Genomic DNA, 55141 nt, shown 5'->3' with positions numbered 1-55141 from the left:
CAACCTCGCGACCCTCATACGCTGCGCCTCCGTAACGCCCGCCGAGGGCGGCGCGCTGGCTGCCCTGGAAGGCATGCTGAAGCCGCTCGGCTTTTCCGTCGAACGCCCTGTGTTTTCCGAACACGGCACCCCCGACATCGAGAACCTCTACGCGCGTCGCTCCGGCAACGGGCCGCATCTGATGTTTGCCGGCCATACCGACGTGGTGCCGGCGGGCGACGAGGCGTCGTGGACGCATCCGCCCTTCGCCGCCGAGATCGCCAGGGGCGAGATGTATGGCCGCGGCGCCGTCGACATGAAGGGCGGCATCGCCTGTTTCATCGCCGCCGTGGCGCGCCATGTCGAGAAAAAGGGTGGTCCGAAAGGCTCGGTCTCGCTGCTGATTACCGGCGACGAGGAGGGGCCGGCGATCAACGGGACGACAAAACTGCTCGACTGGGCGGCGGCCAAGGGCGAGAGATGGGACGCCGCGATCGTTGGCGAGCCGACCAATCCGGACACGCTCGGCGACATGATCAAGATCGGCCGGCGTGGCTCGATGTCGGGCAGTGTCACGGTCAACGGCCGCCAGGGCCATGTCGCCTATCCATTGCTCGCCGACAATCCGGTGCGCGGCCTGATCAGCCTGGTCGACGCCTTGCTGTCGCCCGTCTTCGACAAGGGCACGAAGGATTTTCAGCCGACCAATCTGGAAGTGACCTCGATCGATGTCGGCAACCCGGCGACCAATGTTATTCCGGCCAAGGCGACAGCCACCTTCAACATCCGCTTCAACGACACATGGACTGCCGAGACGGTGCAGGCCGAGATCCATAACCGCCTCGACCAGGCGGCGAAGCGCAAGAAATACCGGACCGGCAAGACGCCGGTCGACTACGAGCTGATCTGGCGCGACCGGCCGAGCCATGTCTTCCTGACGCGCGACGACAAGCTGATCGAGACGCTGCGCGGCTCGATCAAGGCGACGGTCGGCAAGGAGCCGGCGCTGTCCACCTCGGGCGGAACCTCGGATGCGCGTTTCATCAAGGACTATTGCCCGGTGGTCGAGTTCGGCCTGGTCGGCAAGACCATGCACATGGTCGACGAGCGCGTCGCACTGGCCGACCTCGAGACGCTGACCCAAATCTACCAGCGCTTCATCGATGACTGGTTCGAGCAGGGCTGATCATGCTTTCGGTTGACGAGACCTCTTCATCGCTTAACGGCGCCTGGCGGCTGATGCTCGGAAAGGCCGACGGCTTGCGGCTGCTCGACCTTTCGGCGGACGGCTTCTGGAATTCCTTCTTCGCCATCGTCGTCGCCGCGCCGGCGATGATCGTCGGCTGGGTCGGCACGGCCAACGAGATCGGCGATCCCAATGCGTTCGCCGGTCGGCTGGGCATGTTGGTTCGCCTGGCGACCGTCGACCTCGGCTCGTGGCTGCTGCCCCTGGTTGTGCTTGCCCTGGTCGCATCGCGCGCCGGCATCGGCGACCGCTTCGTCCACTATGTCGTCGCCAGCAACTGGGCGTCGGCGATCACCGCCTGGATGCTGCTGCCTTCAGCGTTGATCAGGCTTTTCCTGCCGTCCGGCAACCCGGTTGCCGAATTGGTGTGGCTGGTTCTGGTGGTGCTGTCGCTGGTACTCACCTGGCGGATGACCAACGCCGCGATCGGCAAGGGCGCGGCTGTCGGCAGCGCCGTGTTCGCAGGCATGTTGGTGGTGTCTCTGGCCGTCTTGTTCGGCCTGGTGGCGCTGCTCGGCATCACGGTGCCGACCGCCGCTCCGGCCTAGAACTTTTCCGGATAGTCTACACCGACGAGAAAAAGCCCGTCGGGCGGCGCCACCTGGCCGCAGGCGGCGCGGTCTTGCGCCGCGAGCGCTGCCTTGAGGTCGGCGGCGGTCCAGCCGCCGTCGCCGACGCGTTTCAGCGAACCGACCATGGAGCGCACCTGGTTGTGCAGGAAAGAGCGCGCCGAGGCCCTGACTTCGATCAGGTCGCCCTGGCGGCTTACATCGAGCCGCTCCAGCGTCCGCACCGGACTGTTGGCCTGGCATTGCGTCGAGCGGAAGGTGGTAAAGTCATGTCGGCCGAGCAGGACTTTCGCCGCTTCGTGCATGGCGTCCGCATCGAGCCGCTTCGGCACCCACCAGACCTTGCCCTTTTCCATCGCTGCAGGCGCGCGCCGGTTGAGGATGCGGTAGAGATAGTGCCGTCCGGTGGCCGAGAAACGGGCGTCGAACTCATTGGGGACAACCGTCGCCTGCAGGATGGCGATGCGCGCGCCTGCCGCCTGCAGGTGCGCGTTGACGGCGTCGCGCACCTTGTCGTTTGGCCATGCCTTGGCGAGGTCGACATGCGCCACCTGGGCGGTCGCATGCACCCCGGCGTCGGTGCGGCCGGCGGCGCGTATCCGCACCGCCTCACCGCAGAATTTCTCGATCGCCTGCTCTATCGCCTGCTGCACCGAAGGCTGATCCGCCTGGTGTTGCCAGCCGGCGAAGAGGCTGCCGTCATATTCGATATCGAGACGAAAACGCGGCATACACCCTTCGTTCAGGCGGCGAGTGCGGTAAAGGCCTGGGCGTAGACCAGTTTGCCTTTTTCGGGTGCGTCACCCCAGGCCAGCGCCTGCAGCGCTTCGCCCTGATATTCGCTCTCGAACTTTTCGGCGCGCGCATGATTGTAGCCGAAGCGGCCGTAATAGGCCGGATCGCCCAACACAACGGCGAGCGTCTCGCCGCCATCCCTGAGGCGGACATGCGCCTCGCGGATCAGCGCACCGCCAATGCCCGAGCCGTGGAACGAAGGTTCCACCGCCAACGGCGCCAGCGCCACGGCTGCGAACTGCTTGCCGCCGTTCCTAACGAACAGCCTGGAAAACAGGATGTGGCCGACCACCTGGCCGTCTTCTTCCGCCACCAGTTCGACAACGGCGTCGCCGCCGGTGACCAGAGCGTCGACCAGCCCGGCCTCCGCCTGCTGGCCGAATGCGTGTTCCTCGACCAGGCGTATGGCCTCGCGGTCCCGCGGCGTCGCGCCGCGTATCGACATCATGCTCATGAGAACTTCATTCCTTTTTCGATCTTGGCCCCGCGCAGAAACTCCTTCGCGGCAGCAGGCTTTCCGCCCGCCCGTTGAACTTCGACCAGCCTGACCGCGCCCGACCCGCAGGCGACCGTCAGCCGGTCATCGAGAATTCCTCCCGACTCGCCCATGCTTTCAGAAAGCGTGCCTTCCAAAAGCGTCGAGCGAAGCAGTTTCAGCCGTTCCGTGCGGCCGCCGATGTCGGCCTCGCACCAGGCGCCGGGGAATGGCGACAGCCCGCGAATGTGATTGTGGACCTCCGCAGCCGGGCGCGTCCAGTCCACACGTGTCTCCGACTTATCGATTTTCCTGGCGTAGGTCACCCCGTCAGCCGCCTGCAAAGTCGATGCCAGGGTATTTGTCTCCAATCGGGACAGCGCTTCCACCATCAGCGTGGCAGCAATATTCATCAAGCGGTCGTGCAGATCGCCGGCCGTCATGTCGGGCTCTATGGCGCATTTTTCAACCAGTGCCACCGGACCGGTGTCCAGGCCCTCTTCCATGCGCATCACCATCATGCCGGTCTCGACGTCGCCGGCCATAATGGCGCGCTGGATGGGAGCTGCACCACGCCAACGCGGCAAAAGCGAGGCGTGGCCGTTGAGGCAGCCGAGGCGCGGAGCCTCCAGAATAGCCTTCGGCAACAGCAAACCATACGCGACGACGACCGCGACATCGGCACGCAACGCCTGGAAAGCAGCTTGCTCGGCCTCGCCCTTCAGCGACAGCGGCGTGCGCACTTCGATGCCCAGCCGCTCAGCCTCGCGCTGCACCGGCGACGGTGTGAGCTCCAGCCCGCGGCGGCCGGCGGCGCGCGGCGGCTGGGTGTAGACGGCTGCTATCTCGTGCCCGGCCTCGGCAATCGCGCGCAGCACCGGCACCGAAAACTCCGGCGTGCCCATGAAGATGACGCGAAGCGGCATCTTCCCTATCCCACCAGCTTGCCCGGCGCCTTGTCCTTGGCGAGCTTCTTGAACTTCTTGACCACCATGTCGCGCTTCAGCTTCGAGATGTGGTCGATGAACAGCACACCGTTGAGATGGTCGATCTCGTGCTGCAGGCAGGTCGCCATCAGGCCTTCGGCCTCGATCTCCTGCAGCTTGCCGTCGCGGTCGAGATATTTCACGCGCACCGAGGCGGGACGCTCGACCTCGGCGTAATAGTCCGGGATCGACAGGCAGCCTTCCTCGTAGACGGAGCGAGCGTCGGCGCTTTCGAGGATTTCGGGATTGATGAAGACATGCGGCGCCGGCGGCTCGTCTTCCTTGGCGAGGTCGATGACCAGCATGCGCAGCGGCTCGCCAATCTGGATTGCGGCCAAGCCGATGCCCGGCGCATCATACATCGTCGCCAGCATGTCGTCGGTCAGTTTGCGCAAAGGCGCGTCGACGCGTTCGACCGGTTTGGAAACTTGGCGCAGGATAGGATCGGGAAGGATGATGAGCGGCTTGATCGACATGGCGCCTCACCTAAAACGTCGCAGGAGAAGCGTCAACCGGTGCGAATCGGTCTCGTTCACGTTTTGATCTGTGCCAGGTCTGCGAATCGGCTATGCTGGCGGGATGAACGACCTGAGCACCATCCTTTCCGAACCCGTTGCCCGGCTTGGCGCGACGACGATCACGCTCGGCCATGCACTGGCCATCGGCGCGCTGGTGTTTCTCGGCCTGTTCCTGGCGCTTGTCGTGGCGCTGTGGCGATCGGCCAAGGCGCGCACCATCGCCGCGGCGGAAGCCGCCGACCACGCCCGCGACGCCGAGGCGCGGATGGCCGGCATTTTGCAAAGCCAGGCCGAGATGCAGGGCCGCATGGGCGCCATCGCCGACGTGTTCGGCGCAAGGCAGGCCGAACTCAACCAGTCGATCGGCCAGCGCCTCGACGCCATGACCGGCCGACTCGGCCAAACCATGACCGAACAGACCAAATCGACGCATGAGAGCCTCGCCAAACTGCAGGAACGGCTGGCGGTCATCGACACCGCGCAAGGCAACATTCAGTCGCTGGCCGGCCAGGTCGTGCAATTGCAGGCGATCCTGTCCAACAAGCAGACGCGCGGCGCCTTCGGCCAGTCGCGCATGGAGGCGATCGTCGCCGACGGCCTTCCGATGGGCGCCTACGAGTTCCAGGCAACGCTGTCAAACGGCAGCCGTCCCGACTGCCTGGTCAGGATGCCGAACGGTGCGCCGCAGCTTGCCATCGACGCCAAGTTTCCGCTGGAAGCCTGGAACGCCATCCGCGCCGCCGATGGCGCCGAACAACAGAAGATCGCGGCCCAGGCTTTCCGCCGCGACATCGAAATTCACGTCCGCGATATCTCGGAAAAATACCTGATCCAGGGCGAGACGCAGGACACCGCCTTCATGTTCGTGCCGTCGGAATCGGTGTTCGCCGAAATCCACGAGAATTTCGACGCCGTGGTCCAGAAGGCGCACCGGGCGCGTGTCATCATCGTCTCACCGTCGCTTTTGATGCTGTCGATCCAGGTCATCCAGGCCATCCTCAAGGACGCCCGCATGCGCGAACAGGCGCATCTGATCCAGGGCGAGGTGATCCGGCTGATGGAGGACGTCGCGCGCGTCGACGAACGCGTGCGCCGGCTGCAGACGCATTTTGGCCAGTCGGCCAAGGATATCGACGAGATACTGGTGTCGACGTCGAAGGTGACCAAGCGCGGCCAAAAGATCGAAGCGCTGGAGTTTGGCGAAAACGAAGCCGAAGTGCGCGGTGGCGGACCCGCCAAGGCCGAAGCCGGGGTGCGGGTGGCGGATTCCAAGACGGGGCAGCTCAGGCTACGTGTCGTCGAAGGCGACGATTAAAGCGCGTCGCGCTGAAACGGATTCATACGACGCGCCTTAAGTCTTTGTTTTGATGCATGTCGTTGCCCCAGAACCGCGGCACACTTCTGGCGCCATGCATTAGACCGTAGCCACGATCACGTGTGCCTGGATCTTGGCCGCAACCTCGCCGCTGCCGTGTCTGGCTGCAATCACGGACGCGGCGTGATCGGTTGCGGCTTCCAATTTTCCTCGGGCCTCGATTTCATTGCGAAGCGGAGTTCCCTGGCAATAGGCAACCGCCGGAAGGCGCGGCGAGGAGGCACGGCTTTGTTCGGCCCTCGTGTCGATCACCACACGGGAGAAACCTGCGGCTTCCAACTCGCCGCGGATCAATGCAGTGTCATTGTAGCCGTGCGGCGTGCGGGCGAGAAAGCGGGGCGGATCGTTCGGAAAAATCTCCGCAAGAGCATTCGTCACATCATTGGCGAATACATTCTCTTCAATGCGATCCCACACGTTGAACAGGAAATGGCCGCCGGTCTTCAGGACCCGCTTTGCTTCGCGATAGCCGGCGGCTCGGTCGGGAAAGAACATCGCGCCGAACTGACAGCAAACGAGATCGAAAGCCGCATCTTCGAACGGCAGCGCCAGAGCATCCGCCTGACGCCATTGTATGCGACTGTCGGGAGCTTGTCGCGAGGCCGCGTAGTCGAGCATAGGCTGGTTGAGGTCGGTCACGACATAGCTTGCGCCAGGGGACAGTTTTGGCGCCAATGCGCGGGTAACAACGCCGGTGCCGGCGGCGACTTCCAGGACGGCGCCGGGCGACAAGGACGCTGCCCGTCGTGCCAAATCCGCGGCGAACGGCTCGAAGATCAGCGGCACCATGTAGCGGTCGTAGTTTTCCGGAATCGAGCCGGCAAACACTTTGTCCGTTTCCGACATTGCTATCCCCCGCCATCCGTTTGATGGCTAGCCTAGCACATTATTGGCTGGTTTGGGCCGCGTTTAACCGGGAGGCAGGTGCTACTGCGCCTCTACGATGCTTACGCCCTCGAATTCCGGAAGCCAGTGCAGGGCCGATCGGTGCCATTTCTGTTGGGTCGGAACGAGATCCTCGCGTTGCCGCGCGGTCCCCGCCCTGATCCCATAGACCTTCGGCCCGTCGCCAACCGACGTTGCGTAAAGATGCGAACCGCAGTCGCCGCAGAACGCCTGGGCACGCTTGGCGCCGCTCGATCCCGTCTTGATATAGACCTTCGGTGTGCCCTTGGTGATCCTGTAATGATCCTCAGGCGCGGGAACAGTGACACGAAAGGCGGTGCCGGTCAGTTGCTGGCAGTCGGTGCAATGACAGATAGAGGTCTTTTCCGGGTCGACGTCTGCTTCATAAGTTATGGCGCCGCAATGGCACCCACCATCGATTTTCATGGTTGATTCTCCGAAATCCGTCGGGTGATCTTAGCGGGACCAGGCGATGGGGCCAACGGTGCACTGCTGGTCCAGAACTAGTCCGACGCCGCCTCGACCTGCTTGCGCCGGTGCTCCCACGTTCCGGTCGTCTGCGGCTTGACGAACAGTCTGGTGATCTCCGGCATTTCTTTTTTCAAGAGCGCCTCGATGCGCTCGACACAGGCTTCGATCTCAGGCGCCGTCAGATGGTCCTCGAATTCGATGCTCAGCCCAGCGACGATCTGTTGCGGGCCGAGATGGACGGTGAGAACGCCGTTGGCCCGCTGCACCGCCGGATCCTGCTGGGCGATGGCCAGCACCTTGGCCTGCACTTCCGCCGAGGCCGGCTCACCGATGAGCAATCCCTTGCTTTCGCGCGCCAGAAAGATGGCGGTGGCGCCGAGGATCATCGCGATGCCGATCGAGGCGACGCCGTCGAGTTCGGGCATGTCGAGGAGTTCGGCCGCCAATATGCCGGCGAAGGCGACGAAGAGACCGAGCAGGGCGGCGCTGTCCTCGAACAGGATCGTGTAGACGCTCGGATCCTTGCTCGATTGCACGGCCTGCAGCCAGCCTTGCTTGCCCTTCTGCTGGCGGAACTCCTTCAGCGCCACGTACCAGGAGCTGCCCTCGAACAGCATCGAGAGGCCAAGCACGATGTAGTTGATTTTGGGATTGGCGACCGGCTCAGGCGCCATGATGTGGACGACGCCTTCATAGAAGGACACGCCGGCGCCGAGCGCAAAGACGAGCAGGGCGACAATGAAGCTCCAGAAATACAGCTCGCGGCCATGGCCGAGCGGATGCGTGCGGTCCGGCGGACGGGCGGCGCGGTGCATGCCGTAGAGCAGCAGCCCGCCATTGCCGGTATCCACCAGCGAGTGCACGCCTTCCGACAGCATCGCCGAGCTGCCGGTGAAGAAGGCGGCGACGAATTTGGTCACAGCAATAGCTAAATTACCGGCGAGCGCCGCGTAGATGACCGTCTTCGACCCGCCATGCGCTGCCATGCTGTCCCTCCAAGGCGCCCAATGTAACGGCCTGCCGCCGAGCTCCACAGGCATCACAACGCACGAATCGCCTGGTCGTTCAGGTTGAAGGCCAGCTTGCGGAAAGACGCCCCTATTCGATGATCTCGTCCGTCCACACCTTGAAACCAGCCAGCGTGCCCGGTCCGAAGATGTGGGTCAGCGGCACGTCGGCGGCGTCGCGACCCGACGCGATCAGGATGCGGCCGATGCGTGGCGAATTGTTGCGCGGGTCAAAGACATGCCAGCGGCCACCGAGATAGACCTCCATCCAGGCTGCGAAATCCATGCTCGCCCACGGTTTGGGCAGGCCGATGTCGCTGATGTAGCCGGTGCAGTAGCGGGTCGGGATGTTTAGCGCACGGCAAAAGGTGACGGCGAGGTGGGCAAAGTCACGGCAGACGCCGCTTTGCTCGCGATAGGCTTCCGCCGCGGTGCGGGTCGGCCGCGCATTGCCGTAGCTGAAGACGATGTGGTTGTGGACGAAGTCGCAGACCGCCTGGACGCGCGCAATGCCAAGCGGCGTATGCCCGAACAGCCGCCAGGCTTCGCTGGCCAGCAGATCGCTCTCGCAAAAGCGGCTGGGCAACAGGAACAGCAATGTGTCCGACGGCAGGTCGCGAACCTCGTGCTGCCAGGCCATCAGGTCGCCCATCTCGAAGGTACCGGGGTCGCGGATTACCGAATCGGTGCCGAAGGTGAAGCGCCCGGGCGGGGCGACGAAACGGTTGCACCAATTGCCGAAACTGTCGCGGTAGCTCTGGATCGGCACCGGCGGGCTGGAGGTCAGGAAATCCGGGCGCTCGAGATCGGAGGCCCTGGAGTAGTGGACGTTGAGCATCGCGATGAGCGGCGTTTCCTGCGGAAAATCGAAACTCATCTCGCTGCCGATGCGGATTCGCATTGTCGTCCTGACCGCACTGCCTGATCATCGCCGGGCGAAGGCATGGCCGATGCTGCAGTGCGAAGGCAACCATGGCACGGACCGGAATGGTTTACGAGCAAATTAGAAACCGGTTGAAAGCGGCCCGACGGCGCCGGCGACAGACGCCCGCCCCCTTGCAGTCCGGCGTTTCTCTTGTTTCACTTGGCCTCCCAGCAACTGGAGGAGCGAATCATGGCTAAAGGTGCGATGAAGGCGGGCAAGGAAGCTCGGAAGCCGAAAAAAGACGCCAAGAAGCCCGCAGCGGCTCCGGCACTCAAGGCGCCGCCCGTCAAGGCGATGAGGCTCAAGGAAAAGTAAGCCCGCCTCGGAAGATCTTGGACGGTTGAAATCCGGACAACCGTTTCGGCGCAGATTTTGACACCGGCGGCATGAACGATGCGGCCGGTGTTTTTGTTGATCGCACCGGCGCAGCCGCTTATACCGAAGCGGCGAGGACGACCTCGCGCCTTTCTCAAAAGTCCGGCCGGGACGCCCCGCCATCCTCATGGAAGGAGTGCATCCCGATGTCGTGGATTTTTCTGTTCTTCGCTGGTCTGTTCGAAATCGGCTGGGCGATCGGCCTCAAATACACTGACGGCTTCTCGAAGCCGCTGCCGACGGTGCTCACTGTCGCCTCGATGATCATCAGCCTCGGGTTGCTCGGCCTGGCGCTCAAGACGCTGCCTGTCGGGACGGCCTATGCGGTGTGGACCGGCATCGGCACGGTCGGCACGGCGCTGCTTGGCATCTGGCTGCTGGGCGAGCCTGCGACGGCCATCCGGCTCGCCTGCATTGCGCTCATCGTCTGCGGCATTATGGGGCTGAAGCTCGCCGCCTGAGCTCCGAGGCATCAAACCCTTAAATTAGGCAAACGCCTTCAGGGCCGCTGGAAGGCGACCCTGATGTCCGATCGTTTCGATCGAAGCGTTAGCGGGCGGAGAAGCCCGGAGGCGTCCTGCCGGTACGCTGCTTGCGCGCCGCATAGCGTGCGTCGCGCTTGGCCTTGCGTTCGGCTTCGTCGGCCAGCAAACGGGCGATGCGCTCGTTTTCTTCGGCTTCCTTGATCTTCGCTTCAGCCTGCGCTGCCTCTTCGGCCGCAATACGCGCCGCTTCGGCTGCTGCCTCGCGCTCGGCCTTCTCGACCGCCTCGCGTGCCAGCTTTTCCTGCTTCAGCCTGGCCTTTTCGGCCTCGCGTATCTCGCGAGCCTCAAGAATCGCCTTGCGTTCGGCCTGTTTGGCCAGAACCGCAGGATCATCAGCCGCCGGCTTTGACTTGAAGCGCTCCAGAAGCGCCTTCTTTGCCTCGTTCGCGGCATTGCGCCGCTCGAAAATGTCTTTTTCCCTGTAGATAGCCAAGTCCACTTCCCTGAAGTCAATTCGCGACGCTTACATACGCGCGAAAACCGAGAGTTCAAGCGCCAAAACGGTATGCCAGCCATGAAAGTTTATGCTGTTGCAGCCGGGAGACGCGTTTCCCCTGAAACAAAGCCGGCCGAAACCGACATGCACTGTTCACCATCCGCCCCTCTGGCGGCCGGGGCGGCTCGCCGCTACCTCTAGCGGCAAATCAGAACATTTGGATGACATGCCATGGAACTCGGTCTCTACACTTTCGCCGACGTCAGCCCGGAGCCCGGCCCCGGCGCGATCGGCCCGCATCAGCGACTACGCAATCTGATCGAGGAGGTCGAGCTGGCCGACCAGGTCGGCCTCGACGTCTTTGGTCTGGGCGAACATCACCGCCCCGACTATGCCGCGTCCGCGCCGGTGGTGGCGCTGGCCGCTGCCGCCGAACGCACCAAGCGCATCAAGCTGACCAGCGCGGTCACCGTGCTGTCCTCCGATGATCCGGTGCGTGTCTTCCAGCAGTTCGCAACGCTCGACCTTTTGTCGGGCGGCCGGGCCGAGATCATGGCCGGGCGCGGCTCGTTCATCGAATCCTTCCCGCTGTTCGGCTACAATCTCGAGGACTATGACGAGCTGTTCGCCGAAAAGCTCGACCTGCTGCTGGCCATACGCGACAGCGTCAAGGTCACCTGGTCCGGCAATCTGCGCGCGCCCATCAACGACCGCGGCGTCTATCCGCGGCCGCTGCAGGACAAATTGCCGATCTGGATCGCAATAGGTGGAACGCCGCAGTCTGCGGCGCGCGCGGGGGTGCTCGGCCTGCCGCTGGCGCTGGCCGTCATCGGCGGCGAGCCGGCGCGGTTTGCACCGCTGTTCGACATTTATCGCGATGCCGCCAGGCGGGCCGGTACCGACCCCTCGGGCCTTGCCACCAGCATCAATGTGCACGGCTTCATCGCCGGGACCACTGAACAGGCGGCCGACGATTTCTACGGCCCGCAGGCCGAAGTGATGAACCGCATCGGCCGCGAGCGCGGCTGGGGCCCGACCTCGCGGGCGCATTTCGATCAGTCGCGTGGTCCGAACGGCGCGCTGTTTGTCGGTAATCCGGAGCAGGTGGCGGAAAAGATCGTCGCCCAGCACAAGATCTTCAACAATGACCGCTTCCTGCTGCAGATGGCGATCGGCGCCATGCCGCACGCCAAGATCATGAAGGCGATCGAACTGTACGGCACCAAGGTGGCGCCGATCGTGCGCAAGGAGACCGCCAAGCCCGGCGTCGCCGTCGCAGCGCCAGCCGCCTGAGCGACGGGCGGCCCGGATTGAGGGCCTTGCCGGCTAACGGAACCTTGGGCTTGCAGAGGCGTTTCCGTCAGGGGAATGCACCAATTGCGGTGCGCCGCTGAGGGAAAATCATGAAAGCCGAACCCGCCGCTTTGGGTGCTGGCCTTGCCGAGACCGAAGAGGCGAGAGTTGTGGCGCGTGCCGACACGCATCTGATGCGTTCGCTGCTCATCGGGATCTTCCTGTTCATGGCCATCTACGCGCTGTATTTCGCGCGTGCTTTCTTCATGCCGGTCATCCTCGCCTTCCTGCTGACGCTGACGCTGACACCAATCGTGCGCTTCCTGCGCAAGCGCGGCATTCCGGAAGTGGTTTCGGCGACAATGTTGGTCGTGCTGTCGATCTGCGTCTTCGGCGTTGCCGGCTATCTGCTCAGCGGCCCGGTCATCGACCTTCTCAACAACACCTCGTCGATCGGCCAACAACTTACCGAACGGCTGGCGCAGTTACGGCGTCCGCTCGAGAGGATCATGCAGATCTCGCATCAGATCGAACAGATGACGGAGACCTCGCAGGAGCCGGGCATCCAGAAGGTGGCGATGGCGCAGTCCGGCGTCCTGTCGGCCGCCGCCAGCAACGTCCTGTCGGCGGGGACAAGCCTGACCATCATCTTCGTGCTGTCGCTGTTCCTGCTGGCGTCAGGCACGATGTTCTATGAGAAGATCATCCAGTCCTTCGCCAGCCTCAGTGAGAAGAAGCGGGCCTTGCGCGTCGTCTATGACGTCGAGCGCGAAATCTCGCATTATCTGCTCACCGTCACCGTCATCAATGCCGGTCTCGGCGCGGTTATCGGCCTTGGCCTGTGGGCGCTCGGCATGCCCAACCCGCTCGTCTGGGGAACGATGGCGGCGCTGCTCAACTTCCTGCCCTATGTCGGCGCGCTGATCACCATCGTGCTGGTCAGCGTCATTGCGATGATCAGCTTCGACTCGATCACCTACGCGCTTTTGGCGCCGGGCTTCGTGCTTTTGTGCGACATCGTCGAAGGCCAGTTCGTTACGCCGATGGTTGTCGGCCGACGCCTCGAGATCAACGCCGTGGCGATCTTCATCGCCATCGCCTTCTGGTCTTGGCTTTGGGGCTTTGTCGGCGCGCTGATGGCGGTGCCGCTGCTGGTCGTCGTCAAAGTGTTCTGCGATCATTTCGATGGCCTCAGCCATGTCGGCAATTTTCTCGCCGCACAGCAGACGGCCGTGGTGGAGGAGGAAGCGGCCGAAGAGAACGGAAAGGCCGCGCCATAAGCTTGCCGCGCCTGTCCGTCATCCCGCATTTGTTGTCTTCAGGCGGAGTGCCTATATCGAGCCGGTCAAGCCGGACCCTGCGATGAACGATGCCTCCTTCGACCTCGATTCCTATTTCGACCGCATCGGCTATCGCGGTCCGATCGATGCGTCGCTCGACACGCTGAGCGCGCTGCATCGCCAGCATCCGCAGGCGATCCCGTTCGAGAATCTGGACCCGTTGCTTGGTGCCAGCTCGACATCGTCATTCCCGACCGCGCCTTCGAAACCAGGGTCAGGCAGTTGAACATCGTAAAGGCTTGAGGCCCATGACCGCACTTTCCGTTCTCGACCTGTCGCCGATCGTCGAAGGCAGCGACGCCTCGCAATCGCTGGCAAATTCGCTCGACCTGGCCCGCCATGCCGAGCGGCTCGGCTACAGGCGCTACTGGCTGGCCGAGCACCACAACATGCCGGGCATCGCCAGCGCGGCGACCGCCGTGGTCATCGCCCATGTCGCCGGCGGCACCAAGACCATCCGCGTTGGCGCCGGTGGCATCATGCTGCCCAACCATGCGCCGCTGGTGATTGCCGAGCAGTTCGGCACGCTGGCGGCACTGCACCCCGGCCGCATCGACCTCGGCCTCGGCCGCGCGCCCGGCACCGATATGGGAACAGCGCGCGCGCTGCGCCGCAATCTCGAGGCGTCAGACAATTTCCCCCAGGATGTCGTCGAGCTGATGGGCTATTTCCAGCCGGCCGCGGAAGGCCAGCGTATCCACGCCGTGCCCGGCGAAGGCCAGAAGGTGCCGGTCTGGATCCTCGGTTCCAGCCTCTATGGCGCGCAGCTCGCCGCCATGCTCGGCCTGCCCTATGCGTTTGCCTCGCATTTCGCGCCGGCCGAACTCGACCATGCGCTGGAGATCTACCGTTCGCGCTTCCAGCCTTCGGAACAGCTGGACAAGCCCTATGTCATGCTCGGCCTCAACGTTTTCGCCGCACCGACCGATGGAGAGGCCAAACTGCTGTTCACCTCGTTGCAGCAGGCCTTCGTCAATCTGCGCACGGGGCGGGCCGGCCGCCTGCCGCCGCCGGTCGAGGGCTATGACCAGACGCTCGAGCCGATGGCAAAAACCATGATTTCGCAGGCGCTGTCCTGCGCCGTCGTCGGCTCCCCCGAAACCGTCCGGCAAGGCATAGACGCGTTCGTGCGCCGCACCGGCGCAGACGAGCTGATGGTGACCGCGCAGATCTTCGACCATGCGGCACGCGTGCGCTCGTTCGAAATCCTGGCCGAGGCGCATAAATCGCTGTCGCAGGCCGCGTGACGCTTTTGCCTGTGTCTGCTGTGGGCAGGCGCCTTCCTCAGCCAGGAGCCGCCTCTCTCACGCATAGGTGACGTTTTCTTGTGGTTTCGAAGCCCTGACTGGGCGCTTCGCCGGGGGATCGCGCAGATCCTGGGGTTTTGAGCGCGGTTTGAGCACATCCGGGCCGCCGGGCGGCTGTTCAAAGGCGCCAAGCGCGGCGCGGTGGATGCCATGCGCAGAATGCTTGCGCCCGATGCCGCCTGTTCTTATATACGCGCCAAGCCGCCCAGTGCCGGAATGCCGGTTGCCGGAGCGGAATTTCTTGTGAACAGGGGCTTTCGTCGGAACGCCTTACGGGTCCTGAGAGCCTGCTTAGCGGAGAGACTAGAAAAATGGCAAAAGTAATCGGTATCGATCTCGGCACCACCAACTCCTGCATCGCCATCATGGATGGCAAGGAGCCCAAGGTCATTGAAAATGCGGAAGGCGCGCGCACGACGCCTTCCATCGTCGCCATCTCGGGCGACGGCGAACGTCTCGTCGGCCAGCCGGCCAAGCGCCAGGCGGTCACCAATCCTGAAAACACCATCTTCGCGGTCAAGCGCCTGATCGGCCGCCGCTATGACGACCCGGTGACGGAGAAGGACAAGAAGCTTGTCCCCTACAAGATCGTCAAGGGCGACAATGGCGATGCCTGGGTCGAGGCCGGCGGCAAGAAGCAGTCGCCCAGCCAGATCTCGGCCATGATCCTGCAGAAGATGAAGGAAACGGCGGAGGCCTATCTCGGCGAGAAGGTCGAGAAGGCGGTCATCACCGTTCCGGCCTATTTCAATGACGCCCAGCGCCAGGCCACCAAGGACGCCGGCAAGATCGCCGGCCTTGAGGTGCTGCGCATCATCAACGAGCCGACGGCTGCAGCACTTGCCTACGGCCTCGACAAGAAGGATGGCAAGACCATTGCCGTCTATGACCTTGGCGGCGGCACGTTCGACATTTCGGTGCTCGAAATCGGCGACGGCGTGTTCGAAGTGAAGTCGACCAATGGCGACACCTTCCTCGGCGGCGAGGATTTCGACATGCGTCTCGTCGAATACCTAGCGGCCGAGTTCAAGAAGGAACAGGGCATCGACCTGAAGAACGACAAGCTTGCGCTGCAGCGCCTCAAGGAGGCGGCTGAAAAGGCCAAAATCGAGCTGTCGTCGACGACGCAGACCGAAATCAACCTGCCCTTCATCACCGCCGACGCGACCGGCCCCAAGCACCTGACACTGAAGCTGACCCGTGCCAAGTTCGAGCAGCTGGTCGACGATCTCGTCCAGCGCACCATCGAGCCCTGCAAGGCGGCGCTCAAGGATGCCGGGCTGAAGGCTGGCGAGATCGACGAAGTGGTCCTGGTCGGCGGCATGACCCGCATGCCCAAGATCCAGGAGATCGTGAAGCAGTTCTTCGGCAAGGAGCCGCACAAGGGCGTCAACCCGGATGAAGTCGTCGCTTTGGGCGCCGCCATCCAGGCCGGCGTGCTGCAGGGCGACGTGAAGGACGTGCTGCTGCTCGACGTGACGCCGCTGTCGCTCGGCATCGAGACGCTGGGTGGCGTGTTCACCCGCCTGATCGAACGCAACACGACCATCCCGACCAAGAAGAGCCAGGTGTTCTCGACCGCTGAAGACAGTCAGTCGGCCGTGACCATCCGCGTCTTCCAGGGCGAGCGTGAAATGGCTGCCGACAACAAGGCGCTCGGCCAGTTCGACCTGGTCGGCATTCCGCCGGCGCCGCGCGGCGTGCCGCAGATCGAGGTCACTTTCGACATCGACGCTAACGGCATCGTCAACGTTTCGGCCAAGGACAAGGGCACCGGCAAGGAGCACCAGATCCGCATCCAGGCCTCTGGTGGCCTTTCGGACGCCGACATCGAGAAGATGGTCAAGGACGCCGAAGCCAATGCCGAGACCGACAAGCAGCGGCGTGCTTTGGTCGAGGCCCGCAACCAGGCCGAGGCGCTGGTGCACTCCTCCGAGAAGTCGCTGAAGGAATATGGCGACAAGGTTTCGGAAACCGAGCGCACGGCGATATCGGAGGCTATCACGGCGCTGAAGGCTGCTGCCGAAGGCGACGATGCCGCCGACATCGAGGCCAAGTCGCAGACGCTTGCCGAAGCATCCATGAAGCTCGGCCAGGCCATGTACGAAGCTTCGCAGAAGGAAGCGGCGGAAGCCGACGCCAAGGCGGACGCGGCCAAGGATAGCGACGTGGTCGACGCCGATTTCGAGGAAATCGACGAAAACGACGAGAAGAAGAAGTCGGCCTGACCGGTTGACGGCAAATAAAGCGGAAAGCCCGGCGCAAAGCCGGGCTTTTTTGCAACCCTCGCTGAAAAAGTGCGGGCCTTGCCGAAAAAGTCACTGAAAAACACAGGCACAAGCGCGCCGGCCCTAGCATCCGGGCATCACCGCTCCTAAATCGAGACAACGTGCCGGCAAACGACGCAACATGCATCAAGACGTTGAGCATCCGGACTGCGGGAAAAGATGAAAGCTGATTTCTACGAGACGCTGGGCGTGCAAAAGGGCGCCGACGAGAAGGAGCTCAAGAGCGCTTTCCGCAAGCTCGCCATGCAGTTCCATCCCGACCGCAATCCCGGCGATCACTCCTGCGAGCACAAGTTCAAGGAAATCAACGAAGCCTACGAAACGCTGAAGGACCCGCAGAAGCGCGCGGCCTATGACCGTTTCGGTCACGCCGCCTTCGAGCAGGGCGGCATGAATGGCGGCGCGCAAGGTTTTGGCGCCGGCGGCTTCGCCGACATTTTCGAGGATATTTTCGGCGACATGATGGGCGGGCGCCAGCGCCGCTCGTCGGGCGGCCGCGAACGCGGCGCCGATTTGCGCTACAATATGGAAATCACGCTGGAAGAAGCGTTTGCCGGCAAGACCGCGCAAATCCGCGTGCCGGCCTCGATCTCATGCACGGAATGCTCCGGGACAGGCGCCAAGCCCGGCACCCAGCCGGTGACCTGCTCGATGTGCCATGGCCACGGCAAGGTACGAGCGACGCAAGGCTTCTTCTCGATCGAGCGTACCTGCCCGCAATGCCAAGGCCGCGGCCAGACGATCAAGGACCCGTGCCCGAAATGCGCCGGCCAGGGCCGCGTCACCGAGGAACGCTCGCTGTCGGTCAATATCCCGGCCGGCATCGAGGACGGCACCCGCATCCGGCTTGCCAATGAGGGCGAGGCGGGCCTGCGCGGCGGCCCATCGGGCGACCTCTATATTTTCCTGGCCGTGAAGCCGCATGAATTCTTCCAGCGCGACGGCGCCGATCTCTACTGCAAGGTGCCGATATCGATGACGACGGCCGCCCTTGGCGGCTCGTTCGAGGTGACGACGCTGGACGGCAGTCAGACCAAGGTGAAAGTGACCGAAGGCACGCAGAACGGCCGCCAGTTCCGCCTCAAGGGCAAGGGCATGCCGGTGCTGCGTCAGCCCAATGTCGGCGACCTCTATATCCAGACCGCGGTCGAAACGCCGCAAAACCTGTCGCGCCGCCAGCGCGAGCTGCTGGAAGAGTTCGAGCAGCTGTCGTCGAAGGACAATTCGCCCCAGTCGAGCGGCTTTTTCGCCCGCATGAAGGACTTTTTCGAATCCTTCGGCGAGCACTGAACCCAAACCAAGGCCGCCACGCTTCCCGAACGTCATCAACATCTTATGCCAGATCGCGCCTTGCCTTGGACCTGTTAGCTGCTAAGTAGCGTTCGGGGAGTGTTGAGGAGAACTTGCATGGCACGTGGTCCGGGATTGCGGAAGGCGCTGGCGGAAAAGTTCGACGACGAACTCAAATTCTTCAAAGGCTGGATCGACAAGCCGAAGTCGGTCGGTTCGATCGTGCCGACAAGCTCCGTCACCGCCCGCAAGATGGCTTCCATCGTCAATCCGAAGTCTGGCCTGCCGGTGCTTGAAGTCGGCCCCGGCACAGGCGTCATCACGCGTGCAATCCTCGCCCAGGGCGTTAAGCCCGAAAACCTCTACGCGGTCGAATATTCCACCGATTTCGTGCGCCATCTGCGCCAGCTCTATCCCGGCGTCAACGTCATCGAGGGTGATGCCTTCAATCTCAACGCCACGCTTGGGGAGAAGAGCGGGATGATTTTCGATTCCGTCGTCTCCGGCGTGCCGCTGCTCAATTTTCCGGTCGCACAGCGGATCGCCTATATTGAAAGCCTGCTAGACCGCATCCCGGTTGGACGGCCGATCGTGCAGCTGACCTATGGGCCGTTGTCGCCGATCCCGCCCGGCCGCGGCAATTACACGGTCAAGCATTTCGACTTCATCTTCCGCAACATCCCGCCGACGCAGCTGTGGATCTACCGGCGCGAAGCGCATTAGCTGGTATTGGGGGCGGGAGAAGTCTCTGGCGCCTTGTAAAGGATCGACGTCTCCCGAAGGAAGCTCGATTGAGGGTCGATCCACATCCTTGACTGTTATCCGCCTCGCAAACTCGTGGCGACCTCTCTGATCGCCGCGCACATGGCCCGCACGGCCGTTGCTTCGGCGCTGCTGGAGAACAGAAGCAGCAGAGGCCGACGCGCACGCGGCTCAAGAGGACGCCTCGCGACGGTTCGCTGCCAATCGGCCGGAAACGCCAGGCCTGGCGCAATCGACAAACCGCGCCCGGCCCCAACCAGAGCAAGCAGCGCCGCCATATCGCTCGCCGACAGGATGACAACTGGCGCAACGCCAAAATCCTGGAACAATTCGGCAAGCATTGGTCCGCAGCCGCCGCTCGACATAATGAATGGCTGGCCGTCGAGAGCGCGGATCGGAAATGACCCGCCTTGGACTGAGTTCTTTTGCGATGACGCCACAAAGAGTTCGTCGTCGACAAGTTCCTCGGCTTGGCAATTGCCGGCGATGTAGGACAGTCCAATATCGGCGGCACCGCGATCGACCCACTCCGCCACCTCGGTATCCGTGCCCAAGAGCAGTTCGACAGCAAGCTCCGGGTGCCGGACGGAAGTAATGTTCAACGCATATGGAGCAATCTTTACCGAGGCGCTGCTGACCAGCGCGAGCCGTACTCTGCCTTTGATGGAGTGTTCCCGTAGGCCGACAAGACGGCCTAAAGCATGCAAAGCGGCGCGCGCCGCGTCCAAAGCCGCCTCGCCGGTTGCGGTGAAAGCGACACCGCGCCGATCACGTATGACGAGGGGCGCGCCAACGATCTCCTCCAGCGCCTTCATTGCATGGCTTATGGCCGATTGAGAAAGACAGAGCCGCTCGGCGGTTTTGGTGAAGCTGCGCGTCTCGCTGAGCGATGTCAGGACGCGCACCATCGTGATGTTGATATTAGCTTTGTTCATGGCTGCCGAAATATCTTTCATTTCGCTCATATTAAAGAGCGCTGTAGGTTTTGTGAAGGTGAGGGAAACGACCCTCGAAATCGGCGAGCGGCTTTCCTGGCCTCTCCGGCATGCAGGCGTGCGGTACGACGAGACTGAAACTGGAGTATCGCATGAGCTACCTTCCGCAATTCCTGACCCTTGCTTCGGTCTTCCTGCTCGGCGCCATGAGCCCAGGACCCGATTTTGTAGCCGTGACTTCCCATGCGCTGATCAGCCGTCGCGCGGGGTTCCATGTGGCGCTTGGCATTGCCGCAGCGATCATGGTGTGGGCGGCTCTCGCGATGTGTGGCCTGGGCCTCGTACTGACGCAGATTGCATGGGCTCACCTTGCCGTCCGGATCGCCGGTGCCGTGTATCTCGGTTACCTGGGCAGCAAGATCCTTTTGTCGGCTTGGCAGGCGCGGCCACCGCTGGCCGTCGGTGGCGCAGAGACCACGGCTCCTTGGCGAAGCGGATTCGTTGTCGGAATTACAAATCCGAAGACGGCCGCGTTCTTCGCGAGCCTGTTCATATCGGTATTGCCGATGCAGGCTCCGATCTGGGTCCAGGCAGTGTCGCTGGCCATAATCGGGCTGGTCGCGATGGCGTGGTTTGGGCTTGTCGCGCTAATGTTCTCCACAAGAAGGGTTCGGTCGGTATATGGCAGCGTCCGCAGGCCGATAGATGCCTTGCTCGGAGTTGCACTCATCGCGCTGAGTGCAAGAATTGCGGTCACCCACTAGCAATAGCCCAGCTGCTCGGCACACCTTCGCGCGCCTGCCCCACGATCGTTTCCGTTTTTTGAGCCAGTGCGTTGATTTGCGCAGCCTCTGGCTGTACCTGTCCGGGAACAAGAGTGGCCAATGGCTGTGATCGCGAAAATCCTCGTCTTCGCCGGCTCGGTGCGCAGCGGCGCCTTCAGCGGCAGGACCGCCGATGTGGCGCAGAAGGAGCTGGCCATGCAAGGCGCCGAGGTGACGCGCATTTCGCTGGCCGACTATCCGCTGCCGATCATCGACGAGGACCTCGAAAAGGAAAAAGGCGTTCCCGACAACGCCGTGAAGCTCGGCCGGCTGATCGCCGCCCATGACGGGCTACTGATCGCGACGCCGGAATATAATGGCTCGATCCCGCCACTGCTCAAGAACACGATCGACTGGGTAAGCCGGGTGCGCCTCGATGGCGGCTGGCCGGTGAGGCCGCTTGTCGGCAAGGTCGCCGGCCTGTGCTCGTCTTCCAACGGACATTTCGCCGGGATCCGCTGCATCAACCATCTGCGCGCCGTGCTGGTGCGCTGCCAGTTGGAGATGGTGACGCCGGAATGCTCGGTATCCGATGGCGGCAGTGCCTTCGACGGCGACGGCAATTTCAGGGATGAGAGACTGACCAAATCGATGGAGCACCTATGCCGCACGCTGATCGAAACCTCGCGCATGCTGTCGACCCGGACCGGGGCATGATTTCCACAGCCATGCAGGCCCATACCATGAGAGAAAGGCTGATCGTCGGCCTCGACGTGCCGACGGTGAAAGAGGCCGAACAGGCGGTGCAGGAGCTCGACGGCGTCGTCTCCTTCTACAAGATCGGCTATCAGCTGGCCTTCGCCGGCGGGCTCGACTTCGCCAGGGAGTTGGCCAGCGGCGGCACGAAAATCTTCCTCGACATGAAGCTGCTCGACATCGACCACACGGTGGCGAAGGGTGTCGAGAACATCGTGCGCATGGGCATGACCATGCTGACCATCCACGCCTATCCCAAGGCGATGCGAGCCGCGGTGGAGGCCGCCAGGGGCAGCGACCTCTGCCTGCTGGCGGTCAGCGTGCTGACCTCGATGGACGAGCAGGACGTGATCGACGCCGGCTATGAATACGACCCTCACACGCTGGTGCTGAGACGCGCCGAACAGGCGTTGCATGCCGGCATGGGCGGCGTCGTCTGCTCGGCCGAGGAGGCGGAAGCGGTGCGCCGCATCGTCGGACCCGACCTGGCGGTGGTGACACCGGGGATACGGCCCAAGGGCAGCGACCATGGCGACCAGAAACGCGTGGTGACGCCCGGCCAGGCGATCCGCAACGGCTCCAGCCATCTTGTTGTGGGCCGGCCAATCGTGGCGGCAAGCGACAGGCGCGCGGCGGCGGAAGCCATACTGGAAGAGATGCGCGCCGCGTAACGAGGAGAAGAAAATGCCCAAGGGATACTGGATAGCCCGCGTCGATGTGCGCGACGCCGAAGGCTACAAGGACTATGTCGCTGCCGCCAAGCTCGCTTTCGACCGTTTCGACGTGAAGTTCCTTGCCCGTGGCGGTGAGCATGAAAAGGCCGAGGGGCCTGGCCGCGCCCGCAATGTCATTATCGAGTTCGAATCGCTCAGCGCGGCGCACGATTGCTACCACTCGCCGGAGTACCAGCGCGCCGTGGCCATCCGTCAGAAAGTAGCCGATGGCGAGATCGTGCTGGTCGAGGGTATCTGACGCGCGAAGCTGCTCTGCTCAGTGCGGCGCTTCCTCCTGCGCCAGCACCTCCAGTTGATGGCGGTGCCCCGACAGCTCATAGCCGACAACGGTGACGGCCGGCGCTAGCGTGAGTAAGATGAGGCAGACCGCCATGTCGACGCCGGCAAGGGCGGCGATGATGGCAAGTGCGACGACCGCAGCCGTTCCCGCCAGCAGCCAGACATGGAGGGGATCGAAGCGCTGGACGAGATAATAATACAGCGCGTAGATCGCCCCCAGGAACACGCCTAGCGGAATGGCGACCGAGAGCAGGGTCGCTACCGGGCCGATATGGGCCTTGTGCTCGATGAAATAGGCCGCGACATGCAGCCCGGCGCCGGTGGCGACGATGGCCGCCACGATCAGCATCTGGCCATAGCCCCAGACAAAAGAGCGATTGCGGTGCTGGTGCAGCACTGTCCCCGAGGGCAGCATGTAATAGACCCACCACATGCCGAAGGTGAGACCCATTCCGGCAATGCCGATCAAGGCGGCATCGAGGTTCCAGCCCTGCTCCTCGACCACGGCCGACAGCGTCGCCAGCGTGCCGACCACCCCTTCGCCCAGCGCGATGATGGCGAAGAGGCTGTAGCGCTCGGCGACGTGATGCGCGTGCCAGGGCGTGCCGCCATCCCGGCGTTCGGCGATGACCGGTCCGGCAAGCTCGATGAGAAGCAGGACCGCGCCGAAAGCCAGGCTCGTCGCCAGCGAGAAATCGACCAGGATCTGCACCACCCAGCCGATCTGGGCGATCGCGATGGCGATGGCATAGGTGAGACAGGCACGCCGCCGCCCAGGGTCCTGCCGCGCCGCGCGCAGCCATTGGAAGATCATGGCGACGCGCATGATGACGTAGCCCAGCACCATCACCGAATTGTTGAGGTGTTCGCCATGCTCGATCGAGGCGAACATGCGCGGCAGGCCGATGGCCAGCACCAGCACGCCGATCATCTGCACCATGGTGACGAGGCGGAAGATCCAATCGTCGGTGTCATAGGCGGAGGAAAACCAGGAGAAATTGATCCACGCCCAGCAGATCGCGAAGCTGGCAAAGCCGAAGCCGATCAGCGCCGCCGCGTAGTGGCCCTCGGCCAAGGCATGCGCCAGTTGCGACGAGGCAAGGCTGAAGGCGGTGACGAAGGTCAGATCGAACAGCAGCTCGAGCGGCGTGGCGACGCGATGCGCCTCATGCGGATCGCGCCCGGCCATGCGCCTTATGTGATGATGGAGGGAGCTTGCTGGTGTGCTCATCGCGCGGCCTTGCCTGAGGACTGTCCCGCGACACTAAAGGTGGAGCAAAAGCCGTCAAGGCGCGGTAGGTCGTGCCGGTCCCCGCGGCCTTTCAGATCGCCTGTCGGTTCAGTCGGTTCGCCGCCGTCTCGGCAACCGCATCGGCCAGCGTCATGCTCCATTGCAGCCGGCAATAGGCGCGGAAATCGAAGCAGGGCAGGCCGGGACAGACTTCGAACTCGATGAGGTGGGCATGATCGGTGGCCTCGACCCTGAAATCGATGGAAAACACGTCGCGCAGGCCAAGTCCGCTGACCAGCCGCTCGGCGATGCGGCGGATGGTTGCCGCGGCTGCCGGCTGGGTGTCGGCAACCGCCTCCAGCACCGGCTCGCTGTATAGTCCAGCCGCCTTGGCGGCCTCGCCGGTGTCGCCGTAAAGCGCCATCGAGTCCGCCATGGTCTGGAAATCGCCGCCGGAGTCGACGAACGCAATGCCGAGCGCTTCCGCCCCGGCATCCGTTTGCAGCCCAAGGAAGCTGGCGCGGACATTGCGACCGCCGACATAGGGCTGGACGACGACATCGTCGCGATAAGCGGCATAGACCCGCCGGCTAAGCTCCAGCGCATGGGCCAGGTCGTTGCAGCGTGAATCCGGCCAGATGCCTACCTTAGAGCCGAGCCGGTTCGGCTTGACGAACCAGCCGGCTTCCGAAGCTGGCGGGGCGGCCAGCCAGCGGCCGTCGCGGGCCAGGCCTGCCTGCGGCGCCGGCAGGCCGAGCGCGCAAAGCACGGCGCCGGAGCGGAACTTGTCCTGGCAAAGCGCGAACAGCGCATCGTCGGCTCCGATGGTTCTAAGCCCATTCAGCCTGGCAAGTGCGGGCGCTGCAGCACCGCGGAAATAGGCAATGCCGTCGGTCAGCGTCCAGACAAGCGTGGTTGCGGGATCGGCCTTCGCCAGCGCGCTTGACGCATCGTCGAGTGCAACCGGCATGAAGGCGAGGCCGCGCCGCCCGCAAGCGGCGGTGATTTCATCGAATTCGGGCGCGAGATCGGTCGATTGCGCCAGATAGGACGAGATTTCCAAGGCACGCTCGGCAGGAAAACCATCGGCGACCAGCCTGTCGAAACAGGCCTTTTCAGGCTCGTAGACGAGGATCAAGGTCGGGCGCGGCATGGGTCAAAGCTTCTCGGTGATGCAGCCACACCATCGCACGGCCAATGCGATCGGCTTGCGCGAAATCGACCCGCGCCCGCCGCCTGCACGACAACCGGTACGCTCAGGCGATCAGCACGCGCGGCTCGAAGCGGCCGTTGACGGGGATGTCGAGCAGGAAGGTCATGCCGGCCTGTGGGTCGAGCTTGCGCTGCTTGTCGTCCTTGCCTTTCCAGGCCGAGGTCACCGCCAGCCGATCGGCCTTGGCGCCGACAAAGGCCGGGCACGAGGACTGCCCCGCCGGCACGGCAATCTCGCGCAACAATGTGCCGTCCGGCGCATAAGCCTTCACTGCCTTGCCGCCCCAGACCGCGTTCCACAGCACGCCGTCACGGTCGACAACCGAGCCGTCGACATAGCCCCGCGACGAGCGATGGTCGACGAACACTTTGGACTCGCCGACCGGCAGGCCCGTCGCCGGATCGCAGGCGACGCGCATCAACAGGCCGGTCGCGGTATCGGTGTAGTAGGCGATCGTTCCATCCTGCGAGAAACAGATCGAGTTCGACACGGTGATGCCGGTGTAAAGCGTGCGCAATTCGCCCTTGAAGAACCAGTAGATGGCGCCCGCGCCCTTCTCCTCACCCTTGCCCATCGTGCCGACCCAGAAGGCGCCACAAGGGTGGACGCGCGAATCGTTGGAGCGGGTCAGCGCATTGTCGGCCTCGATGGGCGTATGCAGCGTCAGCTTGCCGGTCGAGACGTCGCGGACATGCAGGCCGGTCTCGGTGGCGATGAGCTGGCGATGGTCGTCGATGATGGCGATGGCGCTGGCCATCTGGCCGAGGTCGTGGACCTTCAGCGCGCCGGAAGCGACGCCCTGCTCCAGCAGAAGGCCGTTGACGATGTCGAACCAGAACAGCGTATCGGTGGCGGGATCGTAGCTCGGCCCCTCGCCGAGTTCGCAGACATGGTCCGAGAAAACCGAAACGTTTTCCATCATGCCGCTCCGCCGAAGGCCGCATCCCAGGCCGTCACCGCCGCCTGCGCGCGCGAGGCCACCTCGTCGACGCTCATGCCGGGTTTGAACAGGCTGGAGCCAAGACCAAAAGCAGTCACCCCAGCGGCTTTGTAGCCGGCAAAGTCTTTGTCGGAAACGCCGCCGACGGCGCCGACCACGGTATCGGCCGGCAGCACGGCCCGCATCGCCGAAATGCCGCTAGGCCCGAGCACGCTTGCCGGGAAGAATTTGAGCGCCGAAGCCCCAAGCCTAATCGCCTGAAAAGCTTCGGTGGGGGTGAACACGCCTGGCATCGTCACCATGCCATGGTGCATGGCGCGGGCCATGACGTCGGCATCGATGTTGGGGCTGACCAGCAAGCGCCCGCCGGCCTTGGCCAAGGTGTCGACATCGGCTGAAGTCAGCACCGTGCCGGCGCCGACCAGCGCTGTCTTGGGCAAAGCGGTGACAATGCTGGCGATCGATGAAAACGGTTCCGGCGAATTGAGCGGCACCTCGATGGCTTCGATGCCGGCGTCAAACAGCGCCTGGCCGATGGCAACCGCCTCGCTGGGTTTGAGGCCGCGCAGAATGGCGACAAGACCACGCTTGAGCTTCGGGAAGGGTGCGGTCTGGGTCACGCTATCACTCCACTCTGGTGAGTCATTTGGCGATCATGCCATTTTCTCGCGCCGCCTCGATAAGGCCGGCACGCACCGCCTCGTCGGCGTCGACCGTCCTGACGGCAAGCGCTGCAAGGTCGAGCGCCTGGCGGTAGAGGGCTGCTAGCGACCCCGAGGCGACCAGCACGATTGCAGTGGTGCTTTCGCCATAGCGGCGGCCCGCCGAGGCGATCTCGCCGCCGATCAGCAGGCCGGACAGGCAAGCGGCGGCATCGTCGGCCTTGAGGTCCTGCAGCAGGCCGGCGGCGCGGATCGAGAACAGCCGCGAGGTGACGTCGCCGCCCTCGGCCAAAGCCTTGCGGCACCATTCCTGGAAGAAGGGATTGTCCGGAATGACCGGCTTCGGGCTCTCGCCCAGCGAATGGCGCAGGATCGAGTGAGTGGCCAGCACCGAAAACAGCTCGCCGGTCGGCCAGGTGCAGAAGCCGTCGACCGCGCCGTCTTCAACCAGAACCCACTTCGAATGGGTGCCGGGCATGCAGACGAGATGGCGACCTTTTGCCGGCAAACCGGCGCCGGCAAGCTGGGTTTCCTCGCCGCGCATTACGTCCGGCGCATCTTCCAGGCGCTGCGCCAGGCCAGGCACGATGCGGATGTCGCGGCGCTGGCCGGGAATGCGGGCGGCCCCCGCGAGAATGGCACTGAGCGGCGCCGGCACGGTGACGTAAGGCGCTTCCAGCCAACCCTGGCGCGAGCCGGCCATGCCGCAGATGATGACCGGCAGTGTGTCAGGTGCGCCGAGCGCCGCCAGATGGCCCTCGAGGATGGTCGAAAAGCCTTTTTGCTGCGCGGTGATCAACCCATCATCGCCGCGACGCTCGGCAAGCACCCCGCCCGCCCCGTCGACCAGCCAGACCCGCATGCGGGTCGTGCCCCAGTCGACGGCGGCGACTGCCGGCGTGCCTTTTGCCGGATTTTGATTCACCGGACTCACAGGAAACCCCCGTCGACGATCAACATCTGCGCCGTCAGCATACGCGCGGCGTCGGAGGCCAGGAACAGCACTGTGCCGACGATGTCGTCGGGCTGCATGACCTGCTTGATGCATTGCTTGGCGACATGGGCGGCGAGCTTCTCCTCGGTGACCCAGAGTTCCCGCTGCCGCTCGGTGATCACCCAGCCCGGCGCAATCGCATTGACGCGGATGCCGTCGACCCCAAGCTTGCCCGCGAGACCTTTGGTGAGGCCGAGTATGCCGGCCTTGGCGGCGGTGTAGGCCGGCATATCGGGGTGGTTGATGAGATAGGAGGTTGAGGTGAAGTTGATGATCGAACCGCCGCCGGCCCGCTTCATGCCCGGCGCGACCGCCTGTGCGGTGAAGAAATGCGGGCGCAGATTGACGGCGAGATTGTTGTCCCAGAACTCGACGGTAACGTCAGCGACGTCGTGGCGTTCGTCCCAGGCGGCATTGTTGACCAGCACGGTGACGTCGCCATGTGCCTCAGCCGCTTTGGCGGCCGAAGCGCGCAACGCCTCGACGTCGCGCAAATCGGTCTTGAGGTAGAGCGGTCGCCGGCCAAGTTCTTTTTCGACGCGATCGGCAAGCAGCGTGCTTGGGCCATCGGCGATGTCGATGAAGGCGACATGGGCGCCCTGGCGAACGAAGCCCTCGGTCAGTGCCGCACCAATTCCGGAACCGCCGCCGGTGATCAGCACCGAGGCTCCCCTGAGGTCGGCAAAATCGGCCGATGGCATCATATCTTCATCTCCCGGTCCGGTCGGCGCGCATCCTATCCAGCCAAGTCCGGGGAGCAAGGGCGAAAACGGCGATTTGATTGGCTTATGTCAGACAAAAGGCCGCAAGATGGCGGCCACAGTCGATCTTGGCTCGCGCCGCTGACTTGCTCGACGCAGGCCAGACCGCCGGTCAGACTGCCTTGGCGTAGAGGGCGCCGCGATAGGAATCGCGGAGGTAGCCGAGCGTGGCGTCGGCGTCGACCGGTTTGCCGAAGAGATAGCCCTGGCCGCCGGCGCAGCCGAACTGGACGAGGCGGTCGGCCTGCGCCTCCTCCTCGATGCCTTCGGCGACGACATCCATGCCGAGCCCTTCACACATGGCCAGAATGGCGCGGATGATGTGTTCCGACGGTCGGTCGTCGAGGATCGAGGAGACGAAGGCGCGGTCGATCTTGAGCTTGTCGAAATGGAATTCGCGCAAGCGGCCGAGCGAGGACTGGCCGGTGCCGAAATCGTCGAGCGAGACGCGGATGCCGACGCGACGCAGGTCCTCGACGATCTTCTCGGCCGAGGCCGGATCGTTCATCAGGCCGGTTTCGGTGATCTCGATCTCCAGCCGTCGCGGATCGAAGCCGGTGCGGTCGAGGATCGACAATATGTGCAGGCCAGTGTTCTGGTCGACGAGCTGCGAGGGCGACAGGTTGAAGGACAGGAACAGGTCCTTCGGCCAGCTGCGCGCCGCTTCGGTCGCCTTGCGCAGCACCAGCTGCGATAGCGGGCCGATGATGCCGCGCTCTTCGGCGATGGGGATGAACACGGTCGGCGGGACGACGCCGAGGTCGCGATCGGTCCAGCGCGCCAGCGTCTCGAAGCCGATGGTGCGGCGGGTGGTCAGATCGACGATGGGCTGGAAATGCGGCTCGACCTCACCGGCCGAGACGGCGCGGCGCAGCGCCTGTTCGATGCGGGTGACGCGCTTGGCCGCCTCTTCCATTTCGCGGGTGTAGACGACGACGCGGCCACGGCCCGAACGCTTGGCGTGGTAGAGCGCCGTTTCGGCCTTGTTGACGAGGATTTCCGTGGTTTCGTCGCCGGAATAAAAGAGCGAGCAGCCGACCGAGGCCGAAAGCCTGGCGGTGCGTTCGCCGACATCGTAGGGCGCCGACAGGATTTCGATCATCATGCGCGACTTCTCGGCCGCCGCCTCCTCCGAGAACACCATCGGGTAGAGGAAGGCGAATTCGTCGGCGCCGATGCGGCAGACAGTAGAGTGGCTGTCCATCGAGGCGCGCAGCCGCATCGCCACCTGGATCAATATGTCGTCGCCGGCCTTGTGGCCGAACAGATCGTTGATCGGCTTGAAGCCGTCGAGGTCGAGAATGCCGACCGTGAACGGCGCGGGATCGTCTGCACGGTCGCTGATCAGGCGATCGACCTTGTCGAAGAAGCGGCGATGGTTGCCGAGCCCGGTCAGCGCATCGGTGAACGCCAGATCCGAGTTTTCCCTGCTTGCCTGCCCGGTGCCAAACGTCGTTTGCATCGGTATCCCTGTTTGTGACGCCCGAAATTTAGGCTGAGACTGGCAGCAAAGCGTTTAGGAAGCGTATCGCGAAATCGATTTTTCGCTGGCGAATGATGCTTTAGCGGACGCGGTAGAGTTCGACCGGGGTTCCGCGCGTTTCGGCCACCGGTTCGAGCCAATCGGGGACGCTTCCCTGCATCAGCCTGGCCAGGAAGCCTTGCGGCGCCTTGGCGGCAAGCATCTTGCTTTCGGCGCTGCCGCGGCAGAGCGCCATCAGGCCGACGTGGTGAGCCGCCGCGATCGTCCTCGCCTGGTCCGCCGATCCGAGGAAGGCATCGAGCGCAAGCAGGTCGCCGGCGATGTTGCGATGATAGGGGCCGGCAAAGACGCGGTGCCCGGAATAGGCCAGGATGGGCGAGCCGAGATTGGAGATGGCAAGCACCGTGGTGTGCGGCAGCCGGGCCAACGCCGCGAAGGAGGCCTTGCGCTCGCAGGACGGATCGCTGTCGGTGTCCTGTGCCTCGACCGAGACCTTGTTGGCCTCGAATACGCTCGACGTCGCGGCGGCAGCACCGGCCCAGACGGCATTCACCGACACCACCCAGACCGCCGCCATGCGCAGCGATACGCTGCGCGCAGGGCTGATCCTCGCCCGTTCGCGCCAGCTTGCGATCCAGGCCGACAGCGGGATGACGGCAAAGGCGATCGAGAATGTCGAGCCGCGGACCTGCCAGGCGCTGACGATGAAGGCGCCGACCAGCAAGGCGCCGACGAGGCTGTCCTGGCGGCGCCATGGCCCACGCAGGCGAAGCGCCATCAGCGCGATCGCCACCAGCGGCGTGACATAGCGCGCCGCCAGCGAGGCCGGCTCGCTGGCGGCAATACTGAACAGCGACTGCGCCTCGTCGATGTGATCGAGCCACAATTCCTTGAGGCGCGGATCGAGATTTGCGTAGGGAGCCGCAAGGCATTGCGGAAACAGCGCCGCGACAACGGCGCCCAGCACAAGCGCGAGCAGGCCGAGCGAAATCAGGCGGCGTCCGGCCGTGCCGTTGGACACCTTGAGCGACGTCACGGCGGCAAGGCCCAGTCCGGCGATTGCCGCGACGACGAATTGCACGGCCGAGAAGGCATCGCACTGCGCCTGGCCCCAGGCCGATGGCGGGATGGTGCTGACGAAGACGAGGGCTGAAACGCCGGCAAAGCCGAGACCGAAATCCCTGGCGATCCGGTGTTCGCCGCCGGGATCGACGACGAACAGCAAAGCGATGCAGGCGCCGATGGTGGCGACATAGGGCGCGGTTTCCATGCCGACGGCCAGCGTCAGGGCCGCACACAGCCCGGAAATCAGCGCCGCCCAGCGACGCGCCGGCGCCTCGAGCAGCAGGCTGAGGCTGGCCATGGTCAGCGTCAGCTGGACATTGTGATGATCGAGCGCACCCGGCAAGAAAATGCCGATGAAATGCAGCGCCGCCGCGCCGATGACGATAGCGGGCAGCACGGCGCCGACGCCGGCGAAGCTTCGTGCCGCACGGGCTGTAAAAAACACCGCCAGGCAAAACAGCAGCGACGGCCACAGCACCTGTGCGATCGCTTCGGCCATGGCCATGCTGCCGGTCAGCGCCGAGGCGGCGAGGATGATGGCGGCGAGCGGTGCGTCGACCAGCCGCGACCAGTGCATGACGAAACCGCCTTCCGGCCCCATCCTGTACTGATGCAGGTCGAACCAGCCCTGGCCGGCCAGCATGTCGCGAACCTCGACCAGCCGCAGCAGGCTGTCATTGTCGCCGCCGGCATTGCTCAATTCGCGAAAGCCCGTGGCGGCATTGACGGCCAGCACCACCAGCATGGCAAGCAGCGCCAGCGTCATATCGGACTTCCAGGAGGAAGCACCCGCCTTGGCTGCGTTCATCATCATGACCTTCGTCGGAAAGACTGCGGCCTTAAACCTAGCCTTAACAGCTTCAATAAATAGTAAAGTCGCCTGAGCGAGTCCGCATATGAGCGCGGCCGGAGGCTCCGCCGGGTGTCGGGAGACGGAAATGCCGCACGAAGTCCGCCACGAGCCGGCCATTGCCGTGCTCCTGCCTTGCTACAATGAGGAACTGACCATCGCCGAGGTGGTGCGGCGCTTTCGCGAGACGCTGCCATCGGCCGACATCTATGTCTATGACAACAATTCGCGCGACCTGACGGCATTAAAGGCCCGCGCAGCGGGCGCCATCGTCGTCCGCGAGCCGCGCCAGGGCAAGGGCAATGTCGTGCGGCGCATGTTCGCCGACATCGATGCGGACATCTATCTGATGGCCGATGGCGACGGCACCTATGCGCCGGAAGATGCCTCGCTGCTGATCAACATCCTGCAGACCGAGCGCTGCGACATGGTGGTAGGCACCAGGCGCGGCGTCACCGACGATGCCGGCCGTTCCGGCCATGCCTTCGGCAACCGCATCTTCAATAGCCTCTACAAGCGGCTGTTCGGCGCCGACTTCACCGACATCTTCTCCGGCTACCGCGTCTTCTCGAGGCGCTTCGTCAAGAGCTTTCCCGCCGTTTCCGGCGGCTTCGAGATCGAGACCGAAATGTCGGTGCATGCCTCGCAGCTGAAACTGCCGGTGAGCGAGATCGCGCTCGATTATGGCCGCCGGCCTGAGGGATCGTCGTCGAAGCTGTCGACCTATCGCGACGGCGCCAGGATCCTGTGGATGTTCGCCATGCTGATGAAGGAGACGCAGCCGCTGCGCTTCTTCGGCGCCTTCGCCATTTTCTTCCTGGCATCGAGCCTTACCCTGATGACGCCGGTGCTGATCGAATTCGCCCAGACCGGCCTCGTGCCGCGCATGCCGACCTGGGTGCTGTCGGTCGGCCTGCTGCTCTTGTCGATGCTTGCGATGGTGACCGGACTGATCCTCGATTCGGTATCGCGCGGACGCGCCGAGCAGAAGCGCATTTTCTATCTCTCCGTCCCGTCGGGCCGGGTCGAACGGCGCGAACGCACGAGCGAAACAGCGAAGGCCGAACCGGGCAAGACGCCCCGGGCCGCCTGAGGCCGTGAGCCGGCTCGCCCGCTTCGTCCTGGCCGGCGGCGTTGGTTTCGTCGCCGATGCCGCGGTGCTCTGGCTGTTCTTGGCGGTGACGCCGCTCGGTCCCTTCGTCGCCCGTGTCCTGTCGATCGGCTTTGCGCTGTGCGTCACCTGGCAGATCAACCGGCACCTGACCTTTTCGCCGTCGAGCCGCGGCGTGGCGCAGGAGGGCGCGCGCTATGGCGGCGTCGGCATCGCCACCAGCATTGTCAACTATCTCGTCTACTGCGCCATCCTGTTCGCGCTGCCGGCAATGCCGCCGCTGGCGGCACTTGCCGTCGCCTCGCTGGTCGCCATGGCGCTGTCCTTCCTCGGTTACTCCCGGCTGGTCTTCGACCGGTAAAGGTCTGGGCCAAGCAAGCGCGATTGGCAGAAGCCGCCAAGTTCCGTATATCGGCGACTTGCCTTGCCGCAATTCCGGACGGAAAACCACTACGCACTTTTCCTGGACTTGCTCGACCCGCTGGAGACCAGAAGATGACCCTGAAGATCGCCGTCCAGATGGACCATGTCTCCACCGTCTCGATCGCCGGCGACACGTCCTTTGCGCTGTCGCTGGAGGCGCAGCGGCGCGGCCACCAATTGTTCCACTACACGCCCGACCGGCTGTCGATGCTGGGCGGCAAGGTGTTTGCCCGCATCGAAGAGATGAAGCTCCGCGACGAGAAGGGCAATCATTATACGCTGGGCGACAAGGTGCGCACCGACCTGTCGGAGATGGATGTGATCCTGCTGCGCCAGGATCCGCCCTTCGACATGAATTACATCACCACCACGCATATTCTGGAGCGCATTCACCCGAAGACATTGGTCGTCAACGACCCGGCCTGGGTGCGCAACAGCCCGGAAAAGATCTTCGTCACCGAATTCCCCGATCTGATGCCCGAAACGCTGATCACCAAGGATCCCCAGGAGGTCGCGGCCTTCCGCAAGGAATTCGGCGACATCATCGTCAAGCCGCTCTATGGCAATGGCGGCGCCGGCATCTTCCATCTCAAGGAAGACGATCGCAACCTCGCCTCACTGCTCGAAATGTTCGCCCAGCTGTCACGCGAGCCGTATATCGTCCAGCGCTATCTGAAGGATGTGCGCAAGGGCGACAAGCGCATCATCCTGATCGACGGCGAGGCGGTCGGCGCCATCAACCGCGTGCCGGCCGACCACGATTCTCGCTCCAACATGCATGTCGGCGGCCGCGCCGAAAAGACTGAGCTGACGGAGCGCGAACGCGAGATTTGCGCCCGCATCGGCCCGTCGCTGAAAGAGCGCGGCTTCATCCTGGTCGGCATCGACGTGATCGGCGACTACATGACCGAGATCAACGTGACCTCGCCAACCGGCGTGCGCGAAGTGCAACGCTTTGGTGGCGCGGATATCGCCAGCCTGTTCTGGGACGCGGTAGAGGCGAAGCGGCGGAATTTGGCCGCGTAGTGTGCGTTGCTACGGAGGACTTTGGTGGGTCCAGAGAAGCATCGAAAGATGCTCTTTATCGGGTAAGACTGCCGAGCAAGCGGCTCATCAAATCAAACTATGTCCCGGAAGCGCCGAGGCCTCAGTTTCGGAGGAAGGAGACCGATAAGTCTGGTCTGCAATTTTCGCTGTGGTGTTGCCCAGTCTTTCAGCAGAAAACCCGCATCGGAGTTCTTTTCCAGCAATGCAAAAGCCGCAGACAGTCCGATCAGGTCGACCAAGGTCCTGCGCATTGAGTGGCGGGAGATTAAATGCGCCAGTCCCGGCGCCACTTCGCACCAACGATTGGCCAGTGCCCGCCGTATCGCTATTTCAGTATCAGGCGACATCCTGCCGAGGCCAACTCCGGTACCCAGGATGCGCCCGTCCGCCCAGCCATTGCCGCCGTGAAGCCGATAACTGCCAAGAGCCCGCCCAATCCTCACGGTTCCGCCGATCATATGGGCGGCACGAGCCATATAACCATCGGCACATATCTTTATTTCGTCCGGATCGGATGGACGCATGATTTCAAGCGGAGCTCGACGAAACATCATCCCCGATGTGGTTGACCAAAACCAACCCACGGTACCCCGATCAATAAATAATAATGTCGGGTCAGCTTCGGTGTCGACATGCAGGTAGCCGCTCATTTTCGGCATCGATCGCGGGTCGTTCAGGTGGAATACGGGATGACCGCCCGCAAGCAGGTTGCCGGCCGTATCTATCACCACCTCATCGGAGCTCGACATTGCCGCGATACGGGTTTGGCTGAGATGCGCTCTCACATGGCATTCTATGAAGTCAGGATGCCAAGCATCGTCACCGTCAAGAAAGGAGATCAGGGGCCCGGCTGTCGCGTCAAGCCCGGTCATCATTGCTGTCAACTGCCCGCCATTTTGCAGTCGGGGCAGAAAGCGGAAACGACTGTCGCCAAGCTGGGACAGACACTCTTCAATCCTTCGGCGGGAACCGTCGGTCGAAAAATCATCGACCACCACGCATTCGAACGCAGTGTATGTCTGCGCCGCTACGGATCGGATCGCAGTGTCGATGAATGCCTCTTGATTGAAACAGCCTACGCAAACGGATACGGTTGGTAGCGCGATGTGAGAACCAGCTCCGCTTGGGACGATGTTTTCTTTCAAGAGGCGCTTCTCCGTACACCAGATTTGATCGCCTGAGATATTCCGTCGATCAAATGGCGGTGTTTCTTTGCCAAATTTCTCTCTATCGAAGCGAGTTTTTCTCCGCACTCAAGATCGCAATTGCCGCATGTTGACCCTACAGCACGGGTATCGCCCTCCTACCAAATTCGAGATTGTCAGAGCCATGCTGCGTCATGGCCACAACCTCAGAAAAGGGCACCCTTCCGCGAAGTCGCAACCTGCTCTTCAGGCCAGTTTGCTGTCGGACGATCCGTTCATATCCTATTCGGGAATGTCCGGTACGCCGCTCGGATTAGCAAGTCATATGCCTTTCCGTCCACGCAGCCACCGCGCCTGGTTTCTCATCTCGCCAACCTGGTCCATCGAAAACAGTGCTAGCGTCAAAACCATTCGGACCTATGCCGTTCTGCATAGACTCAAGAACCCCCGTCACTCGCTAATCTTCCTTTCCAACACTCAGCCAGAGGCTGATCTGTTGAACCAGTCCGGCGAGGCCGCCGTCCTGCACAACAAGACGTCAACAACCTCCGAACACATATTCAGGCCTCTCGATGACGTCCCTGTAGAATTTGATGCAATCTACAATGCGCAGCTGGCTCCGTGGAAGCGCCATGACTTGTCGCTTGGCATCCAGCGTTGCGCATTTGTCTTCTATCGAGATTCAAGCGGATCCTCCACGACGGAGTCGGAAAGAGCGCGAATAAATCGGCATAGGGAGCTCGCGCCGCATCACGTCTTTATCAACGAGTTTGACGGCACCGGCAAGCCTGTCCGATTGGCACCGGCTCAGGTGAACACGCATCTAAATCGTGCAGCCGTGGGAATCTGTCTCTCTCACCTGGAAGGACCAATGTTCGCAAGCACGGAATATCTTCTCGCGGGGCTTCCAGTGGTCACGACGCCGAACCATGGCGGCCGAGACCTTTATCTGGATGACGACTATTCGCTTACAGTTCCACCCGATCCTCGATCCATCGCGGAGGCTGTCTTAGCGCTGAAGGAGCGACGAATTCCCCGGGATTACATTCGTTCGCAAACTTTGAAACGAATCGAACGAGACCGCGGGCGGTTCATAGACCTTGTAAACGAGATTTTTCTGGAGAGCGGCTCTTCGCGCCGGATCGCCCTGCCTTGGCCTTTCAGATATCCTGTCATGGAGTGGCTTCCACCGCAGGTCGCGATCGATCGATCGCTTTCAGGTTCGGTCGATGCCTTCATCACCGTTTAGAAGCAACACCCTCAGATTGCCGAAGGGCCTAGTCGCCTTGTTAACGCGGTCGAGGAGGCGGAGCAGCCGTTCCATTTTGCTCAACCATCTTCCGTTTTTGCAACCGGCACAGCGCGCTGCAACCACCACGAATGCATGTTCCTGTAATGTTCTTGTCTTGGCCTGAAATCTATGGTTGTCTTGTCCTGACGTCGCTCGCGGTCTGAACCACAAGGCCGAGGCGAGCCGATATCCGGGGGCAGAGCAAGATGGTGGCGCGGGTTCGCACGGTTGCTTTCCAGGGCATCGAGGCCGTACCGGTCGATGTCCAGGTGATGATCGCGCCGGGCAAGGTCGGCATGCAGATCGTCGGGCTGGCCGACAAGGCGGTGGCCGAAAGCCGCGAGCGCGTGCAGGCGGCACTGCATGCGTCGGGGCTGTCGATGCCGTCGAAGAAGGTGACGGTCAACCTCGCTCCGGCCGATCTGCCCAAGGAAGGCAGCCATTACGATCTGCCGATCGCGCTCGGCCTGATGGCCGCCCTTGGCGCCATTCCGGGCGACATGCTGGCCTCCTATGTCGTGCTCGGAGAATTGTCGCTCGACGGCACCATTGCCACGGTCGCCGGTGCGCTGCCGGCGGCGATCGGCGCCAATGCCGAGGGAAAAGGCCTGATCTGCCCGTTCGGCTGCGGGCCGGAAGCGGCCTGGGCGGGCAAGGATTTCGACATATTGGCGCCGCGCAGCCTGATTGCCATCGCCAATCATTTTCGCGGCACGCAGGTGCTGTCGCGGCCCGAGCCCGGCATCCATGTCTCGGCCCGCGACCTGCCCGACCTTTCAGACATCAAGGGCCAGGAAAGCGCCAAGCGGGCGCTGGAAGTGGCGGCGGCCGGCGGCCACAATCTGTTGATGGTCGGGCCTCCCGGCTCGGGAAAATCGATGCTGGCGCAGAGGCTGCCTTCAATTCTGCCGCCACTGGCGCCCAAGGAACTTCTTGAAGTCTCGATGATCGCCTCGGTGGCCGGCGAGCTCGGCGAAGGCAAGCTCACCGACCGGCGGCCGTTCCGCGCCCCGCACCATTCGGCTTCGATGGCGGCAATGGTCGGCGGCGGCATCAGGGCGCGGCCGGGCGAAGTATCGCTTGCCCATAACGGCGTCCTGTTCCTCGACGAGTTTCCCGAATTCACGCCGCAGACCTTGGATGCGCTGCGCCAGCCACTGGAGACCGGCGACTGCATGATCGCGCGCGCCAACCACCGCGTCACCTATCCAGCGCGCATCCAGCTGGTGGCGGCGATGAACCCGTGCCGTTGCGGCATGGCCGGCGAGCCCGGCTATCGCTGCCTGCGCGGTGAGCGCTGCCGCACCGACTACCAGGCGCGCATTTCCGGCCCGCTGCTCGACCGCATCGATCTCAGGATCGAGGTACCGGCGGTCTCGGCCGCCGACCTGATCCGGCCCGACCGAGCGGAGAAAAGTGCCGCCGTTGCCCAGCGCGTGGCGCGCGCCCGCACCATCCAGCGCGAACGTTTCGAGCGGCTGGGCGTTACCAGCGCCACCACCAACGCCCATTGCTCGCCTTCTGTTATCGAGGACATCGCGATGCCGGATGCCGCCGGCCTGTCGCTGCTGAAAGACGCCAGCGAGAAACTCGGCTTTTCCGCGCGCGCCTATCACCGCGTGCTCAAAGTGGCGCGCACACTGGCTGACCTCGACGCCAGCGAAACCGTCGGCCGCATTCACCTGGCCGAGGCGATTTCCTACCGCATGATGTCGGAGCGGGTGGCGCAGGCGGCTTAACCCTCCCCCCTTGAGGGGAAGGTGACCGCGAAGCGGCCGGGTGGGGTCGCCGAAGAATGCTCGATCTTTTTTTTGAAGCCGAGCCGAGAAAGGGCCTCTGCGATGACATTGCTTGTAGTGTCGTCCGAAGGGAGTCGCCGCACTTCACGCAGGACCCCACCCGGCCCTTCGGGCCACCCTCCCCTCAAGGGGGAGGGAAACGCAGGCGCTAATTCGCCCGCGCTTTCGCCTTCAGCTCCAGCCGCCGTGCGTGCAGCACCGGTTCCGTATAGCCATTCGGCTGTTCGCGGCCTCTAAACACCAGGTCGCAGGCGGCGTGGAAGGCGATGGAATTGTCGAAATCGGTGGCCATCGGGCGGTAGAGCGGGTCGCCGACATTTTGGAGGTCGACGATCGCTGCCATGCGCCGCAGCGAATCCATCACCTGAATTTCGGAGCAAACCTTGTGGTGCAGCCAGTTGGCGATGTGCTGCGAGGAGATGCGCAGCGTGGCGCGGTCTTCCATCAGGCCGACATCGTTGATGTCGGGCACTTTCGAGCAGCCGACGCCCTGGTCGATCCAGCGCACGACATAGCCCAGAATGCCTTGCGCATTGTTGTCGAGCTCGCGCTGGATCTCGTCGGGGGTCCAGTTCGGCCGCACCGCCACCGGCACCGACAATATATCATCGAGCTTCGCCTTCGGCCGGCTCTTCAGCGCCGCTTGGACGGCGTGGACATCGACCTTGTGATAGTGCGTGGCGTGCAGCGTCGCCGCTGTCGGCGACGGCACCCAGGCGGTGTTGGCGCCGGCCTTGGGATGGGCGATCTTCTGTTCCAGCATCGCCGCCATCAGATCCGGCATCGCCCACATGCCCTTGCCGATCTGGGCATGACCGGCGAGCCCGCATTCGAGCCCGATGTCGACATTCCACGCCTCATAGGCGGAGATCCAGGCGGCCTGCTTCATGTCGCCCTTGCGGATCATCGGCCCGGCTTCCATCGAGGTGTGGATCTCGTCGCCGGTGCGGTCGAGGAAGCCGGTGTTGATGAACACGACGCGCTCCTTCGCCGCGCGGATCGCTTCCTTGAGGTTGACGGTGGTGCGCCGCTCCTCGTCCATGATGCCCATCTTGATAGTGTTTTTGGCCATGCCGAGCAGCGCCTCGACGCGGTCGAAAATCTCGACTGCGAAGGCGACTTCCTCCGGCCCATGCATCTTCGGCTTCACCACATACATCGAGCCCGCGCGGGAGTTCATCCGCCGCCCGTTGGCGCCGACATCGTGCAGCGCGATCAGCGCCGTCAGCGCCGCATCCATGGTGCCTTCCGGCACCTCGTTGCCATCGCGGTCGAGGATGGCCGGATTGGTCATCAGGTGACCGACGTTTCTCACCAGCATCAGCGAGCGGCCGGGCAAGCTCAGCGCGCCACCACTGGGCGCGGTCCAGGCGCGGTCCGGATTGAGCTTGCGCGTGAAGGTTTTGCCGCCCTTGCTGATTTCCTCCGCCAGATCGCCCTTCATCAGGCCGAGCCAGTTGCGGTAGACGATGACCTTGTCCTCGGCATCCACCGCCGCGACCGAATCCTCGCAGTCCTGGATGGTGGTCAGCGCCGATTCCAGGATCACGTCGGCAATGCCGGCCGGGTCGGTGCGGCCGATCTGGTTGGTGCGGTCGATGAGGATCTCGATGTGCAGGCCGTTCTGGACCAGCAGGATGGCTTCCGGGTTGGCACCGTCGCCGCGATAGCCGGCAAATTGTTTCGGGTTGGCCAGCGTGGTGCCGCCGGCGCCGGCGCCGAGCCGCAAGGTGCCACCCGAAACCGTCAGCCCGTTCACGCCGGCCCATTTGCCCGAGGTGAGCGGCACGGACTCGTCCAGAAAACTCTTCGCCCAGGCAACCACCTTGGCGCCGCGCACGGGGTTGAAGCTTTTACCCTTCTCGGCGCCACCGGTCTCGGCAATGGCGTCGGTGCCGTAGAGCGCATCGTAGAGCGAGCCCCAGCGGGCATTGGCGGCGTTGATCGCATAACGCGCATTCATCACCGGCACCACCAGCTGCGGCCCGGCAACGGTGGCGATCTCGGGGTCGACATTGTCGGTCGACACGGAGAAGGCCGGCCCTTCGGGCACGAGATAGCCGATCTCACGCAAGAAGGTTTTGTAGGCCTCCATGTCGATGGGCGCGCCATTGGCGCGGTACCAGGCGTCGATCTCTTCCTGCATGGCGTCGCGTTTGGCCAACAGCGCCCGGTTCTTCGGCGCGAGATCATGGACGATGGACGAAAAGCCGTTCCAGAAGGCGTCGGCGGCAATACCGGTACCCGGCAGCGCTTCGCCGACAAAGTCATGCAGTTCGCGGGCAATCCGCAATCCGGCGATCTCGACGCGATCGGTCATCAGGGCTTCTCCAGATGAAAGGCTTTGCGGCCTTTGGCATGTCAGGGGTGAAGGGTCAATTCAGCTTAGGGTGAAGGCGGGGAATTTGAAGCTGCTGATCTCCCCCCTCGTGGGGGAGATGCCCGGAAGGGCAGAGAGGGGCGCGAAGGAACGCAAACCTTTCCATGACCGATCGAAACAGGCCGAGTCGCGGGGTGAGCGTCGATGAGAGGTCGGCGGGACAGCGCCCCCCTCTGGCCTGCCGGCCATCTCCCCCACAAGGGGGGAGATTACCCTAAAGCTCGTCGCGCTGAACGGATTCATACGACGCGCTTTAAGTCTTTGTTTTGATGCATGTCGTTGTCCCAGAACCGCGGCACACTTCTGGGCGACATGCATTAAACCGCAATCCTCGGCCGACCCGATGCAACCGCCACCACATGCGCTTCGATAAACATCCGTTGGGCCTCAACCGTAGACACCTTGAACTCGGTCGAAACTTCTATCTCAGCGTTGTCGGTGCCGGCATTTTTCGCCCGCTCGGCCACAATCGCCCGCACATCAGCCTCCGCTGCCGCGATCGCCTCGGCCTCGTCCGTGAAGTCGCGCACCGTTTGCCCCGACGCCAAACGAAACAAACCTTCCCTGGGCTGGCTGACGCGGGCTTCGGCCGAGACGCGGACCTGGCCGACGACGGCGCCGAGCGCGTTGGCGACGTCGGTATCCTCCGGCACCACGCACTCATTACCGACCAGCTCGGCCAAGCCGGCATAGTGCAGCGGCGCCGAGGCGCCGAGGCCAATGACCGGACGATCGAGCGCGACGCTGAGCCTTGCGATGCCGGGATGGGAATCGACGGCGCGCTGCACCAGCGCGTGCGCGACGGTGGCGGCGCCATCCAGCCCATCCTCGGCAAAGGCTGTCTCCAGAATGTATTCGGCCGACCAGCGCGTGAGCGTCAGCAGCACGCGTTCGGAAATCACCTCCGGAGACGGCGCGATGTACTGGCCTCGCCCATCACGCTTGCGGGCAAACAGTTCGGCGGCGAGCCGGGCCGCAAGCGGGTCCCAGTTGGCCTGCTTGCCGAGCACATGGGCGGCGTCCGAGGGGGTGAAGCCCGAGATATGCACAAGACCGCGCGAGACCAGCCGGTTCAGCGTGGCGTTCTGGGCGTTCGAGGTGAGCAGCCTGTCGATGGCGAGCGGCACGGCACCAATCAGTTCATACAGTTTCGCCTCGGGCGCGGTCAGGCCGGCGGCGAGCCTGTCCGGCACGCCGGTGCGCAACGCAAAGCGGCTGTCCATGCGGCCGGGGTTGGGCGCCCTGAGCTGGCGCTCGAGCTCCGATGTCACTGAAGCACCATGCATCATGCCGGCCAGCGCCAGTGGCACCAGGCGGCGCGGCCCGAGCAGGATTTTCGGGTTGAGCGCGCCATCTTCCAGCGCCACCTCGGAATCGCCGCCGAGGCCGAAGGTGCGCATGGCGACCGCCTCGACCATGGTGCGGAAGCCGCCGACAGTGGCGCCTTCGGGATCGAGCCGAGGACGGCCGCCGTCGAGCACGGCGACATCGGTGGTGGTGCCGCCAATGTCGGACACCATGGCGTTGTCCAGGCCCGTCATGTGGCGGGCGCCGACCAGGCTGGCGGCCGGGCCGGAGAGGATGGTCTCGATCGGCCGCTGGCGGGCAAACGCCGCCGAAACCAGCGCGCCATCGCCGCGCACCACCATCAGGGGCGCTGCGATGTTGCGGGCTTCCAAAAATCCTTCGGTTGCCGCCACCAGCCGGTCGATCATCGAGATCAGCCTGGCGTTGAGCAAGGTGGTGAGCGCGCGACGCGGACCGCCGAGCTTGGCCGACAATTCATGGCTGGCGGTCACCGGCAGGCCGGTCTTTTCGCGGATGAGGTCGCGCGCGGCGAGTTCATGCGCCGGGTTGCGGGTGGCGAAATAGGCGCACACGGCAAAGCCCGACACCGAGGCGCCGAGTTCAGGGAGTGCTGCTTCCAGCCCCGACAGATCGAGCTTGGCCGCATTGCCGTGCACGTCATGGCCGCCCGGACAAAACACCACCGGATCGGTGCCGAGCGCCGTCTTCAGCCCGTCGCGCGCAAGGTCGGCCCCGGTAAAGCCGATCATGATGAGCGCCACACGCCCACCCTGGCCCTCGACCAGCGCATTGGTGGCGAGCGTCGTCGACATCGACACGAGTTTGATCGCGGCCGGATCGGTGGCCGATTTTCCCAGCACCGCATCGACCGCGCCGGAAATGCCGACGGCAAGATCGTGCCGCGTGGTCAGCGCCTTGGCCTTGGCCAGCACCTTGCCTTTTGGCCCGCCTTGTTCCGACCACAGCACGGCATCGGTATAGGTGCCACCGGTGTCGATACCGAGGAACAGGGGTTTTGGCTTGGCGGTCATGTCTGGCGGTCCGGGATTCTGCTCCCCCGCCCTTAGCCGATACGGCCCGGCTGATAAAGGCGGGAGAGGTGGGCCAGTTTGACCCTCGTCGCCGCTCATGCCCGCCAAACTTTGTAACGGTCACATTTTTTCATTGGTGCGTGGCCTGCCTTTGCGTGCACCATGCGCCGATCTCATCCCTTTCAGGACTTCGCCATGACCACGCTTCCCGGCATCGCCGACATCCATGCCGCCGCCGCGCGGCTCTCCGGCCTGATCGCCGAAACGACCTTGATCGAATCGCTGGAACTCAACAAACGCTTCGGCGGCCGCATCCTGTTCAAGCCGGAGACGCTGCAGCGCACCGGCTCGTTCAAATTCCGCGGCGCCTACAACAAACTGTCTTCGCTGAGCGAAGAAGAGCGCAGCCGCGGCGTCGTCGCCTTCTCCTCAGGCAACCATGCTCAGGGCGTCGCCGCGGCGGCTGCCATGTTCGGCGTCAAGGCGGTCATTGCCATGCCGGCCGACGCGCCGGCGATGAAGATCGCCAATGTCCGCAAGATGGGCGCCGAAGTGGTGCCGTTCGACCGCTTTCGCGACGACCGCATGACGGTGGTGCGACCCTACATGGACAAGGGCATGGTGCTGGTGCCTCCTTTCGACGATCCGGCCATCATCGCCGGCCAGGGCACGATCGGTCTCGAACTGATGCGCCAGGCAAAAGCGCTCGGCGTCAGCCTCGACGCGGTCGTCATTCCCTGTGGAGGCGGCGGCCTGACGAGCGGCATTTCGATCGCCATCAAGGATGCCTCGCCGGCCACGGCAGTCTGGGCCGTTGAGCCCGAGCATTTCGACGACACCCGCCGCTCGCTGATCGAGGGAAAAAGGGTTTCCAACGAGCCCGGCCACAGTTCGATCTGCGATGCCATCCTCACCGCAGAGCCCGGTGCCATCACCTTCGAGATCAACCGCAAGAACCTCGCCGGCGCCATCGCCGTCTCCGACAAGGCGGCCGCACAGGCGGTGCGCGACGCCATGGCCCATCTCAAGCTGGTGGTCGAACCCGGCGGCTGCGTGGCGCTGGCGGCGCTCTCGTCAGGCGAGATCGAACTGTCGGGCAAATGCGTCGCCGTCGTGCTGTCAGGCGGCAATGTCGATTTCACCACCTATGCCGAGATCATGGCCGCGGCCTGAGAACCGATATGGCAGACGCTGAGATAAGGGCGGCTCTCCATCGCCATTGGGCTGCCTCCGATGCCATGATCTCGAGACGGAGCATCAGATCTATCGCGAGGACGCGGTGCTCGATTATCCGCAATCAGGCGAGCGCATCAGCGGACGGCACAACATCCAGTCGTCGCGCGCCACGCAGCCCAACCGGAAGCGCTTTGCCGTGCGGCGGATCACCGGGTCAGGCGACCTCTGGATCACCGAATATGTCCTGACCTATGACGGGATTCCGTCCTATACGGTGAGCATCATGGAGTTCGTCGATGGCAAAGTGGTTCGCGAGACCCAGTATTTCGGCGATCCGTTCGAGCCGGGGCAGTCGCGCGCGCAATGGGTCGAACGGATACCTTGAAACACGGCGGCGGTAGATGACCGGCCACCATCCGCTCGATCGTGCCGAACTGCCTGATGATACGGCCGATCTCGCCCGCTATCTCATCGGCAAGCTCGTGGTGCGGGAGCTGCCGGAAGGCATCGTCAGCGGCCGTATCGTCGAGACCGAGGCCTATGTCACCGGCGACGCCGCCGGGCACGGCTATCGCGGCATGACGCCGCGCAACCGTTCGCTGTTCCTCGGGCCCGGACACGCCTACGTCTACCTCGCCTATGGGGTCTCCTGGATGCTCAATGTCTCGAGCGAGGGGCCGGGCACCGGCGTGCTGATCCGGGCGCTGGAGCCGCTCGAAGGCATCGCCATCATGCGGCTGAACCGGGGCGTGGAGCGCCTGCGCGACCTGGCGCGCGGGCCGGGGCGGCTCGCCCAGGCATTGCGGATCGACCGTTCGCTGGACGGCCTCGATCTGTGCCGCCAAGGCCCGCTATGGCTGGCAGCCGACGAGCATCAGGCCGGCGACATCGGCCAAGGCATCCGCATCGGCATCACGAAGGATGCGGACCGCCCGCTGCGGTTCTATGTCAGGGGCAGTCCGTTCGTCAGCGGTCCGCGATCGCTCAATTCCTGAACGCTCAGTCGAGCGTGCGCCTGAACCGCACCAATGCGACGCCGGCAAACAAGGCCACGAACCCGACCAGCCAGGCGATCTCGCCCGCAACCGCCGGCAGTTCGGCGCCCTTCAGCATCACCGCGCGGGTGATGCGCAGAAAATGCGTCAGCGGAAAAATCTCGCCGAAGGTCTGCGCCCAGCCCGGCATGCCGCGATAGGGGAACATGAAGCCGGACAAAAGGATCGACGGCAGGAAGAAGAAGAAGGTCAGCTGCAGCGCCTGCATCTGCGTGCGGGCGATGGTCGAGATGGTGTAGCCAAGCAGCACCAGCGCCAGCACGAACACCAATACGGCTGTAAGCAGCAGCGACATCGAGCCGGTGAAAGGAATGGCGAACAGAAGCTTCGACGCCGCCAGCACGACGACCACCTGGACGCCGCCGACCACCAGATAGGGCAGCACCTTGCCCAGCATGATCTCGAACGGGCTGGACGGCATGGCGAGCAGGTTTTCCATAGTGCCGCGCTCGGTCTCGCGGGTCAGCGCGATCGAGGTCATCATCACCAGGGTCATCTGCAGGATGACGCCGAGCAGGCCGGGCACGATGTTGTATTGCGAGATGCCTTCCGGATTGTAGCGCTGGTGCACCACCACATCGAGCTGGCCCCTGGCGGCCTCACTCGCCGCCTCCTGCATGCCTTGCGCCCGAAGCAGCGCCTGGCTGGCCACTTTGCTTAGCGTCGAGATGGCGCCGCTGGCGGCGGCCGGGTCGGTTGCGTCGGCCTCGATCAGGATCTGCGGATTGTCGCCGCGCTCCACCCGGCGGCCGAAATCGGCCGGGATGGTGACGACGAAGGCGACATCGCCGCGCGCCATCAGGAATTCAGCATCCTCGGCACTTTGCGCGACATGGTCGAAGCGGTAGTAGCCGGTGGTCTGCAGGGCCGCGACAATGGCGCGGGTGTAGGGGTCGTTGCTGGTCGCCACCAGTGCGGCAGGCAGGCTTTTGGGATCGTTGTTGATGGCGTAGCCGAACAGCACCAGCTGCAAAAGCGGCACGCCCAGCATCATGGCGAAGGTGATGCGGTCGCGCCGCATCTGGATGAATTCCTTGATCAGCAGCGCACCGAGCCTGGCGAAGGAGAAGACGCTGTTCATGCCATATTGTCCTTCGAGCCGGACATGAACTGGATGAACACATCCTCGAGGCTGGTCTCGCCGGGTTTTACGCTGACGCCCTTGTGCTCCTTCTCGACATCGGCGAGCGCCTTTTCGAGCTTTGCCTTGTCGGAGCCGACGACATGCAGCGTCGCGCCGAACGGCGCCACCTGGTCGACGCCGGGCCGGTCCCTGAGTGCATCGGCGACCTGGTCGAGGCGCGGTCCCTGCAGCACGAAGGTGGTCAGACCGGCATTCGTCACCACCTCGTCCACCGTGCCGGTGGCCAGCATCTTGCCGTAGGAGATGTAGCTGATTCGGTGGCAGCGCTCGGCTTCGTCCATGTAGTGGGTGGACACCAGCACGGTCAGACCGCCGCTCGCCAGCCGGTGGATCTCGTCCCAGAATTCGCGCCGCGCCTTCGGATCGACGCCGGCGGTCGGCTCGTCGAGCAGCAGCAGCTTCGGCTTGTGCATGATGCAGGCGGCCAGTGCCAGCCGCTGCTTCCAGCCGCCCGACAGCGTGCCGGCGAGCTGGTTGCGGCGGCTCGTCAGGCCAAGCTCTTCCAGCGTTTTCGACACATGCTCCTCGACCGGCTTCAGCCGGTAGAGCCGCGCCACGAATTCGAGATTCTCGCCGATCGTCAAATCCTCGTAGAACGAGAATTTCTGCGTCATGTAGCCGACTTCGCGCTTGATGCGGAGCGACTCGGTGCGGATGTTGAAACCCAGCACCGTACCTTCGCCCTCGTCGGGCGTTAGCAGGCCGCACATGATGCGGATGGTCGTCGTCTTGCCGGACCCGTTGGGCCCGAGAAAGCCGACGATCTCGCCCTCAGCCACCGTCATCGTCACATGGTCGACGACAGTCTTGTCGCCGAAACGCTTGACCAGGCCATGAACGTCGATGGCGTTCATTTTGCCGCGGCCGCCAGCTCGACATCGACGATCTGTCCCGGCTGCAGCGCTTGCGCCTTGCCCTCAGGCCGCGCCTCGACGAGGTAGACCAGCTTCTGCCGGTTCTCGAGCGAGTAGATCACCGGCGGGGTGAATTCCGGGTCGGGCGAGACATAGCTGACGCGCGCCTTCACCTCCGGCCCGCAGCCGTCGCAATGGACGACAAGCAGCGTGCCGACCTTGATCGACGAGAACGCACTTTCCGGGACATAGACGCTGAGCTTTACCGCACCGTCCGGCAACATCGAAATGACAGGCGCGGTCGGACCGGCGGTGTCGCCGGGATTGCGGATGACGTCATTGATGCGGCCGGGCGAGGGTGCCGCCAGCACGCGCTTCGACAGCCGCCACTCAGACTGCTTCAACGCCGACTGCGCCTGTTTGACCTGATTGTCTGCCGCCTTGATCGTTTCGGGACGCGCAGGCAGACCGCCGACGGCGAGGTTGGCCTGCGCCTGGCCGACCTGCGCATTGGCGGTCTCCAGCGTCGCGGCGGCGGTGTCGTAGTCGGCCTGCGTGCCGGCACCGCGCTTGAACAGGTCGGCGGCGCGGTCGTATTTGCGCTTGGCATCCGTGGCCTGGGCCTTGGCCATGTCGACCTCGGCCTTCAGCACCGCGATCTCCTCCGGCCGCTTGCCGATCTGCAGGTCGGCCAGCTGCGCCTGCGCCTGGGCGAGCGCGGCCCCTGCCTGGGCGACGGCGATTTTTGCGTCGGCGCTTTCGAGAGTCACCACCGGCGTGCCTGATACAACACGGTCGCCGCGCTTGACCGCGACGGTCTCGACCTGCGCCACCTCGATCGGAGCCAGCAAGACATAGTCGCCCTCGACATAGCCGACGGCAAGCGGCGCTGCCGGCGCGCAGGCGCCGAACAGCTTGGCCGCGAGAGGCAGGGAACAGAGAAAACTCATCGCTTGCCCTCCTTGCGGGCGACCGGATTGCGGGCCGCCAGTATGGCGCCAAGATTGCCTGTCACCGCCGCCACCACCTTGGCGGCCTCGGTGTTGCCGATCTCGCGCCAGCCCATACGACGCATCACTGCTTCGCGACCGATGCGGAAATAGATGACCTGGCCGATCAGCGTGAAGACCACGAGCTTGGTGGCCTCGCTTTCGGCCGGCTCGCCCGTCGCCTGTTCCCAGATCTGGCAGAGGCGGCGATGGGTCGGTTCGAACACCCCGTCATAGATGCGGTCGAGTGCGGCGGTCGGATGCGTCAATTCCCTAAGTACAAATTGTACGATATCGCCAGCTTCCGGTCTGGCTACGATAAACGCCACCATCGCTTCCAGCGCGGCGAACAATTGTGCCCTCGCCGCCTCCGGGCCGGCTTGACCCGGCAATTGCGTGCCGCCGAGCGCCTGGCCGGCAACCGACTGGATGGTTTCGACGATGTGGTCGGCGGCGGCCGCGCGCAACCCTTCCTTGCCGCCGAAGTGATAGGCGATCGAGCCGATGTTGGCCTTGGCCTCGGCGGCGATCTCACGCGTCGACGTGCCGTCGAACCCTTGCCGTCCGAACAGCTTGAGCGCCGAAAGCACGAGTGCGGCGCGCGTCTGCTCTGCGGGGGATGTCTCCTGGCGGGGCGTTTTATCGGCTACGGTTTTGATCATGCTGGGCACTTAATCAATCGATTGATTAAAGTCAAATTGATTATCCGCGGCGGCTTGCCATGTCGGGCCGCAGACGCTTTAGTGGGCGGCCATGGGCAAGGAAGTCGAACGCAAGTTCCTGGTCTCCAGCGCCGAATGGCTGGAAATGGCCGAGGCGAATATACGCATTCGCCAGTTCTATCTTGCCGCAACACCCGGCCGCACCGTGCGCGTGCGCATCAGCGACGGCAGTTCGGCGAAGCTGACGCTTAAATTCGGCAGCAAGATCCGCGAGCGTGACGAATACGAATATGAAATTCCACTGGCGGACGCAGAGGAGATGCTGGCCTTCGCCATCGGACATGTCATCGAGAAGACACGCCACCATGTTAGGCATCGCGGCTATCTCTACGAAGTCGATGTTTTCGGCGGGATTCTAGCCGGCCTTGTGGTGGCCGAACTGGAGACGCCGGAGGATGTACCTGACGAAATGCTGCCTGATTGGCTCGGCCGCGAAGTGACCGGCGAGCAGAGATTTTACAACGCGTCGCTCGCCCTAGAGCCGGATGATTTTAGGTCGGGTCGACCTAAAATCGGAATCCGGCTCTAAATCAAAAGAGATGGAGCATGATGTCGTCCGAAAACCGCTTCACACTTTTCGGCATCATGCTCTAGGGGGATTCCGGAGATCGCCGCATGAGCTTTCGCATCGATCCGCGCCTGCCGCTGACCGGCGAGGTCAGGCGTATCCTTGGCGAGGAGATCGGCAAGGCGCTTGCCCATCTGGCCGTCGCGCGCGACCAGCCGGAGCAGGCATTGCACAAATGCCGCAAGCGGCTGAAGAGCGCGCGCGCCTTGCTGCGGCTGGTCCGTTCCGGAAATGAAACATTCTGTCGGACTGAGAACCAATGCTACCGTCAGGTGGCGGCGCTGCTTGCCGGGCCGCGCGAGGCGACCGCGCTGGTCGAGACCGTCGACCGGCTGGCAGCCGCCTTTCCCGAGCAGGTTGCCGGCGGCGGCCTCGACAGCGTGCGCGACCGGCTTATCGCCCGCCAGCATGAAATCCATGCCGGGGCTGGTCTCGACGCCGCCATAGGCGCGGCCACGGCCGCCTGCGAGGAAGGCCTGATCCGGATCGAGCGGCTGCTGCTCCCCGATCTGCCTGAGCATGCAGCCGATGTGCTTGCGGAAGGCGCTCGCAAGACCTTGCGCCGGGCCAGGAAGGCGCTGGACAAGGCCGGATCCCACGGAGGAGCCGAGGATTTCCACGATCTGCGTAAGGCGGCCAAGACCCACTCGATGCATCTTTCGCTGCTCGGCCGGCTGTGGCCGACGCCGATCAAGGTGCGGCGCAAGGCGGTCGACGAACTGGGTGAAAAGCTCGGCGAACTGCACGATGTCTTCGTCATGCGCGCCCTGCTCGAAGCCGACGGCGAGCCGCTCGGCGATGCGCAGGACACCAAGCTCCTGGGCAAGCTTTTGAAGCGCTCGGAAAAAAGCCTGAAAAAGAGCTGCCTCGCCGGGGCGGCCGAACTGTTCGGCGACAGTCCCAAGCGCTCGACAAAGAAGCTCGCCCGCAATGCGCGCGACGACCTCGCCGGGCCGGCACTGCCGGAAGAGACAGTGCCGGCCGGCTGACGCTGGCACTCCCCCGCCGGCGCGTGCTAGTCACGCTCTACCATGACCGCACCTGCCGACACGCTTCTGGACCGACTTGGCCGCTGGCTTGCCGGCCGGCTGCAGGACGAATCCTCCGGCTATGAGCCCTACACGCCGTCCGACGCCGAGACGTTGCGGCGCACGCTCGAGCCCGGCGACATCCTGCTCATCGAAGGCAACCAGAAGATCTCGGCGGCGATCAAATACCTGACCCAGTCGACCTGGTCGCATGCGGCCTTCTATATCGGCGATGCCTTGTCCGAACCGGAGGACGGATCGGAACGGCGTCGGCTGATCGAAGTCACGCTCGGCGAAGGCTGTGTCGCCGTGCCGCTGTCGCGCTACCGCACCTACAACACCCGTATCTGCCGGGCGAGCGGGCTGACCCCGGAAGACCGCGACCATGTCGTCGCCTTCATGATCGGCAAGCTCGGCCTGAAATACGATCTCAAGAACATTTTCGACATGCTGCGCTTTTTCCTGCCGACGCCGCCGGTGCCGGTGCGCTGGCGCCGCCGCATGCTGGCTTTCGGCTCCGGCGACCCGACGCGCGCCATCTGCTCGACCCTGATCGCCGAAGCCTATGGCGAGATCCGCTATCCGATCCTGCCCGAGATCACCCGCGCGCCCGGCCGCGCCTCAGCGCAGTCGAACTATTCGCGCCGCGAAATCCTGCACATCCGCCACCACTCGCTCTACACGCCGCGCGACTTCGACCTGTCGCCCTTCTTCCGCATCGTGAAACCGACGCTGGAATTTGGGTTCGACTACCGGGCGGTGACCTGGGAAGATAGGGCCGCTGAGGCGAAGGCCGCCGAATAGCAACCATTCAAACCGGCGCCGATGGCGAGTGGCGCCCTATGAGATCATTCGAGACAGTGTCGATGATCTCAGCGGAAAGCGTCGGATCGGGCACGACGCGGGAGAGGATCACCGATCCGACCATTTCCGCTAGGAATGCGATCGCGGCACTCCGCTTCGCGGCCGGGTCGCTTCCCGGCAGGAGTGAAATGATCAACGCGACATAATTGCTGACGATGCTTCCGAAGAACGATCGAAGCGCTGGATCGTCGTGCCGGGCGGCATCGGCCGCCAGTGCGGTGAGGCTGCATCCGTGCCCCGGATTGTCGCGATGATGGTCCGAGATGTAGTGGCGCACCAGCGTCTCAAACGGAGTATCGGTCGAAGCGAGCCGGGCGGATAGATCGGCGCTCATGTCACTGAAGGCCCGCTGCATGGCCTGAACGATGAGGTCGTCCTTCGACTTGAATTGTCGGTAGAAGCCTCCGTGGGTAAGCCCGGCCGCGCTCATCAGATCGGCAATGCCGATCCCGTCGATCCCTTGTTCGCGGAAGAGCTTTGCGGCGGTATCGATGACCCGCTCTCGATTTAACTCGACCATCTCCTTGCTCACCTTCACGACCGCATCCTCTTCTATTGATGATGATCGACATATAAGACGTGGCGGAGGCGCTTGACAATGATTATGGCGGTCATTATCACCCAATGATTACGATCATAATCATTAGGCAGGAAAGTTGAGATGACACAAGTTCAGTCGCGCGCCGAGAAGATCGCGCTGATCACCGGCGCTTCGGGTGGCATCGGGCATGCGGCCGGACTTGCGCTCATCCGGGCGGGGTATCGCGTGTTCGGCACCAGCCGCCGAGCTGCGCCCAACGAAGTGCGTCAGGGCATTCACATGGTCCCTTGCGACGTCACCGATGATGGGTCCGTCAGAGACGCCATCAAGCAAGTTGTCGCCCTCGCCGACCGGATCGACGTACTGGTAAACAATGCGGGCCGCAGCCTGATCGGCGGCGCCGAGGAATCATCGGTCGCTCAAGCCCAAAGCCTGTTCGACATAAATGTCTTCGGCATCGTTCGCATGACCAATGAAGTGCTGCCCATCATGCGCAGACAGGGCGAGGGCCGGATCATCAACATCAGTTCGGTGTCCGGTTTCCTGCCGGGGCCATTCACCGCCCTCTACACCGCCACCAAACACGCAGTCGAAGGATATTCCGAGTCGCTCGATCACGAACTTCGAACGTTCGGCATCAGGGTTTCCCTTGTCGAGCCCGCCTTCACCCGCACCGGACTGGAAGAGAACGCCGAACAGCCTGACCGGATTTCCGGCGTCTACGAACAGGGGCGCTCAGCCATGAATTCGACCTGGCGCAACAGAATCGCGAGCGGCGATCCGGTGGAAGCGGTGGCCGACAAAGTGGTACAGGCAGCCACCGAAAAGACGCCGAGCATGCGCTATACGCCTGGCAAAACGGCAGGCCGTCTTCGCTTCATGCGGCGCTTCGTGCCCGAAAACATGTTCGACAAGAGCTTCCGCAAGCAGATGGGCGTGGCCGATTGATCTAAAATCAAGGCATGGCCAGGCCAGTCCGGCAGGCGAGCCTCCTTTCGCCGAGGAGCGACGAATGAAGTCCTATTTGTGCAAATATATTCCGCCGCGTTCCGACTTTCTGGCAACGATGACCACCGATGAGGAAGAGTGGATGAAGCAGCACGGAGCATTCCTGGATGACCTGCTTGAAAAGAGGCTTATCGTCGCGCACGGCCCCGTGATGGACCCGGCTGGCGGTTATGGGGTGTCGCTCTATCGGATTGCCGATGATCTGGACATAGAGGCGATCACCTCGGAGGACCCGATCGTGAAGAATGGCGCCGGGCACTACGAACACCATCCGATGCTGCATTTGAAAACGCACGGCTAACCATTTCGACCAAACCGCATCGATGCGGCAGCGAAAGTCGCTCTCGAACGGGCCAGCTTTGCGCACGCTGGCGGGCGCGATCCTGTCGAGGTTTCTGGCGTCCATCCTGCCGAGGTGCAGGCGTCTCACATGGCGGCCTGCATCACGCCGAAACCGCGATGGCGCCCTGGTTTTCGGCTCTGTGTTCGACCCAGACATGGACCGGTTCGTCCCGGCCGCGGATGCTAACCGGTCCATGATCGCGCGCATTCAGCTGTGTCCCGAGCGATTCCGCCTTCGCGGCCTCAATCAGTCGTGACCCAAAGCAAATATTCGCCTGAAGCTCCCGGCAGAGCGCCTGCAAACGGCTGGCGACGTTGACGGTGTCGCCCACCACCGCGAAGGACAGGTTGCGCTCGCTGCCGACCGCGCCGAGGACGACGGCGCCATATTGTGCACCGATCCGAACGTCCAGCGGCGGATATCCTCTGGACACACGCTGGACATTCCAGTCTTCGATAGCGGCGATCATCGCTTCAGCGCACCGGATGGCCCGGGTTGCGTCGTCATGGCTGGCTTGCGGAACCCCGAAGGTCGCCATGATGCAATCGCCGATATAGTTGTCGACGGTGCCATGGTGGTCGAAAACGACCTGCTCCATGCGACGGTGGAACTGACGCAGTAGTTCGAACACTGCTTCGGCCGGATGATCCTCGGAATAGTGTGTGAAGCCGACGATGTCGGCGAACAGCACCGCGATATCCTGCCGGCGGACCGGGCCGAAGGGCTCGTCATCCGTGGCGAGCTGGTCGACGACATTGGGCGAAAAATGCCGGGCGAGATTGGCGCGGGCGCGCTCCGCCTTGACATAGTCTTCCGACAGATGTCGGGAACGAGAGACGACCAGCGCCATGATCGCGCCGATAATCAGCACAACCAACACATTGGTCGCCTGCGCGAACGTATCGACGAAATTGGGGTTGAGATAGAGATTCAGTCGCTCTGTCATCGGCAGCGAATAGAGGTTCGTTGCCGGAATGACGGTTCCCGCATGAAAAACCACCCATCCCACCCCGATCGTCCACGTCAAGGCCGCGAGCGCGCCGAGATAGAGCGCCAATCGTGTCGAAAGGGTCAGCGCGCCAAGGCATACGAAAATCAGCAGGAATTTGAAGCTGCCCTCGCGCAGTTGCATCGCGGCCGGCGCGACCTCGAGGGAAAACGGGTTGGGCGTTACCAGCAGAACGGTCAACAGAATGATGTCCAGCGTACCGACGAGGTAACCGATCCACCATGGCGCGTTGCGACGGCGCGCAAAGCGAAACTGGATCAGGCCGACGAGTTGGAACAGCGCGAGGCCCGCCAGCACGAAGAGCAGCGAGGCATCCCAGCGGCTGATCAAGGAAAAGAAGCAGGAGATCACGGCGAGCGATGCCGTGCGCGCCCAGAACTGCAATGCAGCACCCTGGCGTTCTGCCCGCTCCCGCAAATTTTTCAGGCGCGAATAGCGGCGAAGTTCAAGTGTTGGCGCGGTCGGCATAGGATCACTTCGATTTTGCGGGGACGGTCACGCATTCGGCAAACCCGCCCCGTACAGTCTGGCAAATCAGCGCGCGAACTCTATCATGAATGTGGCTTCATTTTTGAAGCACCTCCGGACTGGAGCGCGACAAGCTCAGCCGCCAGATGCAATCCTGCTCGGATGATGGCCCAGTCAGGCCGGCAACGGGCGGCGTCCCTTTGCCGGAGCGGTGGGCCGGTCGGACGCACCGGCATCCCTGGGGTGCGGGCCGATCGGCATGATCGCCGGAAACGGGGTTGC

Annotated in this window: 56 protein-coding genes and 1 pseudogene (2 of these 57 running past the window's edge); 29 read left to right on the top strand and 28 right to left on the bottom strand. The window is 63.6% G+C overall.

Annotated features, from left to right (window positions below; translation table 11 throughout):
- Together dapE and NKI64_RS20410 are read left to right on the top strand one after the other, a co-directional pair.
- On the top strand, nt 1-1165 hold the 3' portion of the coding sequence (dapE, locus tag NKI64_RS20415; protein ID WP_023681340.1) for a succinyl-diaminopimelate desuccinylase. 26 nt of this gene lie to the left of the window's left edge; only the last 1165 of its 1191 coding nucleotides appear in the window; its start codon lies off the left edge, out of view; the stop codon is at nt 1163-1165.
- Between the two features lie 2 nt (nt 1166-1167).
- Nucleotides 1168-1773 (top strand): hypothetical protein, encoded by a 606-nt coding sequence (locus NKI64_RS20410; RefSeq protein ID WP_023681339.1) that lies wholly within the window; start codon nt 1168-1170, stop codon nt 1771-1773.
- Here NKI64_RS20410 and truA read toward each other — a convergent pair.
- Genes truA through def form a run of 4 tightly spaced genes read right to left on the bottom strand, consistent with a single transcriptional unit; the run spans nt 1770 to nt 4526 of the window.
- Nucleotides 1770-2525 (bottom strand): tRNA pseudouridine(38-40) synthase TruA, encoded by a 756-nt coding sequence (gene truA, locus NKI64_RS20405; protein ID WP_023681338.1) that lies wholly within the window; start codon nt 2523-2525, stop codon nt 1770-1772. The genes NKI64_RS20410 and truA overlap by 4 nt on opposite strands.
- Nucleotides 2526-2536: 11 nt before the next feature.
- Complete coding sequence (locus tag NKI64_RS20400; RefSeq protein WP_352669635.1) at nt 2537-3043, bottom strand: GNAT family N-acetyltransferase; 507 nt, start codon at nt 3041-3043, stop codon at nt 2537-2539.
- Complete coding sequence (gene fmt / locus NKI64_RS20395; protein ID WP_352669632.1) at nt 3040-3990, bottom strand: methionyl-tRNA formyltransferase; 951 nt, start codon at nt 3988-3990, stop codon at nt 3040-3042. Before fmt ends, NKI64_RS20400 begins: the two co-directional genes overlap by 4 nt.
- A 5-nt stretch (nt 3991-3995) precedes the next feature.
- On the bottom strand, nt 3996-4526 hold the full coding sequence (gene def, locus NKI64_RS20390) for a peptide deformylase (protein ID WP_023732764.1): 531 nt from the start codon (nt 4524-4526) through the stop codon (nt 3996-3998).
- Nucleotides 4527-4629: 103 nt separating this feature from the next.
- Here def and NKI64_RS20385 point away from each other — a divergent pair, with 103 nt between their 5' ends.
- Entirely contained in the window at nt 4630-5883 is a 1254-nt protein-coding gene (locus NKI64_RS20385; protein ID WP_023710397.1) for a DNA recombination protein RmuC, read from the top strand.
- Nucleotides 5884-5982: 99 nt separating this feature from the next.
- Here NKI64_RS20385 and NKI64_RS20380 read toward each other — a convergent pair whose 3' ends face one another.
- From NKI64_RS20380 to NKI64_RS20365, 4 genes are all read right to left on the bottom strand, one after another.
- Nucleotides 5983-6789, bottom strand: a complete 807-nt coding sequence (locus tag NKI64_RS20380; protein WP_023748252.1) for a class I SAM-dependent methyltransferase — start codon at nt 6787-6789, stop codon at nt 5983-5985.
- A gap of 81 nt (nt 6790-6870) precedes the next feature.
- A complete protein-coding gene (locus tag NKI64_RS20375; protein WP_023673210.1) occupies nt 6871-7275 on the bottom strand; it encodes a GFA family protein in 405 nt (134 codons plus the stop codon).
- 77 nt (nt 7276-7352) lie between these two features.
- The gene (locus NKI64_RS20370) at nt 7353-8306 is read right to left on the bottom strand and encodes a cation diffusion facilitator family transporter (protein ID WP_023687479.1); all 954 of its coding nucleotides are present in this window, start codon (nt 8304-8306) and stop codon (nt 7353-7355) included.
- A 112-nt stretch (nt 8307-8418) separates the two neighbouring features.
- Nucleotides 8419-9228 carry a transglutaminase-like domain-containing protein gene (locus NKI64_RS20365; protein ID WP_023673208.1) on the bottom strand — a complete coding sequence of 270 codons (810 nt, stop codon included), beginning with the start codon at nt 9226-9228 and terminating at the stop codon, nt 8419-8421.
- A gap of 213 nt (nt 9229-9441) precedes the next feature.
- Here NKI64_RS20365 and NKI64_RS20360 point away from each other — a divergent pair, with 213 nt between their 5' ends.
- A complete protein-coding gene (locus tag NKI64_RS20360; protein ID WP_006200611.1) occupies nt 9442-9567 on the top strand; it encodes a hypothetical protein in 126 nt (41 codons plus the stop codon).
- Nucleotides 9568-9773: 206 nt separating this feature from the next.
- A complete protein-coding gene (sugE, locus tag NKI64_RS20355; RefSeq protein ID WP_023681326.1) occupies nt 9774-10088 on the top strand; it encodes a quaternary ammonium compound efflux SMR transporter SugE in 315 nt (104 codons plus the stop codon).
- 88 nt (nt 10089-10176) lie between these two features.
- On the opposite strand, the gene NKI64_RS20350 is transcribed toward sugE, so the two are convergent.
- A complete protein-coding gene (locus NKI64_RS20350) occupies nt 10177-10605 on the bottom strand; it encodes a DUF6481 family protein (RefSeq protein WP_023673205.1) in 429 nt (142 codons plus the stop codon).
- A 234-nt stretch (nt 10606-10839) separates the two neighbouring features.
- Between NKI64_RS20350 and NKI64_RS20345 the strand changes: the two genes are divergently transcribed.
- From NKI64_RS20345 to pmtA, 7 genes are all read left to right on the top strand, one after another.
- Complete coding sequence (locus NKI64_RS20345; RefSeq protein ID WP_023681325.1) at nt 10840-11901, top strand: LLM class flavin-dependent oxidoreductase; 1062 nt, start codon at nt 10840-10842, stop codon at nt 11899-11901.
- A 110-nt stretch (nt 11902-12011) separates the two neighbouring features.
- A complete protein-coding gene (locus NKI64_RS20340; RefSeq protein WP_023681324.1) occupies nt 12012-13181 on the top strand; it encodes an AI-2E family transporter in 1170 nt (389 codons plus the stop codon).
- Nucleotides 13182-13263: 82 nt separating this feature from the next.
- Nucleotides 13264-13467: an arylamine N-acetyltransferase gene (locus NKI64_RS20335; RefSeq protein WP_023681323.1), complete on the top strand. Its 204-nt coding sequence runs from the start codon at nt 13264-13266 to the stop codon at nt 13465-13467.
- 22 nt (nt 13468-13489) lie between these two features.
- Complete coding sequence (locus NKI64_RS20330) at nt 13490-14488, top strand: LLM class flavin-dependent oxidoreductase (protein ID WP_023673201.1); 999 nt, start codon at nt 13490-13492, stop codon at nt 14486-14488.
- Between the two features lie 371 nt (nt 14489-14859).
- A complete protein-coding gene (dnaK, locus tag NKI64_RS20325) occupies nt 14860-16776 on the top strand; it encodes a molecular chaperone DnaK (RefSeq protein ID WP_023673200.1) in 1917 nt (638 codons plus the stop codon).
- 219 nt (nt 16777-16995) lie between these two features.
- Entirely contained in the window at nt 16996-18126 is a 1131-nt protein-coding gene (gene dnaJ / locus NKI64_RS20320; protein WP_023681322.1) for a molecular chaperone DnaJ, read from the top strand.
- A 117-nt stretch (nt 18127-18243) separates the two neighbouring features.
- Nucleotides 18244-18849, top strand: a complete 606-nt coding sequence (pmtA, locus tag NKI64_RS20315; protein ID WP_023725310.1) for a phospholipid N-methyltransferase PmtA — start codon at nt 18244-18246, stop codon at nt 18847-18849.
- A gap of 95 nt (nt 18850-18944) precedes the next feature.
- Here the strand turns inward: pmtA and NKI64_RS20310 are convergent, their stop codons facing one another.
- Nucleotides 18945-19853 carry a LysR family transcriptional regulator gene (locus NKI64_RS20310; protein ID WP_023681320.1) on the bottom strand — a complete coding sequence of 303 codons (909 nt, stop codon included), beginning with the start codon at nt 19851-19853 and terminating at the stop codon, nt 18945-18947.
- A gap of 122 nt (nt 19854-19975) precedes the next feature.
- On the opposite strand from NKI64_RS20310, the gene NKI64_RS20305 reads away from it, so the two are divergent.
- The 4 genes from NKI64_RS20305 (at nt 19976) to NKI64_RS20290 (ending at nt 22315) form a co-directional block, all read left to right on the top strand.
- Nucleotides 19976-20587: a LysE family translocator gene (locus NKI64_RS20305; protein ID WP_023687486.1), complete on the top strand. Its 612-nt coding sequence runs from the start codon at nt 19976-19978 to the stop codon at nt 20585-20587.
- Between the two features lie 120 nt (nt 20588-20707).
- Nucleotides 20708-21304, top strand: coding sequence for an NADPH-dependent FMN reductase (locus NKI64_RS20300; RefSeq protein WP_023673195.1), 597 nt, complete (start codon nt 20708-20710; stop codon nt 21302-21304).
- On the top strand, nt 21301-22014 hold the full coding sequence (gene pyrF, locus NKI64_RS20295; RefSeq protein WP_023755354.1) for an orotidine-5'-phosphate decarboxylase: 714 nt from the start codon (nt 21301-21303) through the stop codon (nt 22012-22014). The genes NKI64_RS20300 and pyrF overlap by 4 nt, the downstream gene beginning before the upstream one ends.
- Nucleotides 22015-22027: 13 nt before the next feature.
- On the top strand, nt 22028-22315 hold the full coding sequence (locus tag NKI64_RS20290; RefSeq protein WP_023681317.1) for a DUF1330 domain-containing protein: 288 nt from the start codon (nt 22028-22030) through the stop codon (nt 22313-22315).
- Nucleotides 22316-22333: 18 nt separating this feature from the next.
- Here NKI64_RS20290 and NKI64_RS20285 read toward each other — a convergent pair whose 3' ends face one another.
- The 8 genes from NKI64_RS20285 to NKI64_RS20250 form a co-directional block, all read right to left on the bottom strand.
- On the bottom strand, nt 22334-23587 hold the full coding sequence (locus NKI64_RS20285; RefSeq protein ID WP_027049051.1) for a low temperature requirement protein A: 1254 nt from the start codon (nt 23585-23587) through the stop codon (nt 22334-22336).
- A 91-nt stretch (nt 23588-23678) separates the two neighbouring features.
- Nucleotides 23679-24740, bottom strand: a complete 1062-nt coding sequence (locus NKI64_RS20280) for a D-alanine--D-alanine ligase family protein (RefSeq protein ID WP_023814537.1) — start codon at nt 24738-24740, stop codon at nt 23679-23681.
- Between the two features lie 103 nt (nt 24741-24843).
- Nucleotides 24844-25719: an SMP-30/gluconolactonase/LRE family protein gene (locus tag NKI64_RS20275; RefSeq protein WP_196814867.1), complete on the bottom strand. Its 876-nt coding sequence runs from the start codon at nt 25717-25719 to the stop codon at nt 24844-24846.
- On the bottom strand, nt 25719-26360 hold the full coding sequence (locus tag NKI64_RS20270) for a 2-dehydro-3-deoxy-6-phosphogalactonate aldolase (RefSeq protein WP_023755350.1): 642 nt from the start codon (nt 26358-26360) through the stop codon (nt 25719-25721). The genes NKI64_RS20275 and NKI64_RS20270 overlap by 1 nt, the downstream gene beginning before the upstream one ends.
- 22 nt (nt 26361-26382) lie before the next feature.
- Nucleotides 26383-27327, bottom strand: coding sequence for a 2-dehydro-3-deoxygalactonokinase (locus NKI64_RS20265; RefSeq protein ID WP_352669721.1), 945 nt, complete (start codon nt 27325-27327; stop codon nt 26383-26385).
- 5 nt (nt 27328-27332) lie between these two features.
- Entirely contained in the window at nt 27333-28100 is a 768-nt protein-coding gene (locus tag NKI64_RS20260) for an SDR family NAD(P)-dependent oxidoreductase (protein ID WP_023703817.1), read from the bottom strand.
- Between the two features lie 169 nt (nt 28101-28269).
- Nucleotides 28270-29619 (bottom strand): putative bifunctional diguanylate cyclase/phosphodiesterase, encoded by a 1350-nt coding sequence (locus tag NKI64_RS20255; protein ID WP_023681311.1) that lies wholly within the window; start codon nt 29617-29619, stop codon nt 28270-28272.
- 100 nt (nt 29620-29719) lie between these two features.
- Complete coding sequence (locus NKI64_RS20250) at nt 29720-31519, bottom strand: hypothetical protein (protein WP_023703818.1); 1800 nt, start codon at nt 31517-31519, stop codon at nt 29720-29722.
- Between the two features lie 124 nt (nt 31520-31643).
- Between NKI64_RS20250 and NKI64_RS20245 the strand changes: the two genes are divergently transcribed.
- The 3 genes from NKI64_RS20245 to gshB all read left to right on the top strand — a co-directional run bounded on the left by NKI64_RS20245 (nt 31644) and on the right by gshB (nt 34115).
- The gene (locus tag NKI64_RS20245) at nt 31644-32648 is read left to right on the top strand and encodes a glycosyltransferase (protein ID WP_023673183.1); all 1005 of its coding nucleotides are present in this window, start codon (nt 31644-31646) and stop codon (nt 32646-32648) included.
- A gap of 4 nt (nt 32649-32652) precedes the next feature.
- The gene (locus NKI64_RS20240) at nt 32653-33027 is read left to right on the top strand and encodes a GtrA family protein (RefSeq protein ID WP_023673182.1); all 375 of its coding nucleotides are present in this window, start codon (nt 32653-32655) and stop codon (nt 33025-33027) included.
- A 134-nt stretch (nt 33028-33161) separates the two neighbouring features.
- Nucleotides 33162-34115 (top strand): glutathione synthase, encoded by a 954-nt coding sequence (gene gshB, locus NKI64_RS20235; protein ID WP_023673181.1) that lies wholly within the window; start codon nt 33162-33164, stop codon nt 34113-34115.
- 92 nt (nt 34116-34207) lie between these two features.
- On the opposite strand, the gene NKI64_RS20230 is transcribed toward gshB, so the two are convergent.
- Nucleotides 34208-35281, bottom strand: a complete 1074-nt coding sequence (locus NKI64_RS20230) for a glycosyltransferase family 2 protein (protein WP_023673180.1) — start codon at nt 35279-35281, stop codon at nt 34208-34210.
- A 184-nt stretch (nt 35282-35465) separates the two neighbouring features.
- On the opposite strand from NKI64_RS20230, the gene NKI64_RS20225 reads away from it, so the two are divergent.
- Together NKI64_RS20225 and NKI64_RS20220 are read left to right on the top strand one after the other, a co-directional pair.
- On the top strand, nt 35466-36530 hold the full coding sequence (locus NKI64_RS20225) for a glycosyltransferase (RefSeq protein ID WP_155923590.1): 1065 nt from the start codon (nt 35466-35468) through the stop codon (nt 36528-36530).
- A 248-nt stretch (nt 36531-36778) separates the two neighbouring features.
- Nucleotides 36779-38311 carry a YifB family Mg chelatase-like AAA ATPase gene (locus tag NKI64_RS20220; RefSeq protein ID WP_023819274.1) on the top strand — a complete coding sequence of 511 codons (1533 nt, stop codon included), beginning with the start codon at nt 36779-36781 and terminating at the stop codon, nt 38309-38311.
- 208 nt (nt 38312-38519) lie between these two features.
- Here NKI64_RS20220 and NKI64_RS20215 read toward each other — a convergent pair whose 3' ends face one another.
- Complete coding sequence (locus tag NKI64_RS20215; RefSeq protein WP_352669617.1) at nt 38520-40691, bottom strand: malate synthase G; 2172 nt, start codon at nt 40689-40691, stop codon at nt 38520-38522.
- Nucleotides 40692-41068: 377 nt separating this feature from the next.
- A complete protein-coding gene (locus NKI64_RS20210) occupies nt 41069-43090 on the bottom strand; it encodes a hydantoinase/oxoprolinase N-terminal domain-containing protein (protein WP_023814544.1) in 2022 nt (673 codons plus the stop codon).
- Between the two features lie 195 nt (nt 43091-43285).
- Between NKI64_RS20210 and NKI64_RS20205 the strand changes: the two genes are divergently transcribed.
- From NKI64_RS20205 to NKI64_RS20195, 3 genes and pseudogenes are all read left to right on the top strand, one after another.
- Nucleotides 43286-44263 (top strand): threonine ammonia-lyase, encoded by a 978-nt coding sequence (locus NKI64_RS20205; protein ID WP_023814545.1) that lies wholly within the window; start codon nt 43286-43288, stop codon nt 44261-44263.
- An 8-nt stretch (nt 44264-44271) separates the two neighbouring features.
- Nucleotides 44272-44651: pseudogene (locus NKI64_RS20200) on the top strand (nuclear transport factor 2 family protein).
- A 16-nt stretch (nt 44652-44667) separates the two neighbouring features.
- Nucleotides 44668-45261 (top strand): DNA-3-methyladenine glycosylase, encoded by a 594-nt coding sequence (locus NKI64_RS20195; protein WP_352669613.1) that lies wholly within the window; start codon nt 44668-44670, stop codon nt 45259-45261.
- A gap of 4 nt (nt 45262-45265) precedes the next feature.
- Here NKI64_RS20195 and NKI64_RS20190 read toward each other — a convergent pair whose 3' ends face one another.
- Genes NKI64_RS20190 through NKI64_RS20175 form a run of 4 tightly spaced genes read right to left on the bottom strand, consistent with a single transcriptional unit; the run spans nt 45266 to nt 48970 of the window.
- Entirely contained in the window at nt 45266-46402 is a 1137-nt protein-coding gene (locus NKI64_RS20190) for an ABC transporter permease (RefSeq protein WP_023696062.1), read from the bottom strand.
- Nucleotides 46399-47319 (bottom strand): ABC transporter ATP-binding protein, encoded by a 921-nt coding sequence (locus NKI64_RS20185; RefSeq protein WP_023673289.1) that lies wholly within the window; start codon nt 47317-47319, stop codon nt 46399-46401. Before NKI64_RS20185 ends, NKI64_RS20190 begins: the two co-directional genes overlap by 4 nt.
- Complete coding sequence (locus NKI64_RS20180; RefSeq protein WP_352669609.1) at nt 47316-48269, bottom strand: HlyD family secretion protein; 954 nt, start codon at nt 48267-48269, stop codon at nt 47316-47318. Before NKI64_RS20180 ends, NKI64_RS20185 begins: the two co-directional genes overlap by 4 nt.
- Entirely contained in the window at nt 48266-48970 is a 705-nt protein-coding gene (locus NKI64_RS20175) for a CerR family C-terminal domain-containing protein (protein ID WP_023728788.1), read from the bottom strand. Before NKI64_RS20175 ends, NKI64_RS20180 begins: the two co-directional genes overlap by 4 nt.
- Before the next feature lie 91 nt (nt 48971-49061).
- On the opposite strand from NKI64_RS20175, the gene NKI64_RS20170 reads away from it, so the two are divergent.
- From NKI64_RS20170 to NKI64_RS20160, 3 genes are all read left to right on the top strand, one after another.
- Nucleotides 49062-49559, top strand: a complete 498-nt coding sequence (locus tag NKI64_RS20170; RefSeq protein ID WP_023728787.1) for a CYTH domain-containing protein — start codon at nt 49062-49064, stop codon at nt 49557-49559.
- A gap of 86 nt (nt 49560-49645) precedes the next feature.
- Entirely contained in the window at nt 49646-50587 is a 942-nt protein-coding gene (locus NKI64_RS20165) for a CHAD domain-containing protein (protein WP_023828854.1), read from the top strand.
- A gap of 42 nt (nt 50588-50629) precedes the next feature.
- Nucleotides 50630-51430, top strand: coding sequence for a C40 family peptidase (locus NKI64_RS20160; protein WP_023834577.1), 801 nt, complete (start codon nt 50630-50632; stop codon nt 51428-51430).
- 7 nt (nt 51431-51437) lie between these two features.
- Here NKI64_RS20160 and NKI64_RS20155 read toward each other — a convergent pair whose 3' ends face one another.
- Nucleotides 51438-52028 (bottom strand): TetR/AcrR family transcriptional regulator, encoded by a 591-nt coding sequence (locus tag NKI64_RS20155; protein ID WP_023673283.1) that lies wholly within the window; start codon nt 52026-52028, stop codon nt 51438-51440.
- A 123-nt stretch (nt 52029-52151) separates the two neighbouring features.
- Here NKI64_RS20155 and NKI64_RS20150 point away from each other — a divergent pair, with 123 nt between their 5' ends.
- Both NKI64_RS20150 and NKI64_RS20145 read left to right on the top strand, forming a co-directional pair.
- The gene (locus NKI64_RS20150) at nt 52152-52979 is read left to right on the top strand and encodes an oxidoreductase (RefSeq protein ID WP_352514316.1); all 828 of its coding nucleotides are present in this window, start codon (nt 52152-52154) and stop codon (nt 52977-52979) included.
- Nucleotides 52980-53043: 64 nt separating this feature from the next.
- Entirely contained in the window at nt 53044-53340 is a 297-nt protein-coding gene (locus NKI64_RS20145; RefSeq protein ID WP_023703852.1) for a YciI family protein, read from the top strand.
- 142 nt (nt 53341-53482) lie between these two features.
- On the opposite strand, the gene NKI64_RS20140 is transcribed toward NKI64_RS20145, so the two are convergent.
- Together NKI64_RS20140 and NKI64_RS20135 are read right to left on the bottom strand one after the other, a co-directional pair.
- Entirely contained in the window at nt 53483-54859 is a 1377-nt protein-coding gene (locus tag NKI64_RS20140) for an adenylate/guanylate cyclase domain-containing protein (protein WP_023673280.1), read from the bottom strand.
- Nucleotides 54860-55033: 174 nt separating this feature from the next.
- Nucleotides 55034-55141 carry the end of a helix-turn-helix domain-containing protein gene (locus NKI64_RS20135; protein ID WP_352669602.1) on the bottom strand. Its footprint extends 693 nt past the window's final position, so 108 of the gene's 801 nt are visible here — the last part of the coding sequence; its start codon lies off the right edge, out of view; it ends in the stop codon at nt 55034-55036.

The organism is Mesorhizobium sp. M0478, assembly GCF_040321305.1.
In the GTDB taxonomy this organism is placed as follows: Bacteria; Pseudomonadota; Alphaproteobacteria; order Rhizobiales; family Rhizobiaceae; genus Mesorhizobium.
Note: the sequence above shows the minus strand (reverse complement) of the source record. Positions and strands in the feature narration are given on the sequence as shown.

Bases quoted from the DNA above. Each gene is read 5' to 3' on its own strand.
- NKI64_RS20410 (WP_023681339.1), top strand. From the start codon at position 1,168: ATGCTTTCGGTTGACGAGACCTCTTCATCGCTTAACGGCGCCTGGCGG.
- truA (WP_023681338.1), bottom strand. From the start codon at position 2,525: ATGCCGCGTTTTCGTCTCGATATCGAATATGACGGCAGCCTCTTCGCC.
- NKI64_RS20400 (WP_352669635.1), bottom strand. From the start codon at position 3,043: ATGAGCATGATGTCGATACGCGGCGCGACGCCGCGGGACCGCGAGGCC.
- fmt (WP_352669632.1), bottom strand. From the start codon at position 3,990: ATGCCGCTTCGCGTCATCTTCATGGGCACGCCGGAGTTTTCGGTGCCG.
- def (WP_023732764.1), bottom strand. From the start codon at position 4,526: ATGTCGATCAAGCCGCTCATCATCCTTCCCGATCCTATCCTGCGCCAA.
- NKI64_RS20385 (WP_023710397.1), top strand. From the start codon at position 4,630: ATGAACGACCTGAGCACCATCCTTTCCGAACCCGTTGCCCGGCTTGGC.
- NKI64_RS20380 (WP_023748252.1), bottom strand. From the start codon at position 6,789: ATGTCGGAAACGGACAAAGTGTTTGCCGGCTCGATTCCGGAAAACTAC.
- NKI64_RS20375 (WP_023673210.1), bottom strand. From the start codon at position 7,275: ATGAAAATCGATGGTGGGTGCCATTGCGGCGCCATAACTTATGAAGCA.
- NKI64_RS20370 (WP_023687479.1), bottom strand. From the start codon at position 8,306: ATGGCAGCGCATGGCGGGTCGAAGACGGTCATCTACGCGGCGCTCGCC.
- NKI64_RS20365 (WP_023673208.1), bottom strand. From the start codon at position 9,228: ATGCGAATCCGCATCGGCAGCGAGATGAGTTTCGATTTTCCGCAGGAA.
- NKI64_RS20360 (WP_006200611.1), top strand. From the start codon at position 9,442: ATGGCTAAAGGTGCGATGAAGGCGGGCAAGGAAGCTCGGAAGCCGAAA.
- sugE (WP_023681326.1), top strand. From the start codon at position 9,774: ATGTCGTGGATTTTTCTGTTCTTCGCTGGTCTGTTCGAAATCGGCTGG.
- NKI64_RS20345 (WP_023681325.1), top strand. From the start codon at position 10,840: ATGGAACTCGGTCTCTACACTTTCGCCGACGTCAGCCCGGAGCCCGGC.
- NKI64_RS20340 (WP_023681324.1), top strand. From the start codon at position 12,012: ATGAAAGCCGAACCCGCCGCTTTGGGTGCTGGCCTTGCCGAGACCGAA.
- NKI64_RS20335 (WP_023681323.1), top strand. From the start codon at position 13,264: ATGAACGATGCCTCCTTCGACCTCGATTCCTATTTCGACCGCATCGGC.
- NKI64_RS20330 (WP_023673201.1), top strand. From the start codon at position 13,490: ATGACCGCACTTTCCGTTCTCGACCTGTCGCCGATCGTCGAAGGCAGC.
- dnaK (WP_023673200.1), top strand. From the start codon at position 14,860: ATGGCAAAAGTAATCGGTATCGATCTCGGCACCACCAACTCCTGCATC.
- dnaJ (WP_023681322.1), top strand. From the start codon at position 16,996: ATGAAAGCTGATTTCTACGAGACGCTGGGCGTGCAAAAGGGCGCCGAC.
- pmtA (WP_023725310.1), top strand. From the start codon at position 18,244: ATGGCACGTGGTCCGGGATTGCGGAAGGCGCTGGCGGAAAAGTTCGAC.
- NKI64_RS20310 (WP_023681320.1), bottom strand. From the start codon at position 19,853: ATGAGCGAAATGAAAGATATTTCGGCAGCCATGAACAAAGCTAATATC.
- NKI64_RS20305 (WP_023687486.1), top strand. From the start codon at position 19,976: ATGAGCTACCTTCCGCAATTCCTGACCCTTGCTTCGGTCTTCCTGCTC.
- NKI64_RS20300 (WP_023673195.1), top strand. From the start codon at position 20,708: ATGGCTGTGATCGCGAAAATCCTCGTCTTCGCCGGCTCGGTGCGCAGC.
- pyrF (WP_023755354.1), top strand. From the start codon at position 21,301: ATGATTTCCACAGCCATGCAGGCCCATACCATGAGAGAAAGGCTGATC.
- NKI64_RS20290 (WP_023681317.1), top strand. From the start codon at position 22,028: ATGCCCAAGGGATACTGGATAGCCCGCGTCGATGTGCGCGACGCCGAA.
- NKI64_RS20285 (WP_027049051.1), bottom strand. From the start codon at position 23,587: ATGAGCACACCAGCAAGCTCCCTCCATCATCACATAAGGCGCATGGCC.
- NKI64_RS20280 (WP_023814537.1), bottom strand. From the start codon at position 24,740: ATGCCGCGCCCGACCTTGATCCTCGTCTACGAGCCTGAAAAGGCCTGT.
- NKI64_RS20275 (WP_196814867.1), bottom strand. From the start codon at position 25,719: ATGGAAAACGTTTCGGTTTTCTCGGACCATGTCTGCGAACTCGGCGAG.
- NKI64_RS20260 (WP_023703817.1), bottom strand. From the start codon at position 28,100: ATGATGCCATCGGCCGATTTTGCCGACCTCAGGGGAGCCTCGGTGCTG.
- NKI64_RS20255 (WP_023681311.1), bottom strand. From the start codon at position 29,619: ATGCAAACGACGTTTGGCACCGGGCAGGCAAGCAGGGAAAACTCGGAT.
- NKI64_RS20250 (WP_023703818.1), bottom strand. From the start codon at position 31,519: ATGATGATGAACGCAGCCAAGGCGGGTGCTTCCTCCTGGAAGTCCGAT.
- NKI64_RS20245 (WP_023673183.1), top strand. From the start codon at position 31,644: ATGCCGCACGAAGTCCGCCACGAGCCGGCCATTGCCGTGCTCCTGCCT.
- gshB (WP_023673181.1), top strand. From the start codon at position 33,162: ATGACCCTGAAGATCGCCGTCCAGATGGACCATGTCTCCACCGTCTCG.
- NKI64_RS20225 (WP_155923590.1), top strand. From the start codon at position 35,466: ATGCTGCGTCATGGCCACAACCTCAGAAAAGGGCACCCTTCCGCGAAG.
- NKI64_RS20220 (WP_023819274.1), top strand. From the start codon at position 36,779: ATGGTGGCGCGGGTTCGCACGGTTGCTTTCCAGGGCATCGAGGCCGTA.
- NKI64_RS20215 (WP_352669617.1), bottom strand. From the start codon at position 40,691: ATGACCGATCGCGTCGAGATCGCCGGATTGCGGATTGCCCGCGAACTG.
- NKI64_RS20210 (WP_023814544.1), bottom strand. From the start codon at position 43,090: ATGACCGCCAAGCCAAAACCCCTGTTCCTCGGTATCGACACCGGTGGC.
- NKI64_RS20205 (WP_023814545.1), top strand. From the start codon at position 43,286: ATGACCACGCTTCCCGGCATCGCCGACATCCATGCCGCCGCCGCGCGG.
- NKI64_RS20195 (WP_352669613.1), top strand. From the start codon at position 44,668: ATGACCGGCCACCATCCGCTCGATCGTGCCGAACTGCCTGATGATACG.
- NKI64_RS20190 (WP_023696062.1), bottom strand. From the start codon at position 46,402: ATGAACAGCGTCTTCTCCTTCGCCAGGCTCGGTGCGCTGCTGATCAAG.
- NKI64_RS20185 (WP_023673289.1), bottom strand. From the start codon at position 47,319: ATGAACGCCATCGACGTTCATGGCCTGGTCAAGCGTTTCGGCGACAAG.
- NKI64_RS20180 (WP_352669609.1), bottom strand. From the start codon at position 48,269: ATGAGTTTTCTCTGTTCCCTGCCTCTCGCGGCCAAGCTGTTCGGCGCC.
- NKI64_RS20175 (WP_023728788.1), bottom strand. From the start codon at position 48,970: ATGATCAAAACCGTAGCCGATAAAACGCCCCGCCAGGAGACATCCCCC.
- NKI64_RS20170 (WP_023728787.1), top strand. From the start codon at position 49,062: ATGGGCAAGGAAGTCGAACGCAAGTTCCTGGTCTCCAGCGCCGAATGG.
- NKI64_RS20165 (WP_023828854.1), top strand. From the start codon at position 49,646: ATGAGCTTTCGCATCGATCCGCGCCTGCCGCTGACCGGCGAGGTCAGG.
- NKI64_RS20160 (WP_023834577.1), top strand. From the start codon at position 50,630: ATGACCGCACCTGCCGACACGCTTCTGGACCGACTTGGCCGCTGGCTT.
- NKI64_RS20150 (WP_352514316.1), top strand. From the start codon at position 52,152: ATGACACAAGTTCAGTCGCGCGCCGAGAAGATCGCGCTGATCACCGGC.
- NKI64_RS20145 (WP_023703852.1), top strand. From the start codon at position 53,044: ATGAAGTCCTATTTGTGCAAATATATTCCGCCGCGTTCCGACTTTCTG.
- NKI64_RS20140 (WP_023673280.1), bottom strand. From the start codon at position 54,859: ATGCCGACCGCGCCAACACTTGAACTTCGCCGCTATTCGCGCCTGAAA.